General features: G+C 70.9%; 53 protein-coding genes (2 of these 53 running past the window's edge). 36 read left to right on the top strand and 17 right to left on the bottom strand.

Translation table 11 applies throughout. The annotated features are described in order from the left end of the window. Positions 1-1,931, bottom strand: the 5' portion of a protein-coding gene (gene icmF / locus ID574_RS20615; RefSeq protein WP_188190557.1) for a fused isobutyryl-CoA mutase/GTPase IcmF. 1,255 nt of this gene lie to the left of the window's left edge; only the first 1,931 of its 3,186 coding nucleotides appear in the window; the start codon lies at positions 1,929-1,931; its stop codon lies off the left edge, out of view. Positions 1,932-2,037: 106 nt separating this feature from the next. Between icmF and ID574_RS20610 the strand changes: the two genes are divergently transcribed. After that, a complete protein-coding gene (locus ID574_RS20610) occupies positions 2,038-3,087 on the top strand; it encodes a glucose 1-dehydrogenase (protein WP_188190556.1) in 1,050 nt (349 codons plus the stop codon). 185 nt (positions 3,088-3,272) lie between these two features. Here ID574_RS20610 and ID574_RS20605 read toward each other — a convergent pair whose 3' ends face one another. Further along, on the bottom strand, positions 3,273-4,355 hold the full coding sequence (locus tag ID574_RS20605) for a CHAP domain-containing protein (RefSeq protein ID WP_223166961.1): 1,083 nt from the start codon (positions 4,353-4,355) through the stop codon (positions 3,273-3,275). Between the two features lie 185 nt (positions 4,356-4,540). Beyond that, the gene (locus ID574_RS20600; protein ID WP_188190555.1) at positions 4,541-5,311 is read right to left on the bottom strand and encodes a PP2C family protein-serine/threonine phosphatase; all 771 of its coding nucleotides are present in this window, start codon (positions 5,309-5,311) and stop codon (positions 4,541-4,543) included. 76 nt (positions 5,312-5,387) lie between these two features. Here ID574_RS20600 and ID574_RS20595 point away from each other — a divergent pair, with 76 nt between their 5' ends. From ID574_RS20595 to ID574_RS20555, 9 genes are all read left to right on the top strand, one after another. Next, complete coding sequence (locus ID574_RS20595) at positions 5,388-7,196, top strand: HsdM family class I SAM-dependent methyltransferase (RefSeq protein WP_188190554.1); 1,809 nt, start codon at positions 5,388-5,390, stop codon at positions 7,194-7,196. A 134-nt stretch (positions 7,197-7,330) separates the two neighbouring features. Next, on the top strand, positions 7,331-8,221 hold the full coding sequence (locus ID574_RS20590; protein ID WP_188190553.1) for a serine/threonine-protein kinase: 891 nt from the start codon (positions 7,331-7,333) through the stop codon (positions 8,219-8,221). Between the two features lie 177 nt (positions 8,222-8,398). Continuing rightward, positions 8,399-9,682: an ABC transporter substrate-binding protein gene (locus ID574_RS20585; protein ID WP_188190552.1), complete on the top strand. Its 1,284-nt coding sequence runs from the start codon at positions 8,399-8,401 to the stop codon at positions 9,680-9,682. Beyond that, the gene (locus ID574_RS20580) at positions 9,679-10,635 is read left to right on the top strand and encodes a carbohydrate ABC transporter permease (RefSeq protein ID WP_188190551.1); all 957 of its coding nucleotides are present in this window, start codon (positions 9,679-9,681) and stop codon (positions 10,633-10,635) included. Before ID574_RS20585 ends, ID574_RS20580 begins: the two co-directional genes overlap by 4 nt. Then, positions 10,632-11,435, top strand: a complete 804-nt coding sequence (locus ID574_RS20575; RefSeq protein WP_188190550.1) for a carbohydrate ABC transporter permease — start codon at positions 10,632-10,634, stop codon at positions 11,433-11,435. Before ID574_RS20580 ends, ID574_RS20575 begins: the two co-directional genes overlap by 4 nt. Further along, positions 11,432-12,793 carry a GH1 family beta-glucosidase gene (locus ID574_RS20570; protein WP_188190549.1) on the top strand — a complete coding sequence of 454 codons (1,362 nt, stop codon included), beginning with the start codon at positions 11,432-11,434 and terminating at the stop codon, positions 12,791-12,793. The genes ID574_RS20575 and ID574_RS20570 overlap by 4 nt, the downstream gene beginning before the upstream one ends. A 32-nt stretch (positions 12,794-12,825) precedes the next feature. Beyond that, the gene (locus tag ID574_RS20565) at positions 12,826-13,821 is read left to right on the top strand and encodes a LacI family DNA-binding transcriptional regulator (protein WP_188190548.1); all 996 of its coding nucleotides are present in this window, start codon (positions 12,826-12,828) and stop codon (positions 13,819-13,821) included. A 37-nt stretch (positions 13,822-13,858) separates the two neighbouring features. Further along, entirely contained in the window at positions 13,859-14,074 is a 216-nt protein-coding gene (locus ID574_RS20560; RefSeq protein WP_188190547.1) for a hypothetical protein, read from the top strand. Positions 14,075-14,147: 73 nt separating this feature from the next. Then, entirely contained in the window at positions 14,148-15,596 is a 1,449-nt protein-coding gene (locus ID574_RS20555; protein ID WP_188190546.1) for a nitrilase-related carbon-nitrogen hydrolase, read from the top strand. Positions 15,597-15,845: 249 nt separating this feature from the next. Here ID574_RS20555 and ID574_RS20550 read toward each other — a convergent pair whose 3' ends face one another. Then, entirely contained in the window at positions 15,846-16,718 is an 873-nt protein-coding gene (locus ID574_RS20550) for a sugar kinase (RefSeq protein ID WP_188190545.1), read from the bottom strand. Between the two features lie 239 nt (positions 16,719-16,957). Here ID574_RS20550 and ID574_RS20545 point away from each other — a divergent pair, with 239 nt between their 5' ends. The 4 genes from ID574_RS20545 (at position 16,958) to ID574_RS20530 (ending at position 19,489) form a co-directional block, all read left to right on the top strand. Then, on the top strand, positions 16,958-17,650 hold the full coding sequence (locus tag ID574_RS20545; RefSeq protein WP_188190544.1) for a hypothetical protein: 693 nt from the start codon (positions 16,958-16,960) through the stop codon (positions 17,648-17,650). Between the two features lie 141 nt (positions 17,651-17,791). Beyond that, on the top strand, positions 17,792-18,496 hold the full coding sequence (locus ID574_RS20540; RefSeq protein ID WP_188190543.1) for a DUF4344 domain-containing metallopeptidase: 705 nt from the start codon (positions 17,792-17,794) through the stop codon (positions 18,494-18,496). A gap of 17 nt (positions 18,497-18,513) precedes the next feature. Beyond that, the gene (locus tag ID574_RS20535) at positions 18,514-19,218 is read left to right on the top strand and encodes a maleylpyruvate isomerase family mycothiol-dependent enzyme (RefSeq protein WP_188190542.1); all 705 of its coding nucleotides are present in this window, start codon (positions 18,514-18,516) and stop codon (positions 19,216-19,218) included. Positions 19,219-19,231: 13 nt separating this feature from the next. Further along, entirely contained in the window at positions 19,232-19,489 is a 258-nt protein-coding gene (locus ID574_RS20530) for a DUF6343 family protein (RefSeq protein WP_188190541.1), read from the top strand. Here the strand turns inward: ID574_RS20530 and ID574_RS20525 are convergent. The 4 genes from ID574_RS20525 to ID574_RS20510 form a co-directional block, all read right to left on the bottom strand. After that, positions 19,460-19,699, bottom strand: coding sequence for a DUF3040 domain-containing protein (locus ID574_RS20525; protein ID WP_188190540.1), 240 nt, complete (start codon positions 19,697-19,699; stop codon positions 19,460-19,462). The two genes, ID574_RS20530 and ID574_RS20525, sit on opposite strands and share 30 nt — an antisense overlap. Positions 19,700-19,877: 178 nt before the next feature. Beyond that, positions 19,878-20,825 carry a DUF1152 domain-containing protein gene (locus ID574_RS20520; RefSeq protein ID WP_223166905.1) on the bottom strand — a complete coding sequence of 316 codons (948 nt, stop codon included), beginning with the start codon at positions 20,823-20,825 and terminating at the stop codon, positions 19,878-19,880. Positions 20,826-20,855: 30 nt separating this feature from the next. After that, a complete protein-coding gene (locus ID574_RS20515; protein WP_188190539.1) occupies positions 20,856-21,122 on the bottom strand; it encodes a type B 50S ribosomal protein L31 in 267 nt (88 codons plus the stop codon). Positions 21,123-21,150: 28 nt separating this feature from the next. Then, positions 21,151-22,287 carry an MFS transporter gene (locus tag ID574_RS20510; protein ID WP_188190538.1) on the bottom strand — a complete coding sequence of 379 codons (1,137 nt, stop codon included), beginning with the start codon at positions 22,285-22,287 and terminating at the stop codon, positions 21,151-21,153. A 109-nt stretch (positions 22,288-22,396) separates the two neighbouring features. Between ID574_RS20510 and ID574_RS20505 the strand changes: the two genes are divergently transcribed. Further along, positions 22,397-23,155, top strand: a complete 759-nt coding sequence (locus ID574_RS20505) for an SDR family NAD(P)-dependent oxidoreductase (RefSeq protein ID WP_188190537.1) — start codon at positions 22,397-22,399, stop codon at positions 23,153-23,155. A 187-nt stretch (positions 23,156-23,342) separates the two neighbouring features. Further along, positions 23,343-25,169 carry a DNA helicase RecQ gene (gene recQ, locus ID574_RS20500; protein WP_188190536.1) on the top strand — a complete coding sequence of 609 codons (1,827 nt, stop codon included), beginning with the start codon at positions 23,343-23,345 and terminating at the stop codon, positions 25,167-25,169. 339 nt (positions 25,170-25,508) lie between these two features. On the opposite strand, the gene ID574_RS20495 is transcribed toward recQ, so the two are convergent. Beyond that, positions 25,509-26,123: a TIGR03086 family metal-binding protein gene (locus ID574_RS20495; protein WP_188190535.1), complete on the bottom strand. Its 615-nt coding sequence runs from the start codon at positions 26,121-26,123 to the stop codon at positions 25,509-25,511. Between the two features lie 385 nt (positions 26,124-26,508). On the opposite strand from ID574_RS20495, the gene ID574_RS20490 reads away from it, so the two are divergent. Continuing rightward, complete coding sequence (locus tag ID574_RS20490) at positions 26,509-27,126, top strand: hypothetical protein (protein WP_188190534.1); 618 nt, start codon at positions 26,509-26,511, stop codon at positions 27,124-27,126. Here the strand turns inward: ID574_RS20490 and ID574_RS20485 are convergent. Then, positions 27,097-27,924 (bottom strand): alpha/beta hydrolase, encoded by an 828-nt coding sequence (locus ID574_RS20485; protein ID WP_188190533.1) that lies wholly within the window; start codon positions 27,922-27,924, stop codon positions 27,097-27,099. The two genes, ID574_RS20490 and ID574_RS20485, sit on opposite strands and share 30 nt — an antisense overlap. Positions 27,925-28,087: 163 nt before the next feature. Here ID574_RS20485 and ID574_RS20480 point away from each other — a divergent pair, with 163 nt between their 5' ends. Beyond that, entirely contained in the window at positions 28,088-28,714 is a 627-nt protein-coding gene (locus ID574_RS20480) for an alpha-ketoglutarate-dependent dioxygenase AlkB family protein (protein WP_188190876.1), read from the top strand. On the opposite strand, the gene ID574_RS20475 is transcribed toward ID574_RS20480, so the two are convergent. Beyond that, positions 28,698-29,378 carry a helix-turn-helix domain-containing protein gene (locus ID574_RS20475; protein ID WP_223166960.1) on the bottom strand — a complete coding sequence of 227 codons (681 nt, stop codon included), beginning with the start codon at positions 29,376-29,378 and terminating at the stop codon, positions 28,698-28,700. The two genes, ID574_RS20480 and ID574_RS20475, sit on opposite strands and share 17 nt — an antisense overlap. Positions 29,379-29,567: 189 nt before the next feature. After that, complete coding sequence (locus ID574_RS20470) at positions 29,568-30,782, bottom strand: amidohydrolase family protein (RefSeq protein ID WP_188190532.1); 1,215 nt, start codon at positions 30,780-30,782, stop codon at positions 29,568-29,570. A gap of 99 nt (positions 30,783-30,881) precedes the next feature. Between ID574_RS20470 and ID574_RS20465 the strand changes: the two genes are divergently transcribed. Beyond that, positions 30,882-31,328, top strand: a complete 447-nt coding sequence (locus tag ID574_RS20465; RefSeq protein WP_188190531.1) for an SRPBCC family protein — start codon at positions 30,882-30,884, stop codon at positions 31,326-31,328. Here the strand turns inward: ID574_RS20465 and ID574_RS20460 are convergent. Continuing rightward, positions 31,297-34,476 (bottom strand): AfsR/SARP family transcriptional regulator, encoded by a 3,180-nt coding sequence (locus ID574_RS20460; protein WP_188190530.1) that lies wholly within the window; start codon positions 34,474-34,476, stop codon positions 31,297-31,299. The two genes, ID574_RS20465 and ID574_RS20460, sit on opposite strands and share 32 nt — an antisense overlap. Positions 34,477-34,607: 131 nt before the next feature. On the opposite strand from ID574_RS20460, the gene ID574_RS20455 reads away from it, so the two are divergent. Continuing rightward, the gene (locus ID574_RS20455) at positions 34,608-36,116 is read left to right on the top strand and encodes an MFS transporter (protein ID WP_188190529.1); all 1,509 of its coding nucleotides are present in this window, start codon (positions 34,608-34,610) and stop codon (positions 36,114-36,116) included. Here ID574_RS20455 and ID574_RS20450 read toward each other — a convergent pair. Then, positions 36,041-36,430 (bottom strand): nucleotide pyrophosphohydrolase, encoded by a 390-nt coding sequence (locus ID574_RS20450; protein ID WP_188190528.1) that lies wholly within the window; start codon positions 36,428-36,430, stop codon positions 36,041-36,043. The genes ID574_RS20455 and ID574_RS20450 overlap by 76 nt on opposite strands. Before the next feature lie 29 nt (positions 36,431-36,459). On the opposite strand from ID574_RS20450, the gene ID574_RS20445 reads away from it, so the two are divergent. From ID574_RS20445 to ID574_RS20435, 3 genes are all read left to right on the top strand, one after another. Continuing rightward, positions 36,460-36,921, top strand: a complete 462-nt coding sequence (locus ID574_RS20445) for a MarR family transcriptional regulator (RefSeq protein WP_223166904.1) — start codon at positions 36,460-36,462, stop codon at positions 36,919-36,921. A gap of 71 nt (positions 36,922-36,992) precedes the next feature. Beyond that, a complete protein-coding gene (locus ID574_RS20440; RefSeq protein WP_188190527.1) occupies positions 36,993-38,690 on the top strand; it encodes a serine/threonine-protein kinase in 1,698 nt (565 codons plus the stop codon). A gap of 81 nt (positions 38,691-38,771) precedes the next feature. Next, a complete protein-coding gene (locus ID574_RS20435) occupies positions 38,772-38,912 on the top strand; it encodes a hypothetical protein (RefSeq protein WP_188190526.1) in 141 nt (46 codons plus the stop codon). Between the two features lie 16 nt (positions 38,913-38,928). Here the strand turns inward: ID574_RS20435 and ID574_RS20430 are convergent, their stop codons facing one another. Both ID574_RS20430 and ID574_RS20425 read right to left on the bottom strand, forming a co-directional pair. Next, complete coding sequence (locus ID574_RS20430; RefSeq protein ID WP_188190525.1) at positions 38,929-40,137, bottom strand: FAD-dependent monooxygenase; 1,209 nt, start codon at positions 40,135-40,137, stop codon at positions 38,929-38,931. A gap of 126 nt (positions 40,138-40,263) precedes the next feature. Beyond that, the gene (locus ID574_RS20425; RefSeq protein ID WP_188190524.1) at positions 40,264-41,274 is read right to left on the bottom strand and encodes a LacI family DNA-binding transcriptional regulator; all 1,011 of its coding nucleotides are present in this window, start codon (positions 41,272-41,274) and stop codon (positions 40,264-40,266) included. A 145-nt stretch (positions 41,275-41,419) separates the two neighbouring features. Here ID574_RS20425 and ID574_RS20420 point away from each other — a divergent pair, with 145 nt between their 5' ends. The 13 genes from ID574_RS20420 (at position 41,420) to ID574_RS20360 (ending at position 55,376) form a co-directional block, all read left to right on the top strand. Next, positions 41,420-42,706: an extracellular solute-binding protein gene (locus ID574_RS20420; protein WP_188190523.1), complete on the top strand. Its 1,287-nt coding sequence runs from the start codon at positions 41,420-41,422 to the stop codon at positions 42,704-42,706. Continuing rightward, positions 42,703-43,662, top strand: coding sequence for a carbohydrate ABC transporter permease (locus ID574_RS20415; RefSeq protein WP_188190522.1), 960 nt, complete (start codon positions 42,703-42,705; stop codon positions 43,660-43,662). Before ID574_RS20420 ends, ID574_RS20415 begins: the two co-directional genes overlap by 4 nt. After that, entirely contained in the window at positions 43,659-44,501 is an 843-nt protein-coding gene (locus ID574_RS20410; protein WP_188190521.1) for a carbohydrate ABC transporter permease, read from the top strand. The genes ID574_RS20415 and ID574_RS20410 overlap by 4 nt, the downstream gene beginning before the upstream one ends. Positions 44,502-44,509: 8 nt before the next feature. After that, positions 44,510-45,877 (top strand): glycoside hydrolase family 5 protein, encoded by a 1,368-nt coding sequence (locus tag ID574_RS20405; RefSeq protein WP_188190520.1) that lies wholly within the window; start codon positions 44,510-44,512, stop codon positions 45,875-45,877. Positions 45,878-45,972: 95 nt separating this feature from the next. Then, the gene (gene efeU, locus ID574_RS20400) at positions 45,973-46,812 is read left to right on the top strand and encodes an iron uptake transporter permease EfeU (protein WP_223166903.1); all 840 of its coding nucleotides are present in this window, start codon (positions 45,973-45,975) and stop codon (positions 46,810-46,812) included. Between the two features lie 11 nt (positions 46,813-46,823). Next, positions 46,824-47,960 carry an iron uptake system protein EfeO gene (efeO, locus tag ID574_RS20395; protein WP_188190518.1) on the top strand — a complete coding sequence of 379 codons (1,137 nt, stop codon included), beginning with the start codon at positions 46,824-46,826 and terminating at the stop codon, positions 47,958-47,960. Positions 47,961-47,976: 16 nt separating this feature from the next. Next, a complete protein-coding gene (gene efeB / locus ID574_RS20390) occupies positions 47,977-49,389 on the top strand; it encodes an iron uptake transporter deferrochelatase/peroxidase subunit (protein WP_223166902.1) in 1,413 nt (470 codons plus the stop codon). A 63-nt stretch (positions 49,390-49,452) separates the two neighbouring features. Beyond that, positions 49,453-50,424, top strand: coding sequence for an STM4015 family protein (locus ID574_RS20385; protein ID WP_188190517.1), 972 nt, complete (start codon positions 49,453-49,455; stop codon positions 50,422-50,424). Then, positions 50,424-51,419 carry an STM4015 family protein gene (locus ID574_RS20380; protein WP_223166901.1) on the top strand — a complete coding sequence of 332 codons (996 nt, stop codon included), beginning with the start codon at positions 50,424-50,426 and terminating at the stop codon, positions 51,417-51,419. Before ID574_RS20385 ends, ID574_RS20380 begins: the two co-directional genes overlap by 1 nt. A gap of 1 nt (position 51,420) precedes the next feature. Next, entirely contained in the window at positions 51,421-52,509 is a 1,089-nt protein-coding gene (locus ID574_RS20375) for an STM4014 family protein (protein WP_223166900.1), read from the top strand. A gap of 2 nt (positions 52,510-52,511) precedes the next feature. Then, positions 52,512-53,297, top strand: a complete 786-nt coding sequence (locus ID574_RS20370) for an STM4013/SEN3800 family hydrolase (RefSeq protein WP_188190871.1) — start codon at positions 52,512-52,514, stop codon at positions 53,295-53,297. Then, positions 53,284-54,549: an STM4012 family radical SAM protein gene (locus ID574_RS20365; RefSeq protein ID WP_188190516.1), complete on the top strand. Its 1,266-nt coding sequence runs from the start codon at positions 53,284-53,286 to the stop codon at positions 54,547-54,549. The genes ID574_RS20370 and ID574_RS20365 overlap by 14 nt, the downstream gene beginning before the upstream one ends. Beyond that, complete coding sequence (locus ID574_RS20360; protein ID WP_188190515.1) at positions 54,543-55,376, top strand: STM4011 family radical SAM protein; 834 nt, start codon at positions 54,543-54,545, stop codon at positions 55,374-55,376. The genes ID574_RS20365 and ID574_RS20360 overlap by 7 nt, the downstream gene beginning before the upstream one ends. Positions 55,377-55,775: 399 nt before the next feature. On the opposite strand, the gene ID574_RS20355 is transcribed toward ID574_RS20360, so the two are convergent. Beyond that, on the bottom strand, positions 55,776-56,812 hold the 3' portion of the coding sequence (locus ID574_RS20355) for a DUF6745 domain-containing protein (RefSeq protein ID WP_188190514.1). It continues 118 nt past the right edge of the window; the window shows 1,037 of its 1,155 coding nt (coding positions 119-1,155); the start codon falls outside the window, past its right edge — the gene reads right to left on this strand; its stop codon occupies positions 55,776-55,778.

Raw genomic sequence — 56,812 nt, 5'->3', positions numbered from 1 at the left:
GAGACCGACGTGTTGGGCGCCGTCAGGTCGAAGCCGTCGTACAGCACCTTCATGTCGTCGAGGGTCGCGATCGAGACGCCCGAGGTGCCGACTTTTCCGTAGATGTCGGGACGCGGGTCGGGGTCGTGGCCGTACAGCGTCACGGAGTCGAACGCCGTGGACAGCCGGGTCGCGGGCTGGCCCTCCGACAGCAGCTTGAAGCGCCGGTTGGTGCGGAACGGGTCGCCCTCGCCCGCGAACATCCTCGTCGGGTCCTCGTCGTCGCGCTTGAACGGGAACACGCCGGCGGTGAACGGGAACGTTCCCGGGAGGTTCTCGCTGCGGAGGAAGCGCAGGAGGTCGCCGTGGTCAGTGCAGCGGGGCAGGGCCACGCGCGGCACGCGGCTGCCGGAGAGCGTCTCCCGCCAGAGCGGAGTGTGGATCTCCCGGTCGCGTACCTTCACCACCAGTTCGTCGGCGGTGTACCGCTCCTTGACGGCGGGCCAGGTGTCGATCAGGGTGCGGCTCTCGTCGGTGAGCTCGCGGTCGGCGGCGGCGTGCAGCTCCTTCAGCCGGTCGTCGTCCATGAGCTCCTGGACGGCGGCGAGCTGCTGGCGGCGGCGGGCCACCTCGGCCTGGGCGAGGGTCTCGGCGTGGTACGCGCGGACGGTCTCGGCGATCTCGGCCAGGTAGCGGGACCTGGCGGGCGGCACGATGGCGGCCGACGCCTGCGAGGTGCGCTCGGTGACCTCCGGCAGCAGCCCCGGCCCGGCGTTCTCCAGCAGAAGGCCCTTGAGGTGGTGGTAGAGGGCCGTGACGCCGGCGTCGTTGTAGCGGGCGGCGATGGTGCCGAAGACCGGCATGTCCTCCGGCCGGGCGCCGAACGCCTCGCGGTTGCGTACGAGCTGGCGGCGGACGTCGCGCAGGGCGTCCTCCGCGCCGCGCCGCTCGTACTTGTTGATCACCACGGCCTCGGCGAAGTCGAGCATGTCGATCTTCTCGAGCTGGGAGGCCGCGCCGAACTCGGGCGTCATCACGTAGATGGGCACGTCCACGTGGGGGACGATCCCGGCGTCGCCCTGGCCGATGCCCGGCGTCTCCACGATCACCAGGTCGTGGCCGGCGGCCCGGCAGACCCTGATCACGTCGTCGAGGCAGCCGGGCACCTCGTTGGGGGCGCCCCTGGTGGCCAGGGAGCGGAAGTAGATCTGGGGGCCCAGGCTGTTCATCCTGATGCGGTCGCCCAGCAGGGCGCCGCCGCCGCGCCTGCGGGTGGGGTCGATGGCGAGGACGGCGATGCGCAGTTTGTCGTCGTTGTCGACGCGGAACCTGCGTACCAGCTCGTCGGTGAGCGAGGACTTGCCCGAGCCGCCCGTGCCCGTGATGCCCAGCACCGGGACGTGCCTGTCCGTCTTCAGCCCGTCCAGCAGCGCGGCCGGGGCACGCCCGCCCTCGATGAGCGTGATCGCGCGGGCCAGCGCGGCCTGGTCGCCGGACACCACTGCCTCCGCCGTGGGCGGGTCGCCCAGCTCGACGTCGCAGTCCTCGATCAGCTTGTTGATCATGCCGGGCAGGCCGTAGCGCTGGCCGTCCTCCGGCGAGAAGATGCGCGTGACGCCACGCGAGTGCAGCAGCTCGATCTCCTCCGGGACGATCACGCCCCCGCCGCCGCCGTACACCTTGACGTGCCCGGCTCCGCGCTCGCGCAGCAACTCCACGAGGTAGGTGAAGAACTCGACGTGCCCGCCCTGGTACGAGCTGATCGCCACGCCCTGGACGTCCTCCTGGATGGCGGCCGTGACGATCTCGTCCACGGAGCGGTTGTGTCCCAGATGGATCACCTCGGCCCCCTGGGACTGGAGGATCCGCCGCATGATGTTGATCGCCGCGTCGTGGCCGTCGAACAGGGCCGCTGCGGTCACGAAACGGACTGGGTGTACCGGGACATGCACGCCTGATCACTCCTTCGTGAGGGCTCTCCCTTCCGAAGATACTAGGACGTCCTACTATTTCCCAAGGACCTCCGGGGTAGGGAACCCGCCGAGGAGGTGACGCCGGATGCGTGCGCTGACGTTTGAGCCGGGCCACAAGGGGACGCTCGACGTGCGGGAAGTCCCCGATCCCGAGCGCGCCAAGGGCGAGCTGCTCGTCCAGGGGCTCGCGCTGGGCATCTGCGGGACGGACAGGGAGCTGGCGGCGGCCGACTACGGCTGGGCGCCGCCGGGCAGGGATCGAATGATCATCGGTCACGAGTCGCTCGGCCGGGTGCTGGAGACGCCGGAGGGCTCCGCGTTCTCCCCCGGTGACCTGGTGGTGGGCGTGGTACGGCGGCCCGACCCGGTGCCCTGCGGGGCGTGCGGGCGCGGCGAGTTCGACATGTGCCGCAACGGCCGCTACACCGAGCGCGGCATCAAGGAGATCGACGGGTACGCCGCCGAACGCTGGACCGTCGAAGCCGCGTACGCCGTGCGCCTGGACCGGTCACTGGAGAGCGTCGGCATGCTGGTCGAACCGGCTTCGGTGGTGGCCAAGGCGTGGGAGCAGATCGACCGGATCGGCGCGCGGGCCTGGTTCGAGCCGCGCACCCTGCTGGTGACCGGGGCCGGCCCGATCGGGCTGCTGGCCGCGCTGCTCGGACGGCAGCGAGGGTTGGAGGTGCACGTGCTCGACCGGGCCCCGGAAGGGCTCAAGTCGCGTTTGGTGCAGGACCTGGGCGGGACCTACCACTCGGCGTCGTCGCTGTCCGAGCTGGGCGGGATCGAGCCCGACATCATCATCGAGTGCACCGGCGCGGGCCAGCTCGTCATCGACGCCATGACCGCCACGGCGGCGGTGGGCATGGTGTGCTTGTGCGGTCTCGCGCCCGGCGGGCGGGAACACCGGGTGGACGCCGGGGTGATCAACCGCGACATCGTGCTGGAGAACGACGTCATCTTCGGCACCGTCAACGCGAACCTGCGCCACTACCGGGACGCGGCCGCCGCGCTGGCCAAGGCGGATCCGGGGTGGCTGGAGCGGTTGATCACCCGGCGGCTGCCGTTGGAGCGGGCGTTGGAGGCCTTCGAACCCGCCGACGACGTCAAGGTCGTCATCGACCTCACGACTTAGGCTCCCGGGTGGCGTGCCGCAGCGTTCGCAGACCGCTGGCCGTGTGGTCGTCCCTCACCTTGTCGGCGACCGCCTGTTACGCCTGCCGCTCCAGCTCACCTGACCTGCCCGCTCCCAAGTCGGGCGTCTCCGCCGCGGGTGAGCAGTGCTTCCTGAGACCCCCGGGCCGGTGACGGGAATGTCGGTCAGCTGGGGTCGTAGGGCTTGCGGCGGGTCGGGATGGAATGCCGGGTGGCGGCGTGGCCCGAGCCGGCCGGGACGCGGGTCCTGACGGCGCGGCCGGGTTGCGCGGAGCGGTCGGGCTGCGCGGAGCGGTCGGGTTGCGCGGCGGCGCTTCCCTTGGCGGCGCCCGTCTTCTTGGCGGCGCCCGTCTTCTTGGCGGCGCCCGTCTTCTTGGCGGCGCCCGTCTTCTTGGCGGCGCCCGTCTTCGACGCTCCTCGCTTCGACGCGCCCGTCTGGGCAGAGCCCGTCTTCGTCGCGCCGGCCCGGACCTTTTCCCTGGGCTCGGGCGCGGGCTCGTCCGAGGACACTCCACGACCACTGGACGGGGCTCCCAGCTTCTCGCGCATCGACGACGGCAGACCGGGACGGGGTGACGGGCGCTGCGTGCCGGGGCCGGTTGGCGCGTTCCAGGGCCACGGCAGGCGGCGGTGGGTGCCGCGGCGGCGGCCGGTGACGCGTAAGGACAGCACGATGGTCATGAGGACCATGGCGGCCAGGAGGGCCGGTGGGGTGCCTAACACGTCCAGCGGCGAGCCCGACGGCGATTCGGCACGCGGCGCCGGCACGAAGGGGCGTTCCGTGGAGCGGATCTCGTCGAGCTTCCCGGCATTGGCCTTGACCAGGCGCGGCAGGCCGTACCCGACGACCTTGTCGGTTTCACGGACCTTGCGCTTGAGCCAGACGCGGTCGACGTTCGCCTCGATGGTGTGGATCTTCTTGCCCTCGACGCGCTCCACGATCCCGACGTGGTCGATGCCCTTGTAGCTCTTGCCGCCCTTCCAGTCGTAGAAGACCAGGGCTCCCGGCTCGGGTTTCTGTGTCCAGGCGCCCTGTTTGATGAACCAGGCGGCGTGCGAGGGCGTCCAGGCGAATTCCCCGACGAATTGGGTGAGACCCGCCTTGTCGGCAGCCCAGGCCAGGAACATGTCGCACCACGGCGCGTTGCGGTACTGGGTGTCTTGGACGCGATCGGCGTACCACTGGCCGAACTTGGTGAACTGGCCGCTCTTCTCCTTATAGCCGAGTTCCTGCCGTACCGTCTCCAGCAGCTCGTCAGCAATCGGGTCCAGGGTGACTCCTCCCAGAAAACCGACAAATCACGATGGACTGTAATAGCGCCATCGCGAAATTGCGCGCGCGACCGGGAAAGTGTCTTGCTATGAGCTGAAATTTCGGTTATGTGACTGGTGAGGCACATGACCACAGATGAGACGAGCTACGACGACGAATGTCACGCACCGGCACCGACGCGATAGACCGCCACGTCGCCCGCGCCCGGCGCGACCACGTCGGCCACGATCACGGTCACGTTGTCGGGCGAGCCGCCCTCGTTGGCCAGATCGATGAGCCGCTGGACGGCCACGGCCGGGTCTGCCACCGTGGTCAGCACCTCATGCAGGATCTCGGGCCCGAGGACGGTCGTCAGGCCGTCGGAGCAGAGGAGGTAGCGATCATCAGGCTCGGCCTCGCGCAGCGCCATGTCGGGCTCTGCCCTGCCCTCGCTGCCCAGCACCCGCAGCACCATCGAACGCCGGGGGTGCACGGCGGCCTGATCCTCCGTTATCCGCCCTTCGTCCACCATCGACTGCACAAGTGTGTGATCCTTGGTCATCTGGTAGAGCGCACCATCGCGAAGCAGGTATCCGCGGGAGTCACCGAGATGAGCCAGGGCGAAACGGTAGCCGTCGAAGAGCATGGCGGTCACCGTGGTCCCCATCCCCCGGCGCGCCGGATCGATGTCGGCCATCTCGACCAGCCTCCGCCCCGCCTCCTGCACGGCGCCCTCCAGCGCCGCCTCCAGGTCGGCGCCCGTCTCGGGAAGCGTGGCATCCAGCTCGCGCATGACGGCGATGGCGGCCGAGCTCGCCAGCTCACCGGCCGCGTGTCCACCCATACCGTCGGCCACCACGAGCAACCGGCCACTCGCATAGCCGGAATCCTCATTCTGCTCCCTGCGGCGGCCCACGTCTGATCCGGCGGCATAGCGGATGTTGTGCTTCATACCCAGCAGTAAATCATTGGTTGAAAGACTTCACAAGCAGATGCGCTGAAGACTCTTGTGAACTACTGTTGGCTCCATGAGCCACGACCCCACCGTCAATGCCGGGGACATCGCCCGGCTCGCCGGTGTCGGGCGTGCCGCGGTGAGCAACTGGCGCCGCCGCCACGACGACTTCCCCCAGCCTGTCGGAGGCACGGCCAACCAGCCGCTCTTCTCGCTGCGCCAGGTCGAGTCCTGGCTGCGCCGCTATGGGAAGTCCTACCAGGTCTCGCTGGGAGATCGGGTGTGGCAACGCCTGAAAGCCGCCGGCGATTTGCGGCTGGGCGAGTTGGTGTCCCAGGCGGGGGCGCTGCTGACCGGCCGCCAGAACGCCCTCGGCGACGGTTCCGCCGGGGTTGGGAGCGCGGCGCTCGATCCGGAGCTGGCCGGGCTCGTGACGGAGCTGGCCGAGCAGCACGACCCGCTGACCGCGTACGAGTTCCTGTGCGAGCGCTACCTCGAGGCCCACTCCCGGCAGTTGTCCATCACCCGGGAGGACGTGGCCGAGCTGATGGTGCGCCTCGCGCACGCGGACGCCGGCACGATCCTCGATCCGGCCTGCGGCGTCGGCACGCTCCTCCTGACCCCGCTCACGACGCGGGACGTACGGGTGCTGGGCCAGGAGCTCAGCGAGACCTCGGCCGCCATCACGGCCTCCAGGCTGCGGCTGCGCGGCATCGACGCCGAGATCGTGGCCGGCGACTCCATGCGCCACGACGGCTTCGCCGGACAGCGCGCCGACGCGGTGGTGTGCGACCCGCCGTTCAACGAGCGGGCCTGGGGCTACGAGGAGCTGACCGGCGACCCGCGCTGGGAGTACGGCCTGCCGCCGCGCGGCGAGCCGGAGCTGGCCTGGGTGCAGCACTGCCTCACGCACGTCAAGCCACGCGGCCTGGTCGCCATCCTCATGCCCCCGGCCGCCGCGAGCCGCAAGGCGGGCCGCCGCATCCGCGCCAACCTGCTGCGCGCGGGGGCCCTGCGGGCCGTGATCGCGCTGCCGGGCTCCGACCTGTGGCTGCTGCGCCGCCCGGCCGCGGGCGAGCGGCCACCGTCCGACGTGCTGATCCTCGACGCCACCGCCGACCTGGCGAGCGTGGAGCCGGCCTGGCAGGCGTACTTGGAGGACCGTTCCGACCAGACCGTGCGCATCATCGACCTGCTGGCCGACGAGGTCGACATGACCCCGGCCCGCCACCAGCGCCGCGACGACGTCGGCAGGGCCTTCGCCGAGGTACGCGACCGCTTCCTCGCGGCCGCCGCCGTGCCGCCCGACCTGAAGGTCCTGGAGCAGCCGCTCGACCAGCCCGCCACCACCCTGGGCGACCTGATCAAGGAGGGCCTGGTGACCACGTCGCAAGCCCCGCCCAAGATGACCGCCGACGGCGGCGACGTGCCGGTGCTGACCTCCGACGACGTGCTCAACGGCACGCCGCCCTCCGGCGCCACGACCATGCAGCAGGGCCTGGTCGCGATCCGCCCGGGCGACGTGGTGGCCTCCTACTCCAGCGTGCGCGTGATGGCCGACGGCGGCGCGGTGCTGGGCCCGCACCTGACGCTCTACCGGGTGGACGCGCGCCGGCTCGACCCGGACTTCCTGGCCGGCTACCTGCGGGCCGCCGGTGGCCGGGCGTCGACCGGCTCCAGCAGGTTCGACGTGCGCCGCACCCGCCTGCCGCGCCTGTCGCTCAAGGAGCAGAAGGCGTACGGCGAGGCCTTCCGCCAGCTCGCCGTGCTCGAGGACGCCATTCGCGAGACCTCGACGCTGGGGCAGACGCTGATCAGGCTGGGCCTCGACGGCCTCGCCGACGGCCACCTGCACCCGCCTGCTCATGGCCTCACTCCGTGAGGCGGGCTCGGTCGCCATATGCCGCCGCCTTCCCCTGTCGCTCCTCCTCCATGCGACGGCACTCCCTCGCCGTCCTAACGCTGTAGTTTTTTCCGGATGTAGTAATTTCCTTGAAAGACTGCGGGGAGGGGCGAATGGTCATCGGCGACCGCTATGAGCTCGACGACCTCCCTCTCGGTCAGGGCGGCATGGGAGCGGTCTACGCCGGTCACGACCGCCACCTGGACCGCCGGGTCGCGGTGAAGCTGCTCAGGCTGCCCAGCGGCCCCGACCACGAGCTGGAGCGCCGCTTCATCCGCGAGGCCCGCATCCTGGCCCGGCTGGAGCATCCCGGCGCGCCGGTCCTCTACGACTTCGGCACCCACGAGCAGCGGCTTTACCAGGTGATGCAGTTCATCGAGGGCGTGACGGTCGCCGACGTGGTGAGCGAGCACGGCCCGCTGCCCGTGCCCTGGGCGGCCGCCATCGCCGCCCAGGCGTGCGCGGTGCTGTCGGCGGCGCACGCGTTGTCGATCTGCCACCGCGACCTCAAGCCGACGAACCTCATGCTCTGCCCGGACGGCAGCGTGAAGGTGCTCGACTTCGGCCTGGCCATGCTGCGTGACGCGGACGTCACCACGTTCACGAGGATCGGGCAGATCCTGGGGACGCCCGCGTACATGGCTCCCGAGCAGATCCAGCACGGCGTCGCCGAGCCGCGCAGCGATCTCTACTCCCTCGGCTGCGTCCTGCACGAGATGCTGACCGGAAAGCAGCTCTTCACCGGGCCGACCGACTACATGGTCTTCGAGAAGCAGGTCAAGGAGCGCCCGCCGGCCGTTCCCGGCATCCCGGCGGGGCTGAGCGCGCTGCTGTCGCAGCTGCTGGAGAAGAAGCCGGACGACCGGCCCGCCGACGCCAACGAGCTCTACGAGCGGCTCGACCCGTTCGCCGTCGAGCTGCCCATGCTCCCCGGCTTCCTCGCCAAGGCCCCGAGCCCGGGCCGCATGTACGCCCGCATGGCGGGCCGCGCGCTCAGCGGCTGAGCTCTCCGGAAAAGCGTTCCGACGGCTGCGCCACGCCCGCACCCAGCCGTGAACGCGCTCTCTCAATAACGGCGATCGTTATTTAACCTCCCTTGACAGAGCCGCATAAGCCCCGCGAATCTCTTGAGAGAGCGCTCTCTCATCCAATCCCCCGAAGTGAAAACACAGGAGGGCTCCATGACCCCTCGGATCCGGCTCGCCGTGCCCCTGCTCGCCGCCGCCCTGCTCACGGCCGCGTGCGGAGGCGGAGGGAACACGGCCGCCCCGGCGAGCACCAAGCCGGGAGAGAAGATCAAGCTGACCATCGGCCTCTTCGGCGACTTCGGCTTCAAGCCGCTCTACGAGGAGTACAAGAAGACCCACCCGAACATCGAGATCGTCGAGAACGTCACGCAGTTCAACGACCACCACAGCAACCTGGTCAAGCGGCTGGCCACGAACGCGGGCGCGGGGGACGTCGAGGCGGTCGAGGTCGGCTACATCAGCACGTTCACGGCGCAGCCCGGCAAGTTCGTCGACCTCAAGCAGTACGGGCTCGACAAGCGTCAGGCCGACTACCTCGACTGGAAGTGGCAGCAGGGCCTCAGCAAGGACGGGGCCCAGGTGCTCGGCCTCGGCACCGACGTCGGCGGGCTGGCCATGTGCTACCGCAAGGACCTGTTCGAGAAGGCCGGGCTGCCGACCGACCGGGACGAGGTGGCGGCGCTCTGGCCGACGTGGGAGCAGTACATCGAGACCGGCAAGAAGTTCGCGGCGGCGAACGTGGCCGGCGCCAAGTTCGTGGACTCCCCGGGCGAGATCTTCCGCGCCATGGTCAACCAGGCGCCCGTCGGCCTGTACGACGCCCAGGACAACATCATCGTCGGCTCCAACCCCGCCGTGAAGAAGGCCTGGGACCTGTCCAACCAGCTCACCCAGGAGGGCCTGACCGCCAAGCTGGCGGCCTTCTCGCCGCCGTGGAACACCGGCTTCGCCAAGGGCTCGTTCGCCACGATCATCTGCCCGGCCTGGATGACCGGCTTCATCCAGGAGCAGGCCAAGGACGCCTCCGGCAAGTGGGACATCGCGAAGGTCCCCGGCGGCTCCGGCAACAGCGGCGGCTCGCACCTGATGGTGCCGAAGCAGAGCAAGCACCCGAAGGAGGCGGCCGAGCTGATCGACTTCCTGACCTCGAAGGAGAACCAGGCCAAGGTGTTCAAGGAGGAGGGCACCTTCCCGTCGATCCCGGCGCTGTACGACGACCCGTCGATCCAGAACTTCACCAAGCCGTTCTTCGGTGACGCCCCCATCGGCAAGATCTACTCCGAGGCCGCCAAGGCGCTCAAGCCGCAGCACCTCGGCCCCAAGGAGGGCGACGTCCGCGTGGCCATCGGAAACGGCCTCGGCCGCGTCGAGCAGGGCAAGCAGACGCCGGACGAGGCGTGGGCGCAGGTGCTCGAGGACGTCAAGAAGATCAAATGAGCGCTCTTCCCCTCGCGATCTCGCGGCGGCGCAGGCGCAGCGTGCGGCACACCCTCGACCTGAGGGTGTCGCCGTACGCCTACGTGGCGCCGTTCTTCCTGCTCTTCTGCGCCTTCGGGCTGTTCCCGCTGATCTACACGGCCTGGGTGAGCCTGCACGAGTGGACGCTGCTGTCGGACACGCACGAGTTCATCGGGCTGGACAACTTCTCGACGCTGCTGGCCGACGGATACTTCTGGAACGCCACCTTCAACACACTGTCCATCGGCGTGCTCTCGACCGCGCCGCAGTTGGTGCTGGCGATCTGGCTGGCGCATCTGCTCAACGGGCGGCTGCGGTTCCAGACTCTGTTCCGCGTGGCGCTGCTGGTGCCGAACGTCACGAGCGTCGTGGCGGTCGTGGTGATCTTCAGTCAGCTCTTCGGCCGGGACTTCGGCCTGATCAACTGGGTCCTGTCGTGGTTCGGCGCCGGGCAGATCGACTGGGCGGCGGGCACCGCCACCTCGCACATCGCCTTGTCCGTCATGATCATGTGGCGGTGGACCGGCTACAACGCGCTGATCTTCCTGGCCGCCATGCAGGCCGTCCCGCGCGATCTCTACGAGGCCGCCACGCTCGACGGCGCGAGCACCTTCAAGCAGCTGCGCAGCATCACGATCCCGATGATCCGGCCGACGATCGTCTTCGTGGTCATCGTCTCCACGATCGGCGCCATGCAGATCATCGCCGAGCCGCTGCTGTTCGGGGCGAGCATGAGCGGCGGCGCCGCGGGCTCCACCGGCGGCCCCGACCGGCAGTACCAGACCCTGGCGCTGTTCGTCTACGAGCAGGGCTTCGGCAAGTTCGACTTCGGCTACGCCTCGGCGGCGTCCTGGCTGATGTTCCTGGCCGTGGTGCTCGTCGCCGGGATCAACTTCCTGATCACCCGCAGGATGAAGGGCGGGCTGGTGTGAGGCTGCGTTATCTGACCCTCATCGCGGTGGCGTTCTTCTCGGCGTTCCCGCTCTACTACAGCGTCGTCGTGGCCTCCCGGCACAACTCGGCGCTGGCCCAGGTGCCGCCACCGCTGATCCCCGGCGGGAACTTCTTCGCCAACGTCGCCCGCGTCTTCGACACGGTCCCGTTCGGACTGGCGCTGGCCAACTCGGTCCTCGTGGCGGGGTCGATCTCGATCGCGGTGATGTTCTTCTCGACGCTGGCCGGCTTCGCCTTCGCCAAGCTGAGGTTCCGGGGCAAGAACATCATGCTCGTGATCACGGTGGCGACCATGATGGTGCCCGCGCAGCTCGGCATCATCCCGCTCTACATGCTCATGGTGAAGCTGGAGTGGACCGGCACCACGTACGCGCTCATCGTGCCCGCGCTGGTCAACGCGTTCGGCGTGTTCTTCATGACGCAGTACCTGTCGCGCGCCCTGCCCACCGAGCTGCTGGAGGCGGGGCGGGTGGACGGCTGCACGACGTGGGGGCTGTTCTGGCGCGTCGTGCTGCCCGTCGCCCGACCGGCGGCGGCCGTGCTCGGCATGCTGACGTTCATGTCGGCATGGAACGACTACTTCTGGCCGCTGGTCGTGCTCAACCCGGACAACCCGACCGTCCAGGTGGCCCTCTCGACGCTGGCCAGCGGGTACGTCAACGACTACGTGCTGGGCCTGGCCGGCACCGCGATCGGCACCCTGCCGCTGGTGGCCGTCTTCGCGTTGTTCGGCAAGCAGATCATTGGTGGAATCATGCAAGGAGCTGTTAAGGGATGATTTTTCCCGAGGACTTCGTCTGGGGCGCCGCCACGGCCTCCTACCAGATCGAGGGGGCGGTCAAGGAGGACGGGCGGGGCCAGTCGATCTGGGACACCTTCTCCCACACCCCCGGGAACGTGGCGAACGGCGACACCGGAGACGTGGCCTGCGACCACTACCACCGCTACCAGGACGACATCCGGCTGATGCGCGAGCTGCGGCTGGCCGCCTACCGGTTCTCGATCGCATGGCCGCGCATCCAGCCCGACGGCGCGGGGGCGGTCAACCCGCGCGGGGTCGCGTTCTACGACCGGCTGGTGGACGAGCTGCTGTCCGCCGGCATCACGCCTTACGCCACCCTCTATCACTGGGATCTCCCCCAGGCTCTCGAAGACCGCGGCGGCTGGACGAACCGGGACACGGCCTACCGGTTCGCCGAATACGCGCAGGCCGTGCACGACCGGCTCGGCGACCGCGTCCGCAACTGGGCCACGCTGAACGAGCCGTGGGTGGCGGCGTTCCTCGGCTACGGCAACGGCGTGCACGCGCCGGGCCGCCGCGACCCGGCCGACGCCCTGCGCGCGGCCCACCACCTGCTGCTCGGCCATGGGCTGGCGGCGCGGCGGCTGCGCCCGGGCACCGTCATGCTCGTGGTCAACTCCTCGCCGGTGCTCACGCCCGCCCAGGTCAACGACCCCTCGGCGGTGGCCGGCGCGGCCGACGCGGCCGCCGCGCACCGCATTCATACGCTGCTGACCAGGCAGTTCCTGGATCCGGCCGTGTACGGCACGTACCCGCCGGAGGTCCTGGCGGCGGCCGAGCGCAACGGCGGGACGGACCACATCCGGGACGGCGACCTGGCGTTGATCAACGCCCCGATCGACCTGATCGGCGTCAACTACTACAACCCGTGCGTGGTCGAGTCCGGCCCCGGCCTGCCCGCCGACGCCGCCTGGCCGGGCTCGGAGGACGTGCGGTTCGCCACGGCGGACGCGCCCACGACCGCGATGGGCTGGCCGATCGTGCCGGACGGCCTGTCCCGCCTGCTGGTGCGGCTCTCGCGCGACTATCCGCAGGTCGGGCTCATGGTGACGGAGAACGGCGCGGCCTTCGACGACGTCGTCGAGAACGGCCGGGTGCACGACGCCGACCGCGTGTCGTACCTGGACGGGCACCTGCGCGAGGTGTGGCGGGCCATCGAGGCGGGCGCGAACCTGCGCGGATACCTGGTCTGGTCGCTGCTGGACAACTTCGAGTGGGCTGAGGGCTACCGGCGGCGGTTCGGCATCGTCCACGTCGACTACGCGACGCAGACCCGGGTCCTCAAGGACAGCGCGCTCTGGTACCGCGACGTCATCGCCAGGAACGGCCTGTAGATTTCTTACGTGCGCTCCCACTTGGTGCCCTCATGAGACGCCCCACCCTGGAGGCGGTCGCCGCCCGGGCGGGGGTCTCGCGCGCCACCGCCTCGCGCGTCGTCAACGGGCAGACCACGGTGGCGCCCCACATCCGCGACGCCGTGCTGCGCGCCATCGACGAGCTGGGCTACGTCCCCAACTCGGCCGCACGCAGCCTGGTCACCCAGCGCACCGACTCGATCGCGCTGGTGATCAGCGAGCCCGGCACGCGGGTCTTCTCCGACGACCCGTGGTTCGCCATGGCGATCAGGTCGGCGTCTATGGAGCTCGAGGAGGCCAACAAGCAGGTCGTGCTGATGATGGCGTCCAACGCCAAGAGCCACGCCCGGGTGGAGCGCTACATCGCGGGCGGGCACGTGGACGGGGTCATGCTGATCTCCATGCACGGCGCCGACCCGCTGCCGGCCGCGCTGTCCCGCCTGCGCGTCCCCGTGGTCTCGTACGGGCGGCCGGCCGTTCCGGTGGACATCCCGTACGTCGACAACGACAACGTGGGCGGCGCCGAAGCCGGGGTCAAGCACCTGGTGGAGTCGGGGCGGCGCCGGATCGCCACGATCGCCGGCCCTCAGGACATGATCGCCGGCCAGGACCGCCTGACCGGCTACCGCAACGTGCTGCGCGACTCCGACCTGCGCTCGATCGTCGCGGTCGGTGACTTCACCCGCGAGTCTGGCGCGGTCGCGATGCGTCAGTTGCTCGGGGACGACCCGTCGCTGGACGCCGTCTTCGTCGCCAACGACCTGATGGCCATCGGCGCCCTGCAGTCCCTGCGGCAAGCCGGCCGTCGCGTGCCCGACGACGTGGCCGTGGTGGGCTTCGATGACATCGAGGCCGCCAAATACACCGAGCCGCCGCTCACGACGCTCCGGCACCCGGTGATCGAGCAGGCCGCCGCCATGGTCCGGCTGCTGCTGGGATTGTTCGAGGGCGAGCCGGCCGACCCGATGATCCTGCCGACGGAGCTGGTGATCCGCGAGTCCGCCTGACTCTGCGGGCCAGGGCCTGGTCTCCACCGGCGCGGCCGTGGCCGCCGTCGTCTCCGTCGCCGAGGAGCACGGCGTGCGGGTGCGGGAGCCCGTGGTGCTCAAGGACTCGTTCAACCTGCGGATCCACCTGCGACCGGCGCCCGTCGTGGCGCGGGTGCCGCCGGTGACAGCGCTCGGGCGGCCGCGGCCCGAGAAGGTGCTGCGGCGGGAGCCGGACGCGTGGCTGCGCGACCCGAGCGGCGCCACCCGGTGATCACATGGAGGGACTCCTTTGTTGACACCGTATACCTCACTGTTTACGGTGTATACCCAAAGGGGGGCTCTTCATGCCGTTACGGATTCTGGCGCTCGTCACCTCGGGGGTCCTGTTCTACTTCGGCACGGGATTGGCGCCGAATCCGGCGTTGACCTGGATCGCGCCGCTGCCGGTGCTGCTCCTGGCGCCGCGGGCGGGCGCGGGGACCACGTTCGCCGTCGCGTTCCTCGCCTATCTGCTGGGACTGACCAATCAGCTGAACTTCTTCCTGCACACGCCGTCGGTGCCGCTGCCGATCGGGATCGCCATCCTGGCCGGGTCGTCCGTGGTGTTCGGCCAGATGGTCCTGCTGTTCCGGGCGCTGGGCCGGCGTGGGTCGCTCCTGCTCGCGACGTTCGTGCCGCCCGCGGTGTGGGTGGCGGCCGGCTATCTGACCGTGCTGACCAATCCGACGGGCATCATCTGGCCGTTCGCGACGTCCGTGGCGGACGTGCCGGTCGTCACCCAGATCGCGTCGGTGACGGGCGCCTGGGGTGTGGAGTACCTGGTGCTGCTGGTGCCGACCGCCCTGAGCGCTGTGCTGTGGCCGGGGCCGGGGACGCGGGCGCGGCTGCATACCGGGGCGGCGGCCTTGGCCGCGTGTGCCTTGACGCTGGGGTTCGGGGTGTGGCGACTGGGGACGGCGGGCGGGGCGGCCGAACAGCGGGTGGCGGTGATGTCGGCCGGCCGCTACCAGTGGGCGCCGGACGCGGCGAGCCCGGGCGGGCAGGCGCTGGTCCGCGACTACGCGCGGCAGATCTTCACGCTACCGGCAGCGACCAGAACGGTGGTGCTGCCCGAGGGCGCCTTCGGCACCGACGAGGCCAGTCTGCCCGGCGTGATCGCGCCGCTGCGCGAGGCCGCGCGTGAGCGGGGCGTGGACGTGGTGATCGGCGTCGTCCACACCACCCCGAAGATCAAGTACAACTACTCGGTCAACATCCCGGCCGACGGGTCCGAGCCCGACCTCTACGCGAAATGGCACTTCGCGCCCGGGGCGCCGTTCCATCGCGGCGACCGGCTGGTCTTCGCGACGCCGCAGATCGGCCTGGCCAACTGCATGGATCTCAACTTCCCGTCCCCGGCCCGCGACTACGCGCGGGCTGGGGCGAGCCTGCTGGCGGTGCCGGCGGCCGACGAGTTCGGCAACGGCTGGCAGCACAGCCGGATGGGGCTGCTGCGCGGCGTGGAGAGCGGCGTGTCGGTGGCCTGGGCGGCTCAGTGGGGGACGCCGATGATCTCCGATCCGTGGGGGCGGGTGCTGGCGGAGACCGACACGGAGACGGCCCGGGAGCCGTTCGTGGTGGCCGCCGCCGGCGTCCCCGCAGGGCCGGGCGCGACCGTGTACGCCCGGTTCGGCGACTGGTTCGCGTGGCTTTGCCTGGCCCTGGTGGCCGGTGGCCTGATCGCGGTGCGGCCCGTCCGGCGGGTCACGGCCCGGCCGGACGTCGAGCCGGCGGTCAGCGCCCTTCTCCTCTGAACCCGATCAAGGACACGGTCTTCACGAACGTGTCGATCAGCGGGGCGCGGAAGAGCGGTGACGCCTTCGACGCCAGGTCCGGCTTCGGCATCCGGGTCAACGAGATGCCCGAGCCCGGCCGGGGCCCGGCAGTCGGGTCGGCCACATTCAACGATCTCCGGTTCAGCGGCTCCCCCTCCAGAAGGAACCCCCGCCGAAGTGGGGGGCGGGGAAAACGGGTAAGTCGTGGGCGACGTGCGGAAAACGAGGCTAGAGCTCGGCCCGGGTGGGCAGGCCCTGCCAGTCGCTGACGCTGGTCACCGCCGCGGCGCTCAGCAGCGCCCCGCGGTGCAGTCGTTCCTGCGGGGTGAGGCCGTCGAGGGCGGCGCTGATGTAGCCGGCCGCGAACGCCTCCCCCGCGCCCGCCGTGTCCACGATCGGCACCTGCCAGCCCTGCACGTCGTAGCGCATGCGGTCGGCGCGCACGCTCGCGCCCTTCGCGCCGCGGTCGACCACGACCTCGCGTTCCGGCGTGAGGGCGGGCTTGACCAGGTCGAGCTCGTCCTGGCGGAGGAAGAGCAGGTGCGATTCGGAGGCCAGCTCGCCGAGCACCTCCTCGGCCTCGCGTACCGACGGCCAGAGCTCGGGAACGTACTCGACCGCGAAGGAGATCATCACCTCGGCGTTCTTGGCGGCGCTGACGGCGGCGCGCACGGCGTCGAGCGCGTCCCTGCCGAGCCCGGCCGTGACGCCGGTGACGTGCAGCATCTTCGCCGCGCCGATCCGGTCGATCGGCACGTTCCCCGGTGACAGCCGCGAGCCGGCCGATCCGGCGCGGTAGTGGGTGACCTTGAGGTCGCGGGCCACACGGGACTCCCTGAGCAGCAGCCCCGTGTTCATCCCCTCGGACACCCGCATGTCCGCCACGTCCACGCCCTCGCCCTTGAGCACGGTCAGCGCCCTGGCGCCCAGTTCGTCGTCGCCCACCTTGCCGAGGTACGCGCACCGGTGACCGAGCCTGGCCAGCGCCACGGCCAGTGTGAACTCGGGGCCGCAGACGTCCAGCCTGGCGTCGCTCTCGTGGCGTACCCGGCCACTTGAGACGACGCCGAGCGGCTCCCCGAGCGTGTAGACGTCCGTCATGAGGCCGACTGTAGTCGGTCAAGTCCTACCGAAACGGGATTTTTCTGCATTAGCCCAGGTTAAGGCCGTGATCAAATATTTTCTGTAACTTTAGCCAACCTTTTCCCCATTCCGTGCCTCAAAGTAGTAGAGGGAGTCCGGCCACCCCGGGCCGGCTCCAACGCGATACGGGGAGAGGAATCAGCACCCTCATGAGAAAGATCGCACTAGGTATAGTCTCCGCCCTCGTGGGTGGGGCCATGCTGGTGACTGGGGCGGGGGCCGCCTCCGCCACCAAGGCAGACACGCAGCTCAGGATCCGCAGCATCACGCCCGATCCGGTCGTGGTGAAGGCCGGTGCGGAGACCACTGCGTTCTTCGACATCGTCGCCAGCTCCGACGTCCAGAAGGTCGAGCTCAGCGTCGCGCCCGAGGACAACGGCTTCCGCACCATGCGTTCCAAGGAAGTCAGGGACCTCGAGTCCTGGCGCAAGGCGATCTCGTTCAACGAGAACGACCCGGCCGGCAAGTGGAAGGCCACGGCCGTGGCCTTCGACGGCAAGGGCAAGGAACTCGCCAAGGACGAGGCGATGTTCACCGTCGAGATCGAGAAGGGCAAGGCGGAGACGCGCATCTCGCGCTTCAGCGCCGACCCCTACAAGGTCCGCAAGGGCAAGAACATCTACTTCTCCGGCCGTCTCCTCGCCGATGATGGCGACGGCTGGGCGTCCGTTCGCGGCGAGAAGGTGAACATCTACGTCCGCACCAGCGGCTCCAGCGGCTGGAAGTGGGTCGCCTCCGACTGGACCGACCGACACGGCAAGTTCTACGCCAAGACCAAGGCGTACAAGAGCGGCTTCTTCCGCGCCGTGTACGCCGGCGACGACGAGCTCGAGGGGAGCACGAGCCGCTCGGACTACGTCCGGGTGTACGGCTCCTGGTGGCGTCGCTGATCAACACCCCTGAGGCCCGGTCCCTTCGCGGGGCCGGGCCTCCGGCTTTTCCGGACCTTCTGTCTGCTTCCAGGTTTATCGATCACCCGAACGGCGCATGGTCAGCCCCATTGTCGTGATCGACCTGGAAGGAGCCCCCGCATGCCGCATCCCCTCATCGCCCTCGTCCTGAGCATGACGAGCACGCTGGGGGCGGCCCCTTCACCGGACCTCACCGTGCGGTACGAGCCCGCCGGCTCGCCCCGCGCCGAGCAGGCCAGGAAGCTGCTGGCGGACAGCGGCGCGCTGAAGACGAAGATCAAACTGCCCAAGCCGGTCGAGGTCGTCGCCCGCGACTGCGACGAGCCGCGGGCCACGTGGGACGGCGAGGAGCGCCGGATCGCGATCTGCTACTCCCTGGTGGACAAAGTGCGCCGCACGCTGACCGGGATCGCCCAGACCGAGGAGGCCGACGCCCGCACCGCGGCCCACCGCGTCGACGCCGCGCTCACCGTGCTCTTCCACCACCAGCTCGGCCACGCCCTGGGCGCCATGAACGGCCTTCCCGACGACGAAGGGCAGGCCGACCGGTTCGCCGCGCTGACGCTCGTGGCCGACGCGCCCAAGCGGGTGATCCGCGCCGCCGAGGCCCGCCATCTGCTCGCCGGGCACGCCGGCGTCGACCACCTCTCCGGGCCCGAGGAGTCGGCCACGTTCGCCTGCCTGCTCTACGGCGCCGACCCGGCCAAGCACGCCCCCATCGCCAAGGGCGGCTGGGTTCCCGCCGAACGGGCCCCGACCTGCGCCGACGAGTACAACCGGGCCAAATCAGCCATCGGTGGCATGACCGTGAAAGCCGGGGCGTAGGGGGTAGCAGCGGAAGTATGGCTGAGGACCTGCTCCGAGACTTCGATCCGTTCGACATTTTCGACGCCGAGGCGGCCAGGCTCGACCGCTTCTTCAGCGGCCTCGACGAGAGCGCCTGGCAGCGGCCCTCCCGCTGTGCCGGCTGGTCGGTCCGCGACGTGCTGGCGCACCTGGCGGGCGAGGAGATGTACAACCACGCCTGCCTGAACGGGACCGTGCAGGAGCTGATGACCCGGCTGACCGTCGAGGGCGTGGCCGGGTTCAACGAGTTCAACGAGTGGTGCGTACGGCAGCGCCGGGGCCTGCCCGTCGAGGAGGTCCTGGAGGAGTGGCGGGCCGAGAACGGCGAGACGCGCCGGCGCATGCGCGACCTCGGCCCCGACGCCCTGCTCGACACGATGGCCGGGCCGTACCCCAACGGGCGGCAGGCCTTCCACTACGACTCCGAGTACGCCACCCACGCCGACGACGTGGGCGTCCCCGTGACCGACGAGGAGGCCGACGACAGGACGCTGTGGCGGGTCGCGGTGGGCCGGTTCGTGCTGGCGGAGCAGGAGGCCAAGGTGCAGGTCGAGCAGACGGCCGAGTACATCTGGGTGGCGGTGAACGGCACCACCGCGTCGATGTCGTACGCGGACTTCGTGGAGGCCACGGTGGGGCGGCTGCCCGCCTCCCACGGGCTCGACCCGCGTGTCGCCTCGGCCTTGAGGTGTCTGGCGTGAGAGGAGATCGAGGATGTGGCTGCGTAACCGCGCGGGCACGGAGCCACTGACCGCGCGCAGCCCGTTGCGTGCCCGGCGGATCCTGTCCATCGTGGCGCTGGTGGTCGGCGTCGTCGCGGCGGTGTTCTTCGTGACGCGCGCCATGAGCACGGGTGAGGAGGTCTGGCGCTGGGAGGCCGCGATCGCGGCCGCGGTGGCCATCATCGCGGCCGTCGACCTGGTGGTGCTGCGGCACCGCCGCTCAGGTGGTCAGCACGGCGAGCAGCAGTAGCAGGATCACCACGGCGCCGACCGCGAAGATCACCCATACGTGGGTCAGCGCCCACACGCGGAGGCGGTCGCCGTACGCCTGCGGGAAGAAGTCTCCCCCTGCCTCGATTCTGTTGATCGCCGCCACACGCTTGGCCAGCTCGGGATCCTCTCGCTCGAGGGCCTGCTCGATCTGAGCAAGGATGCGGCGTTCCCTTCCAGAGAGACTCATCACACCACCACTGCTGCTGCTCTCACGCCGGTGGAAGCCATTTACCCAGGGGTGGCGGCAGCATGCCGACGGCAAGGCGCTGTTCCCGTGCCTGTTCGACGTGCTCAGGATGGCGGTTGAGCCAGCCGGTGCGGGCCGGCGGCGACCCCGCCACCGCGCTCCCCGGCACCATGGGCCTCTAGTGCGGGAACGCCTTGGGCGGGCGGGGTGTGACCTCGTCGCGGAACGCCTCGACGACGGCGGCGATCTGCCGCGCCAGGACGGTGTCCTCGATGCGGTCGAGATAGAGGGAGCGCCGGGCCAGCCCGTCGAGGTCGACGGCGAAATAGATGGCCATGAGCGGATTGATGAACAGCTCGCTGCCGCGCGTGCGCTCGGTGAAGCGCACGTCGCCGAACTCGCCGCGGATTGCGGCGGCGATCGAGCCGTTCACGATGCTGAGGTGGCCGGGCATCTCGGCCTGGGCGTGGGCGACCGCGTCCAAGTAGAGGGCGCCCGGCTTCGTGGCCCTGGACAACGAGAACGCGCCCAGGTAAGCGCCCTCACGCTCCAGCGCCGCGAGGTTTTCGAGGACCTGCGCGTGGTTGACGCCGTGATAGGCGTCCACGCCGAAGCCGAGGCAGGCGACGATCTTCTGCGGCAGGTCGAGGCCGTGGACGGCGGCGAGGCTGGCCATGTCCTCGACCGGCGTGCCCAGGCCCGACTCGTCGCCGCGCATGAGGATGTCGGTGCCGCCGTCCACCAGGACGATCGCGTCGAGGCCGAGGTGCTCGGCCAGCCTGGCGTACGCGGCGCGGAGGGGCTGGACGCCGGCCTTGGGGAACGCGTACACGGTCGCGGGCATGCCCTGCCCGTGGAGCCAGCGGGCGAGGGCGCGCTCGGGGAGATACCAGTCGCGGGAGCAGGTGTCCGGGCCGACGGCGGCGACGTCTTCTGCCAGCCAGACGTCCAGGTCGAGGGCGTCGAGGCGGCTGAACGACAGGTTCGCCAGATGGACCTCCTTGCCCTGCTCGCGCAGCGCGAGGGCCAGCGGTAATCCGGCGTAGACGTCGAAGCCCCCGCCCGCGCCGGCCACGAGGATCCGGTGGGACGCCTCCAGGCGGGCGGACAGGGGCGAGTCGAGCACGCGTCACATCTTTCCGTAGATGCGGGCCCGCTATCCACGGTGAGCCGCTGAACGCGGCTCGCCGTATCTCTGCTTGAAGCGCTCGACGCGTCCGGCGGTGTCGAGGATGCGGCCGCGGCCGGTGTAGAAGGGGTGGCTGGCGGACGACACGTCCACGTCGACGACCGGGTACGTCTTGCCGTCCTCCCACTCGATCGTCTTGTCGCTGGTCAGCGTCGAGCGGGTGAGGAAGGCGAAGCCGACGCTCGGGTCGCGGAAGACCACCGGGCCGTACGCGGGGTGCAGGTTCTTCTTCATGCCCCGCTCAACATGGCGACAACGGTTTTCATTCCCTGTCGTAGGCGACCAAGGAGAGGGCTCCCAGCGCACAGGCCGCCGCCACCAGCCCCATGACCGCCGGATACCCGGCGACCTGCGCGATCCCGGCCGCCACCAGCGGCGCGACCGCCTTGGCCACGGTGATCGGCAGCGACAGGGCCCCGCTGAGCGACGCGTACGCGGCGGTGCCGTACCGGTCGGCGATCAACGCGGGCCGGGCGATCGTCGCCACCCCGAACCCCAGCCCGAACAGCACCACCGCCGCCACGGCCCCGCCCGCGCTCCGCCCGACCAGCGGCAGCAGCACCGCCGCCAGCCCCTGGAGCGCGAACATCACGGCCGTGATCAGCGCCACCCGCCAGCGCGTCTGCAGCCCCGTCGCGACCAGCCGCCCCGTCACCGAGAGCACCCCGAGCAGCCCGGCCACGGTCGCGGCGAACACGGGCGGGTGCCCGAGCGTGATCAGGTACGTCACCAGGAGCACCCCCATGACCGCCACCGCGCCGGTATGGGTCAGGAACCCGGCCGCCAGCAGCCAGAAGGGCCGCTCGCGCAGTGCCGCCCCGACGATCTCGCCCCGGTCCACGTGGGCGGGCGCCCTCCTGCTCCGCACGGCCAGCCCGTGGAGGGGCACGGCGGTGAGCGCGTACCCGGCGGCCAGGACGACCAGCGCCTGCCGCCAGCCGTACCGGTCGACGAGGAAACCGGTCAGCGGCAGGAAGATGCTGGAGGCGAACCCGGCGACGACGGTCACCGCCAGCAGCGCCCGCGCCCGCCGGGCCGCGTCGAACCAGGCCACGATCACCGCGAAGGCCGCCTCGTACAGCACCATCGCCGACGCCACGCCCAGCACCACGCACACGAGGTAGAGCTGCGCCACGGTCTGCACCTGCGACCACGCCAGCACGGCGCCCGCGCCCAGCGCGGAGCCCACCGTCATCAGCCCGCGCGCGCCGTGCCGGTCCAGCCAGCGCCCGACGACCGGCGCCACGACCCCCGACAGGAGGACGGCCAGGGTGATCGCCCCGGTGAGCTGCGCGACCCCGGCGTTCAGGTCACGGGACATCGGCGGAATGAACACCGAGAACGCGTAATAAAGCACGCCATATCCGGCGGTCTGGGTGATCGCGAGTGCGCCGATCATGCACGCGGGCGCCTTAGGGCCGGATGCGGCGATCACGTCACCCATCGTTCCCGTTCATCAACCGGAAATACGGTGATAAGCGTCACGTCGCCGCCAGTAGCGTCGAGACATGAGTCTTTCGTACGTGGTAACCGGCGGCGGGCGCGGCATTGGAAAGGCCGTCGTCGAGCGGCTCCTCGGCGAGAAGAACACCGTGGTCGCCATCGAACGCGACGCCGACGCCCTCGCCTGGGCCGGCGGCCGGGTGGTGCCCGTGATCGGCGACGCGGCCGACGAGGAGGTCGCCGCCTGGGCCGCGGACCTGGCCCAGGAGTCGGGCGCCTTGAAAGGGTGGGTCAACAACGCCGCCGTCTTCCGTGACGCCTCCGTGCACTCCTCCCCGATCGGCGAGGTCAGAGGGCTGATCGCGGCCAACCTGGACCTGGCGGTCGTCGGCTGCGCCACGGCCGTGCGCTGCTTCCTCGCCGCCGGCACCCCCGGCGCCATCGTGAACGTCACCTCCCACCAGGCCACCCGGGCGGTGCCGGGCAGCCTGCCGTACGCGACGGCGAAAGCCGGCACCGAGGGGCTGACCAGGGCGCTGGCCGTCGAGTACGGCAGGCGCGGCATCCGGGTCAACGCCGTCGCCCCGGGCACGGTGGCCACCGAGCGCTACGAGTCATTCCTGGCTTCCCGCACCCCGGAGGAGGCGGCGGCCGTCGAGGAGCAGTTGGCCGCGCTCCACCCCCTGGGGCGCGTGGCCACACCCGCCGAGGTGGCCGCCGTCGTGGCCTACCTGCTGTCGGACGACGCCGCGTTCGTCAACGGCGCCACGGTGCCCGTGGACGGCGGCCGCACGGTGCTCGGACTCGACCCCGAGGCCAAGTGATCAGCCGAGTCGCAGTCCTCCTGTCACGATGATCGCCGGGCCGCGTGCCGCGTGCGCCTCGGGCGGACAGGTCGCGTCCGGCGGTCTGCCGAAGGTAGGTTGAGGAGTCCGTCGGGACGCCCGCCGGGCCTCGATCGCCCTCCGCGAACTTACAATCCGCTCGCTCGCGAACACGTAAGGTAGCCGCATGGATACCACCCCCACCGAGGTTCTGCACCGCGTGTTCGGCTACGACTCGTTCCGGGCGGGTCAGCAGGAGATCATCGATCATGTCGTGGCCGGCGGCGACGCGCTCGTCCTCATGCCCACCGGCGGCGGCAAATCGCTCTGCTACCAGATCCCCGCCCTGGTGCGCCCAGGCGTGGGGGTGGTCGTCTCGCCCCTCATCGCGTTGATGCAGGACCAGGTCGACGCGCTGCGGGCGCTCGGCGTGCGGGCGGGGTTCCTCAACTCGACGCAGGGCTTCGACGAGCGCCAGCTGGTGGAGGCGGAGTTCCTGGCCGGCGAGCTCGACCTGCTCTACCTCGCGCCCGAGCGGCTGCGCGTGGAGGCCACGATGCGGCTGCTGGCCAAGGGTGACATCTCGGTGTTCGCCATCGACGAGGCGCACTGCGTGGCGCAGTGGGGCCACGACTTCCGGCCCGACTACCTCGCGCTCTCCGAGCTGCGCGAGCGCTGGCCGGAGGTGCCGCGCATCGCGCTGACCGCGACCGCCACCCCGGCCACCCACGAGGAGATCTCCTCCAGGCTCGGCCTCGATCAGGCCCGCCACTTCGTCGCCGGCTTCGACCGGCCCAACATCCACTACCGCATCACGCCCAAGAGCGAGCCGAAGAAGCAGCTGCTGGAGTTCCTGCGCACCGAGCATCCGGACGAGTCCGGCATCGTCTACTGCCTGTCGCGCTCCTCGGTCGAGAAGATCGCCGAGTTCCTGGTGGACAACGGCATCGCGGCGGTGCCGTACCACGCGGGGCTCGACGCCCGCACCCGCGCCGCCCACCAGGCCCGCTTCCTGCGGGAGGACGGGCTGATCGTGGTGGCCACGATCGCGTTCGGCATGGGCATCGACAAGCCCGACGTGCGCTTCGTCGCCCATCTCGACCTGCCGAAGTCGGTGGAGGGCTACTACCAGGAGACCGGGCGGGCCGGGCGCGACGGGCTGCCGGCGACCGCCTGGATGGCCTACGGGCTGCAAGACGTGGTGCAGCACCGGCGCATGGCCATGGAGGGCGACGACGCGCACCGCCGCCGCCAGGTCCTCCACCTCGACGCCATGCTGGCGCTGTGCGAGACCGTGGGCTGCCGCCGGGTGATGCTGCTCGACTACTTCGGGCAGAAGGGGTCCGAGCCCTGCGGCAACTGCGACACCTGCCAGACGCCGCCCGAGTCGTGGGACGGCACGGTCGCGGCCCAGAAGGTGCTCTCCACCGTGCTGCGGCTGGCCCGGGAGCGGCGGCAGAAGTTCGGGGTCGGGCAGGTGGTCGACATCCTGCTCGGCAAGAAGACCGCCAAGGTGCTGCAGCACGGGCACGACTCGCTGACCGTGTTCGGGGTGGGGGCCGATCTGGGCAACGCGGAGTGGCACGGGGTGGTGCGGCAGCTGCTGGCGCAGGGGTTGCTGGCGGTGGAGTCCGACTACGGGGCGCTGGTGCTCACGGACGCGAGCGCGGCGGTGCTGCGCGGCCAGCGCGAGGTGCCGCTGCGCCGCGACACCCTGCGGCCGGCCCGCGCCAAGGTCGCGGCCCAGGCGAAGTCGCGGCCCGAGGCCGCCGCGCTGCCCGCGGAGGCCGCCCCCGTCTTCGAGCGCCTGCGGGCGTGGCGGGCCTCCGTCGCCAAGGAGCAGGGCGTTCCGGCGTACGTCATCTTCCACGACGCCACGCTGCGCGAGATCGCCACCCGCTCCCCGTCGACGCTCGCGGAGCTGAGCACGGTGAACGGCGTCGGGGAGAACAAACTGGCGAAATACGGCGAGCAGGTCCTCCAGACGCTGGCCGGCGGCGGCGACGAAGGCTGACCGTGACGGACAACGAAATCTGGGATCCCTTCGGGACGCTGCGCCGGGCGCTGTGGATCGGCGAGGGGAGCATGGTGGTGGCGACGGCCGCACGAAGAACGGTCGTCGCCACCACGTCGGTCGGCCTGGTCTCGGCGGTTCGCCCACGCCGCGCCGCCGATCGACCGGGCGTACGTGTTGAGTCTGCCCCTTGGCACGATGGGAACCCATCCGTTCACGATCTTCTCACCGTAGCGGCCAGTGATGGCGGGATTTCCGGGGCTGTCTTGACGTACAGGGTGATCGTACGGTGTCGGTGCGCCGCGTGCGGGGGCGGGTAAGACGTACTGACCGGTTAGGTTAGGTGCGGCAGGACGACCAGTTCGGGTCGCGGCCCAAGTAGGCGAGCAGGTGGTCCTGGGCGGGCGCGTCGGCGGGGACGGTCAGCCGCGCGGCGAACCGGGCCGGGCGGTCGGCCTGCGTGATGAACAGCCGGGCCAGGTCGAGCAGTTCCTCGGCCATGAGGGATGGGATCGGGCGGTGCTCGCCGCAGGTTCTGGCCACGTCCCAGCCGTGGACGGCGATCTCGATCGCGCCGACCGCGGCCACCATCGGGCTCGTCAGGTGGCGGTCGTGAACGGAGATCACGTCGTGGGCGAGCGTGCCCACCCAGACGCCCAGGACCTCGGTGGCGTCGTCCCGCAGGACGAGAGCCGGATTGCCGGCCCGGGCCCTGCGCAGTCGGCCGATCTTCCTGGTGCGGGGGCTGATGTGGCCGGTTGCGGCCTCGTTCAGGGTTCTGAGGGAGTCGTTCACGTGGTCGAGGAGCTTGTCCAGGCTCCAGCCGGCGCAGGGGGTGGGGCGGCAGAGGGTGGCCGGGGTGACGACGCGCAGGCTGCCCAGCGTGTAGTCGATCGCCCGTTCCAGCAACGCCACGCCCGCTGTCAGCGCCAGTCCCCGCCGCTCGCCGTCCATATCGCCTCCTTGTAGATGGAGACCACGGGGCGGGGGGAAAATCATCGGCCCGACGGTGAATTCCTCCCACGAGCCCGTGCTTCCGTCCCTTTCGCCGGCCCCCGGCTCCCGGCCCTCCCTCTGGCCGACGGTCCAGCCGGACGCGCCCACGGCAGGAAAGCAGCCCCCGAGAGACCAAGAGGGCGGGGAGGCCCGTGCGAGGGCCAGACGCCACGGGTGGTTCGCACGCGGGCACCGGCTGCGGGAGCAGGTCGCGGGGTGGGGCGTTTTCGTGGTTCGCGCGCAACCACGGGATCGATGGGCCGGTGGCGCGGGCCGTGCGGACGCGGCCGACGCGGGAACCTTCTGCCGCCATCCGGAGTAGAGAGAGCGAGGAGGTCCGATCATGCGGATGGTGGCGAGGCCGCGCCTGGCTGCGGGGGCCGCGGCTGTGGCAGTGGGGGTGGCGGCGGCCGTTTCAGGATGCACCGGGGCCGGCGAGCGGCCGCCGACGGGGGCCGCGAGCGCGAACCCGTCCACAAGCCCGGCCGCGAGCTCCGGCGCCGCGAGCGCGAGCCCGTCCGCAAGCCCGGCCGTGAGTTCCGGCGCCGCTTCGGCCCCGCCCCAGACCTCCGCCTCCAGCCCCAGCGCCGTTGTCACCGGAGAAGGGTGCAACGGGACGCAGGTGCTCCTCGGCAACGGGTTCCCCGAGGTCCGGGGGACGGCCGAGGGTGCCGAGCTGTGGGGGCTGCTCTTCACCAAGGGGCCGCCGCCGCTTCCCCGCGGCGAGGAGGTCAAGATCGTGTGGCGGATGACCGGTGAAGGGCCGTTGCAGATCAGGGCCACGCTCCCGGACGGCACGCGGGCGAAGCTCGCCTGGGGACCCGAGGAGCATGGCGGGTCGAGCTGGCGGCGCCCCGGTCAGGAGTGGGGCACCGGGTTCGTCTTCCCCGAGCGCGGCTGCTGGAAGGTCGAGCTGACCCGTACGCGGAGCTCAGGGCACGTGTGGCTCCCGGTCCGCTAGGGCGCGGTCGACGAAGGACGTCACGTCGTCCAGGACCTCGTCCTTGTTGGTCTCGTTGAAGACCTCGTGCCTGGCCCCGGGGTAGATCCGCTCGGTCAGGTCCGTGCCCCGCACGGCGTCGATGCCGGTCCGGCTCGGCCCCAAGGGCACGAGCTGGTCGTCGTCGCCGTGCACCCAGAGCGTGGGCAGCGCCCCGAAGGTCCCGCCCTTGGCGATCGTGGCCAGTGACGTGGCGAACGCCTCCAGCGTGGCCCGCTTGAAGGGGCCGTGCCAGACCAGCGGGTCGGCGGCGTACGCGGCCCTCACGGCCGGGTCGCGGGAGAGCGTGGCAGGGTCGATGGGGATGTCGGGGATCTCGTCGAGCGCCAGCAGCGCGGGGACGACCTCCCACTCGCCGATCACCGGGCCGGACAGCACGAGCGCGGCCAGTCCGGCGCCGTAACGCTGGGCGTAGCGGGCGGCGATCATGCCGCCCATCGAGTGGCCGATCACCACGACCGGCACGCCGGGGTGGTCGGCCCTGGCGCGTTCCTCGACGGAATGCACGTCGGTGACCACGTCCTCGAAGTCCTCGATCAGCACCCGGTCGCCTTCCGACCTGCCGTGCCCGATGTGGTCGAGGCCGTAGACGGCGGCGCCGTGCCTGACGAGCCGGTCGGCCACGTACTCGTAGCGGCCGATGTGCTCGCCGTACCCGTGGATGAGGACGACCACGTAGCGGGGCCGGTCGTTGGGCCACTCGCGGACCGTGTTGAGCCCTCGGACGCCGGCAAATGTGTGCTCTCGCGACTCGGCCATGCCGGTGAGCGTACGTCGAGGGCCCGTCGCCCCACAACCGCGTCCGGTGGACCGGGCGAGGACTGCGCAGCGCGGTGTGGACGGCGTGCGGCCCGGTCATCGGCATACGCTGGTGCTGGTCTTTCACGACATACGGTGAGGGAGGATCGTGATCCCGCTGCCGATGAGGGAGATCGCGCCCGGGGCGGTGCACGTGCCCGGCTGGCTCACGCCGGACGAGCAGCGGCGCCTCGTCCTGGCCTGCCGCGAGTGGGCCCGGGGCCCGGTGCCGATGCGGCACACGGTGTTGCCCGGCGGCGGCGTCATGTCGGTGCAGACGGTGTGCGTGGGCTGGCACTGGCAGCCGTACCGGTACACGCGGCTGGCCCACGACGTGAACGGCCGCAAGGTGGCCGGCTTCCCCGACTGGCTCGGCGATCTGGGCCGCCGGGCCGTGGCCGAGGCGTACGGCCGCCCCGCCGACGACTACGCGCCCGACACCGCGCTGATCAACTTCTACGACGGCCAGGCGAAGATGGGCATGCACCAGGACAAGGACGAGAAGTCCGACGCCCCGGTGGTGTCGCTGAGCATCGGGGACAGCTGCCTGTTCCGTTTCGGCAACACCGAGACGCGCGGCAAGCCGTACACGGACGTCGAGCTCGCCTCGGGCGACCTGTTCGTGTTCGGCGGCCCGTCGCGCCTGGCCTACCACGGCGTGCCGAAGGTCTACCCGGGGACGGGCGATCCCGGCACCGGGCTGGCCTCGGGCCGGCTCAACATCACCATGCGGGTCACCGGCCTCCGATGACGTAGTCGAAGTCGTCGTCGGAGAGCGTGCGCCGCAGGATCCGCAGCACCTTGGCGGCGTCGTCCTGTGGTCCTTCCATGTAGAAGGGCTTGCCGTTGCGCCCGAAGGTGATCGCCGAGCCGCCCTCCCACTTGCCCAGCGCCTCGGCCGCGGGCCCGAAGTGCTCGTTCGGCTCGAAGCCGAGCGTGCGGGCGTGGTCGACCGACCCCAGCACCAGGTGCCTGGCCAGCTCGAACGGCGCCTCCTGCCAGCCGGAGTACTCGCCGAAGAAGAATTCGCGGAAGCGCCGCAGCTCGCGTTCGTCCATCACCTCGGGGCCCATGACGTTCTTCACGCCGAGGCAGTAGACGTCGGCCAGATAGCCGGTGACCGACAGCTTGTCGAAGCCGTGCCGCCGGGCGACGAGCACGCACACCATCCCGTCGACGCCTGCCTCGGGCGCCTCGTCGGTCCATCCGAGCGCCGGGTCCACGCCGAGCCCGGCGCTCCAGCCGACGTTGATCCAGGATCCGACCACCTCGGGCTCGGCGGTGTCGGCGGTCTCCGCGGCGATCTCCCGCACCAGAGGCGCCACGGCAGACGGCGGCACCTTGAGTGCGCGGGCGATCTCCTTGGGGGACTTGCCCTGGGCGCGTAGCTCGCGTACCTGCTTCTTCAATTCCATGTCCACCGGGGCAGCCTAAGAGCTATCCCTTAAATCGGGATAGTCCGGGTCCCCTACCCGGCCCCTCTACCTGCGCGGGCGAACATGCCTGTGGCTGGACTCCTGCTTCGCCGACTCGGCCGACGGTTCCCCATCGGTGTTCTCGCGGCCGAGGGGATTGCCACGCAGCATGCCGGCTTCTTCCAGAGCTCAACCGACGGACGTGGTCACCGTGTCCACCCCGGTCTGGGTGACGGCGCGTCCTGAAACCAGGACAAGGGCGAGGTTGCGCAGGTCGGCGATGCGGTCGAGCGGGTCGCCGCGGACCGCGAGGAGGTCGGCCCGCTTGCCGGCCTCCAGGCTGCCGGTCACCGCCCCCACCCCGCAGGCGTCGGCGGCGCGCACGGTGGCCATCTCGAGGATCTCCGCGTTGCCGAATCCGGCGTGCGCGAACACCTCCAGACCGGCGACGTACCCGTCGGTGTTGTTGTCCACTCCCGCCGAGCCGAACCCGGCGTCAGTGCCCGCGATGAGGCGCACTCCCGCCTCCCGCATGGCCACGACCCCGTCGAGCCAGGCGTCGATCATCTCGGCCCCGAGCGTGTCGCGCAGCCTCCAGAACACGCCGTGCACGGTGGGGCAGACGTACGTGCCACTGGCCGCGACCAGGTCGGCGAGCTCGGCGTCGTAGCGGTGGCCGGAGGAGGTGAAGAACGAGCAGTGCTCGATGGTGGCCACGCCCGCCTCCACGGCGCTGCGGATCGCGGCGTGCGCGTGGGCGTGGGCCGCCACACTCTTGCCGCGGGTGGCCGCCTCCTCCACGACGGCGCGGATCTGGCTCGTGGTGTACTGCGGGACCCAACTGGGCGGCGCGCCGGGCGTCATCTGGCCGCCGGAGGCCATCACCTTGAGGCAGTCGGCGCCGGCACGCAAGTTCTCCCTGGCCACGCGGCGGATGCCGGCCTCGTCGTCGGCCTCGCCGCCCATGTACCAGCAGTGGCCGCCGGTGATCGTGATGGGCCGGGTCGCGGCCAGGAGGTGCGGGCCGACGGCCAGGCCCTCCTCGATCGCGTCGCGTAACGCGAGGTCGAGGAAGCCGCGCCCGCCGAGGTCGCGGGCCGTGGTGACGCCGGCGGACACCAGCTTGCGCGCGTTCTCCGCCATGCGCAGCAGCAGGTGGCGGTCGCTCTCGGCGCTCCGCCGCGTCACCGGGTCCACCGTGGCGTCGAACCCGAGGTGCACGTGCGCGTCGATCAGCCCCGGCAGCAGCGTGTGGCCGGGCAGGTCGACGATCTCCTCGGCCTCGCCGGCGCTGCCGCGCGGCCCCACGGAGACGATCGTGGCGCCGTCCACCGCGACCTCGCCGTCCTGGATCACCCCACCGGGACGCCCGGTCAGCACCCTGGCGGCGCGAAAGATCCGCATGCCCCCAGACTGCCACCGCCATAAGCCCGCGGGAAGACGATCGTAAGAGCGGCCCGGCACCGTGGGGGCACCGGAATACGAGCACGAAGGACGGCAGCGATGCCCCAGACCGTCGAGTTCGACCTGACCCATGTCTTCGACGCCCCCCGCGAGCTGGTGTGGGCGGCCTGGACCGAGCCCGAGCGCTTCTCCCGGTGGTTCGGCCCGCGGACGACGGCCACGCCGGTCGGCCGGATCACCTTGGACGCCCGGCCCGGCGGGGTCTGGCGGGCCGCACTGGTGGGCGAGGAGGGGTTCGAGGTGCTGCTCGACGGCACGTATCGCGAGGTACGCGCGCACGAGCGGCTGGTGTTCACGACCGGCGACCCCGACGAACCGGGCGACGGGCCCGCCTCGGTGGTGACGGTCGACTTCACGGACGCGGACGGCAAGACGAAGATGCGCTTCCGCCAGCGCGGCGTCAACATCGAGCAGACGGGCTGGATGGAGTTCTTCGACCGCCTGGCCGAGCACCTCACAGCAGATTCAGAGCGTCGTCCAGCTTGAGCGTGGTCCCCTGTTCGTACGCGGCCGCGAACGCCTCCTCCCCGAGCGCGTCGCGCACCCGGGCCGACACCCGCTCGATCTCTGCCCGCTCCCATGGCCCCGCGGGCGTCCGGTGGTGCTCCCTGCCCGCGGCCGCCAACCCCAGCAGCCTGGCCGCCTTCTCGGTCGCCCCCGAGGCCGAGGCCGCGGCCTCCACAATGCCCGCCTGCCCCCGGGGGTCCCCGATCTTCTGCGCGGCGGCCAGCGCCTCCGCGTGCAGCGCCAGGGCTTCGGCGGGGTCGCCGCGTAGCTCCGCCAGGCAACCCAGCTCGGTGAGCACGTCGGACAGGTACAGGACCGGCTCGACGTCCGGGCCGCGAGGCACCCCTTCCAGCAGGCGGAGGAGGTGTTTCTCGGCCAGCTCCACCCGGCCGGCCCGGCGCGCGGCGAAGGCCAGGCCCATCTCCGCCTGGATCTCACCGTCGCGGAAGCCCTGGTCGGCGGCCAGCTTCATGGCCCGCTCGGAGATCTCGATCGCGCGGTCGTAGTCGCCGCTGTGCATCGCGATCCAGCCCAGCCAGGCGGTGTGCGTGGCCACCGTGGGCCACAGGCCGAGGTCCTCCGCCATCCGCAGCCCCTCGCCGAACAGCCGGTTGGCCCGCTCGACGTCGTAGGTCATCTCGGCCACCGACGCCAGCCACTCCGTGGCCCGCAGCCGCCCCCAGCGGTCGCCGAGCTCGGTGAACAGCCGGACGCTCTCCCCCGCCAGGCGCTCCAGCGCCTCGACGTCCCGCTGCGTGAAGGCGTCCATGGCCTGCCTGATGAGCGCGGCGGCCACGCCCCACCGGTCGCCGACGGCCCGGAACGTGGTCAGCGCCCGGCGCGTCAACTCCTGCCCCGTCGGCATGTCCCCGACGTGCATGCTGAGGAACAGCTCGGCCCTGGCCCGGTCGCCGGGATGGGCGACGGCCGCCAGCAGGGGCTCGAACTCGACCCTCTCGCCGAGCGTGACCGCGAACCCGGCGTGCCATGCCGCCGCCCTGGCTCTGGCCGGGGAGGGCTCGCCCGGAACGGCCAGGGCCGCCGCCAGCGACCGGCGGCCCTCGGCCAGCCTGCCGCGCAGGTACCAGTACCAGGTGAGGGCGTTGACCAGCCGCGCGGCGGCGTCGGCGTCCGCGTGGGCGATCGCGGTGTCGAGCGCCGTACGCATGTTGGCGGCCTCGGCGTCCAGGCGCAGCAGCCAGTCGCGTTGCTCGTGGCCGTAGAGCTTCGGCTCGGCCTGCTCGGCGAGGGACAGGTAGTGGCGCAGGTGCGCGAGGCGTACCCGGTCGAGCTCGCCCGCGTCGGCCAGCCGGGCGACGCCGTACGCGGACACCGACTCCAGCAGCCGGTAACGGACTCCGCCCGGGGCGTCGGCCACGACCACGAGGGAGCGGTCGACCAACCTGGACAGCAGGTCGAGCACGTCGAGGCCGGGCTCGGAGTCCCCGCACACCGCTTCCGCGGCCTCCATCGTGCAGCCCTCGGCGTGCACGGCCAGGCGGCGCAGGACGCGGCGCTCCTCCTCGGAGAGCAGGTCCCAGCTCCAGTCGATCACCGCGGTCAGCGTCTGCTGGCGGGCCGGCGCGCCGCGCTGCCCGGCGGCCAGCAGCCGGAACCTGTCGTCCAGCCTGGCCACCACGCCCTGCACGCCCAGCGCCCGCACCCGGGTCGCGGCCAGCTCCAGCGCCAGTGGGATGCCGTCCAGCCGCCGGCACAACTGGGCCACGGCCTGCGCGTTGCCCGCGTCGAGCGCGAAGCCGCGGGCGGAGGCCGCGGCGCGGGTCACGAACAGCCTGACCGCGTCGGAGCCCGCCATGGCCGTCAGGTCGGCGCTCCCCGGCACGTCGAGCGGCGGCACGCTCCACAACACCTCGCCGTCCACGGCCAGCGGCTCCCTGCTGGTGGCCAGGATCCGCAGGTCCGAGCAGGCCCGCAGGAGCAGCTCGGCCAGCTCGGCGACCTGCTCGACCACGTGCTCGCAGTTGTCGAGGACGAGCAGCATCCGGCGCTGCCGGAGCGCGCCCGCCAGCTGCCCCGCCACGTCGGCGGAGTCGGCTCCTTCCCTGATGTCCAGCGCGGCCATGACGGCCTCCGCCGGCGTGCGCGACGCCTCGTGCGGTCCGCCGCGGGCGGACTGGTGCAGCCCGACCTGGACCGCCGGGTCGAGCTCCACCAGCCAGGCGCCGTCCGGGAAGCCGTCCAGGAGCCGGTTCGCCGCCTCCAGCGCGAGCCGGGTCTTGCCGACCCCGCCGCTGCCGGTGAGCGTCACCAGCCGCTCCTCCTCGACCAGCGCGCACACCTCGGCCAGTGCCTCGTCCCTGCCTATCAGCTTGCTGACGGCGGCGGGCAGGTTGGTGCGCGGCCGGTCGGCGGACACGCTGAGCGACGGGTCCTGTCCGAGTATCGCCTGGTGGAGGGCGACGATCTCGGGCCCTGGGTCCAGGCCGAGCTCGTCGGCCAGCCGCTCGCGCAGCTCGCCGTAGCTGGCCAGCGCCTCGCTCTGGCGTCCGGCCCGGTAGAGAGCCCGCATGTGCACGGCACGCAGCCGCTCCCTGAGCGGGTGGCGGGCCACCAGGTCGCCCAGCTCCCCCACGAGCAGCCCGTGCTCGCCCAGCTCCAGGCGGGCCTCGGCGTGCTGCTCCAGCGCCGACAGCCGCTGCTCCTCCAGCCGGAGGATGGCCGGGCGGGTGTACTCCTCGTCGGCGAAGTCCGCGTACGCGGGACCCCGCCACAGCGCCAGCGCCTCGCCCAGCAGCCTGGCCTTGGTGCGTGGGCTGCCGGCGGCCTCGGCCTGGGTCAGCAGCCCGGCGAAACGCTCGGCGTCCACTGCGCCGGGGTCGGGGCGCAGCAGGTAGCCGGGGGCGCGGGAGACCACGAGGTTCTTGCCCCCGGCTTCGGCGTCCTCCAGCGCCTTGCGCAGCTGCGAGACGCGCACCTGCAGCGCGCCCGCCGGATTGCCGGGCGGCTCCTCGCCCCACAGGTCGTCGACCAGCCGGTCGGCGGACACCGGGTGCCCCTCGTGGACCAGCAGGTCCACCAACAACGCCCGGACCTTGAGACCGGGGATCGTGACGGCCTCACCGGCGTCGGTCCACACGGCCAGCGGGCCCAGCACCCCGAAACGCATGCTCGTCACCCTATGCGCGGCCGTAAGTCCGCGAAAAGAACATCGGAAGCCTCTTCCCGCACCGTGGAGGCAACGGAAAAGGGGAGTGAGATGAACACCGAGATCACCGATGTCCGCGCCGGGCGCCGCGAATGGACGGGGCTGGCCGTTGGACGGGGCTGGCCGTCCTGGCCTCCGTGGCCCTCCTGCTCTCCATTGACGTCAGCGTCCTCTATCTGGCGCTGCCGCGCCTGAGCGCCGACCTCGGCGCCACCGCCTCGCAGCAGCTGTGGATCGTGGACGTCTACTCGTTCATGCTGGCCGGTTTCCTGATCACCATGGGCACGCTGGGCGACCGGATCGGCCGCCGCAGGCTGCTGATGATCGGCGCGGCGGCGTTCGGCGCGGCGTCCGTGCTGGCCGCGTGCTCGGTGAACGCCGAGACGCTCATCGCCACCCGCGCGCTGCTCGGCGTCTCCGGGGCGACGCTGCTCCCGTCGTCGCTGGCGCTGATCAGGAACATGTTCCACGACGTCAAGCAGATGGGCACCGCGATCGGGCTCTGGTACGGCTGCTTCATGCTCGGCATGGCCGTCGGCCCGCTGGTGGGCGGGGTGCTGCTGGAGCACTTCCGGTGGGGGTCGGTGTTCCTGATGGGGGTGCCGTTCATGGCGCTGGTGCTGGTGGCCGGGCGCACGCTGCTGCCGGAGTACCGCGACCCCGCCGCCGGCCGTCTCGACCTGGCCGGCGTCGCGCTGTCGCTGGCGATGATCCTGCCGGTCGTGTACGGGCTCAAGGAGATCGCCAGGAGCGGCTGGGACCCGGTGGCCGTCGCCGCGATGGCGGCCGGGGCGGCGTTCGGAGTCGCGTTCGTCCGGCGCCAGCGCCGGCTCGCCGACCCGCTGCTCGACCTGCGCCTTTTCGCCAACCGCGCCTTCGCCGCCACGCTCGGGATCATGCTGCTGAGCGGCATCGTCATGGCGGGCACGACGCTGATGACCACCCAGTACCTGCAGACCGTCCAGGCGTTGTCGCCGCCGGAGGCGGGGCTGTGGCTGGTGCCGCAGAACATCGCCATGATCCTGGCCCTGACGGCGGCGCCGGCGATCGCGCGCCGCGTCGGCGCCGCGCACGTGATGGCGGCCGGGCTGGCGCTGGGCGCGGCGGGCCTGTTCCTGCACACGCAGGTGCCGAGCGCCGGCGGCACCGGGCTGGTCGTGACCGGCCTCGTCCTCGCCTCGGCAGGCATCGCGCTGCCGATGGGCGTGGGCAGCGGCGTGATGATGACGGCCGCGCCCCCGGAGAAGGCCGGGTACGGTCAGCACCGTCGTCTTCATCGGCCTGGCCGTCGCCACGATCGCGATCCTGCGCCGCCACGACGCCACCACGTGACCACCCGTACGGCGCCGCGGCCTGACCCGCCGGCTTACGGCGGTGCGCGCAGCGGCGACGTGGCGACCTCCGGCGAGGCCACGACCGATCCCTGGCCCGGCACCGAACGGGCCGTGATCTCCACACCCCGTCGTGCAGGACATGCAGGACATGAACGTGGGATGGGCGGCGCGACGCCCCGTGGACGGCGGGCTCATGGGGCGCCCGGAGAGGGCGGCCTCAGCCGGTGCCCGGGGAGGGGCGGTGCCTTCCTGGCCGAGCCGCGATAGACGGCCGCGTCGTAGCGGCGCTCGTTGTCGTCGAGCTTGTCCCGCGCCGCCGCCACGAGATCCACCCCGAGCACGTCGGCCAACCGCACCAGGTAGAGCGTGACGTCACCCAGCTCCGTACGCACCCTGGCCAGCGTGTCGGGATCCGGGCTCCCGGACTCGTCGGCGGTGAGCCACTGGAATTCGGCCACCAGCTCCCCCACCTCGCCCGCCAGCGCCATCACCAGGTTCTTCGGCGTGTGGAACTGCTCCCAATCCCTTGCCCGGGCAAAGTCCCGCAGGCGTACGGCAAGGTGCTCCAACTCCGTCGTCACGTCCCACGACCCTACCCACCCCCGCCGGTATGTTGCTGAAGGTGAACGGGGTCGAGCTGTTCCTGTTGGGCCGGACGTTGATGAGGATCGGCGAGGACGCGATGCCGAGCGAGGGCATCGGCGAGCAGTCGGCGAGCCTGCGCACGGTCCTGATCGTGCTGAGCGACCTGCGCGGCCACCCCGGCACCACCGTGGGCGAGATCGCCACCCGCTCCGGCCTGCCGCAGAGCGCCGTGTCGGCCACCGTCGCCCGCCTGCGGTCGGCGGGCGCGGTGCTCGCCGAGACTGACCCGGGAGACGGGCGGCGGACAGTACTCCGCGAGGCCCCGGAGGTGCCGGAGGTGCCGGAGCAGGTGACGCGGGTGCGTGACACGCCGATCGACGACGTGCTGGCCACCGCGTTGGGCACGGACGACCGCGACCGCGTACGCGAGACCGTCGAGGCTCTGGAAGAGCTGGCCGACCGCCTGGTCCCCGGCCTGAGACGCTGACCTGAGGGTCCGCGGCCCCGAGGGGTTCAAACACAAGATCGATTGAATCTTCACCGTGTACGCTTCGGCGCGTGTCCGAATTATCCGTGCCCGGCTACGAGATCAAGGGCGTGATCGGGCAGGGCGGCTTCGGTGTCGTGTACCTCGCCCTGCAGTCGGCCGTGGGCCGTGAGGTCGCGCTCAAGGTCGACAACCGGGTCCTGCTGTCCGACCGCGACCGGCGCCGCTTCATCCGCGAGGTCACCGCGGCCGGTGCCCTGTCCGGGCATCCCCATGTGGTGCCGGTCTACGACGCGGGCCTGCTGCCCGACGGGCGGCCTTACATGGTGCTCGAGCTCTGTCCGGGCGGCTCCCTGTCCGGTCGCAGGCTCGGCCCCGCCGAGGCGCGGGACGTGGGCGTGCGCATCGCGGACGCGCTGGCCGCCGCGCACGAGCAGGGCGTTCTGCACCGCGACGTGAAGCCGGGCAACCTTCTCATCAACCGCTACGGCCAGGTGGCTTTGTCGGACTTCGGCCTGGCCACGATGCCCGCCTCCGGGCCGGAGGCCTCGGTGACGAGGGAGTCGTTGACGCCTTCGTACGCGCCGCCCGAGGCCTTCGACCTGGCCGAGCCGAGTCCGGCCGGCGACGTGTACGCCCTGGCGGCCACCGTCTACGCCCTGCTGTCCGGCCGCCCGCCCCGCTTCCCGGAGAACGGCGTCCCGAACCTGGCCATGATCCTGGCCCTGCACCGCCTCCCGGTTCCGGAGATCCCGGGGGTGCCGCCCGCGCTGACCGCCGTGCTGCGGCAGGCGCTGGCCAGCGATCCGCGGGAACGGCCTCCGAGCGCCGCCGCCTTCCGCGACGCCCTCGCCGCCGTCCCCCTGAGCCCGTCGCCTTCAGGCCGCCACTCGGCGCCACCCGTCCCTCCGCCGGGCCACCACACGGCGCCGTCCGCCCCGTCGCCCGGCCATCCTGCCGCACCGTCCGGCCCACCTTCCGGCCACCCTGCCGCACCGTCCGGGCACCACGCCGCGCCGTTCGCCCGTTCCGTGCCCGCGCCCGTCAACCCGGCGGTGCCCCCGCAGGCCGGAGCCCCGTTTCCGGCGCACTTCCCAGGGACCGGGCAGCACCACACCGAGCCGCCCCCGGGCAGCCGGCACGACACCCGGCCGCCCACACCTCACGGTGTCAACAAGGCCCTGGTCGCGATCATCGCCGCCCTCTCCCTGGTGATCGTTGCAGGCGGCGGCGCGATCATCTACAACCAGGTCATCCAGCAGCCGGAGACCCGGCAGGCCCAGCCCGACGCCACGGAGCCGACCGAGGAGAGCACGAAGGAGGCCACGCGGAAGCCCGCCGGCGTGTTCACGGGGCTGGACACCTACACGGAGAACTGCCCGGCCGCCAAGGTGCGCGACGCCGGAGCAGCCTGCGTGCGGGAGTCGGAGTGCTGGGGCGGCATGGTGATCATCGTGGGCGACACCAAGGCCCGGCGGCTCGGCTGCGAGGAGAGGCACTCGTGGGAGACGTTCGCGGTGGCCCCGATCCCCAAGGACGCCGAGACGTACGTGCAGCAGGACCTCGCCAGGCACCCGACGGTCAAACGGGTCTGCAACCGCACGGTGCTCCTGGCCAGCAGGGTCGGCGCGGCCAGGACGATCGCGGCCGCCAGATGGCAGGCCGACGTCATGCCGCCGTCCCAGGCGCAGTTCGAGGACGGGGTGCGCTTCTACCGCTGCGTCGGCAGCGTGAACGGCCAGGAGCCGCGTGGATCCTCCTTCCACTGAAGGACGCGGTAAAGGCCGCAGCGGTGGCGGTACGCTGGCGTACGCTGTGAACTGCGCAAACGCCTGGCAAGGAAGACCCCCATGAGCGAGCACGTCCACGTCCGCGTCCGCCAAGGCATGGCCGTCACCGAGGACGGTGACCTGGTCGAGGACTACCGCTGCGGCTGCGGCGCCACCTGGAGCCGCGTCCACCGGGCCGACGAGGGCCACCCGGAGCGCTGAGCGCGCCCGCCCGGCCTCATTCGGCCGGCCCTGTCTCGTTCCCGGCGGGCTTCGGCCCCCGCCACTTCCTGAGGACGGGCAGCGAGCTGAACCGTTCGGCCGCCTGGTCGACCCGGTAGTACAGCGAGGGCGGGACGTGCGGGAGCACCACGGAGTGTCGCCGGCCGAGCAGCGCGAACGTCTGCTCCGGTGGTAGGTCGATGTAGCGCGGGAGGTCCTCGAACCACCGGGCGCTCTGCCGGGCCGCCCGCTGGGCGGTGCGGATCGCGGATTTGCGTTCCCGTTCGTAACGGGCGAGCGCGCGCTGCAGGTCCGGCGTCGTGTGGAGCGCGGCGACCAGGGCGGCTGCGTCCCCCAGCGCCAGCACGGTGCCGGCGCCGATGGAATAGTGCGTGGTGTGCGCGGCGTCCCCGGCCAGGACGAGCTTGCCGCGGTGCCACGTCCGGTTGGTCAGGGTGCGGAAGTTCAGCCAGTGCGCGCTGCCGTCGCCCTGCGTCCGCCCGATCAGCGGGTGCCCGTCCAGCATGTCGGCGAACAGCTTTTCCAGCAGGGCCAGGCTGTCGGCCTCGTTCGCCTCGTGGAACCCGAGCCCTCTCCAGGACTCTGGGGGGCACTCGACGACGCAGGTGCTGTGGTCCTTGCCGAATCCGTAGCCGTAACACCAGATCCAGCCGTGCGGGGTCGGCACGAAGGCGAAGGTGAACGCGTCGAAGATCTTCGTGGTGCCGAGCCAGATGTACTTGTGGCGCCCGACCACGACCTGGGTGCCGAAATGGCCGGAGTGGCGCTCCCGCAACCCGCTGTTGACACCGTCACCGGCGACGACGAGGTCGGCGTCGGCCACTTCGCGCTCGTCGGCGATCTCGTGCTCGAACTCGATGCGCACGCCGAGGGCGCGGGCCCGTTTCTCGAAGATGCCGAGCAGCTCCCGCCGGCCGATGCCGAAGCCCTCGTCCCCGTGCTCCGCCGTCACCGTCACGCGGTCGCGGATGGTCATGACCCAGGTGTCCCAGCGGACCGAGCCCTCCGCGATGGCCTGGGCCGACTCGGCGTCAGCGTCATGGAGGTTGGGTAGCAGTTCGTCCCAATAGGTCACACCCCAGCCATACGTGGACCCTGCCGGGTTCCGCTCATAGACGGTGATCTCATGGGACGGGTCCACCCGTTTCATCAGGATCGAGAAGTACAGGCTGGCGGGTCCGCCGCCGACGCAGGCGACCTTCACAGGAACTCCTGTTGTGACGCAATGTAATCACGACATTGCCGACAGTAACAGAAGGCATGTGGCATGGAGTCAGAAGACGCGCCAGGGGACTAAAGATCCCTCCCGGTACGGACCCGCCCTAAGCGGTCACTCGTACCGGGCCGTGCTCTCGCGGACGATCAGCTCCGTGGCCAGTTCCACGCGCTTGGTCTCCGGCACCTCGCCCCGCCCCATGGCCAGCACCGTACGGGTGGCGAGCGCCGCCATCTCCTGCAGCGGCTGGCGGACCGTGGTCAGCGGGGGCCAGGCCGACTTGGCCAGAGGCAGGTCGTCGAAGCCGACCACGCTCAGGTCCTCGGGCACACGCAGCCCGCGCTGCCGGGCCGCCTCGAACACGCCGAACGCCATCAGGTCGCTGCCGGCGAAGATGGCCGTCGGCGGATCCTCCAGGGACAGCAGGGCGTGGCCCTCGTCGTGGCCGGATTCGACCAGGAACGTTCCCCGCCTCACCAGCTCGGGCGCGAGCGGCACCCCCGCCGTCTCCAGCGCGGCGCGGTAGCCGTCTATGCGGGCCTGGCTGCACAGCATGTCCGCCGGGCCGCTGATCATGCCGATGCGGCGATGCCCCAGCTCCAGCAGGTGCCGGGTGGCGGCCAGGCCGCCGTTCCAGTTGGTGGCGCCGACCGAGACCACACCCGGAGCCGGCTCGCCCTCCGGGTCCACCACCGCGAACGGCAGCGAGCGCGCGCTCAGCTGCGCCTGGATGCCGGTGGACAGGCGGGACGCGACGATGACCACGCCGTCCGTGCGGCGGGCGGCCAAGCGTTCGAGCCAGTCGCGCCCGGGCCCGGCGTGCGTGTGGAGGACCGAGATGACGACGCTGGCCCCGGCCTCGTGGGCGGCGCTCTCGGCCCCGCGCACGATCTCCATGGCCCACGGCGACTCGATCTCGGCGAAGACCAGGTCGACCAGGCCGGCCGGGGTGTCGTCCTGGCTGACGCGGCGTTGGTAGCCGTGTTCCTGGAGCAAACGTTCGACCCGATGGCGGGTCGCCGGAGCGACCTCCGGGCGCCCGTTGATGACCTTCGAGACCGTGGGGATGGACACCCCGGCCTCTTCCGCGATCAGTGCGATCGTGACCCGCCTCTTCGCTGACACGATCGGGAGTGTATCCGAAAGTTTCGGTTTGGCGTCGCTCTCCCTGGGGGTGTTGACGCTTTACATGCCATTTACCTAAGCTCCGCCGTAAGAAACTATCGGGGGGTTCACGAAACTTTCGCCACGCTGAGGAAGGGACCCCTGAATGAAACGTAGTTTGGTGTTGATCGCGGCCGCCGTGCTCGTGGCCGGTTGTGGCGGTGGTGGCGGTGGCTCCGCGACCACGCAGCCCGGCCAGGGCGGCGCGCCCGGGAAGGTCACGCTCGAGTGGTGGCACCTGTCGACCACCGAGCCGCTCAAGTCCCTCTGGGAGCAGCGCGCCAAGGAGTTCATGGCCAAGAACCCCAACGTCACGATCAAGCAGACGGTCCTGGAAAATGACGCCTACAAGGCGAAGCTCACCACGATCACGCAGTCCGGCAAGGCGCCCGACCTGTTCGCCACCTGGGGCGGCGGGGTGCTGAAGCAGCAGATCGACGCGGGGCTGGTCAAGGACATCTCCGGCGACGTCGCCGACGTCCTGCCGACCTTCACGCCGGCGGCGCTGAGCGCGTACCAGTTCGACGGCAAGACGTATGGGCTGCCCACCGACATCGGGGCGGTGGGTTTCTGGTACAACAAGAAACTTTTCGAGAAGGCGGGCATCACGCAGCCACCGGCGACGTGGTCCGCGTTCCTCGAGGACGTCAAGAAGCTCAAGGCGGCCGGCATCACCCCGATCGCCCTGGCCGGCAAGGAGAAATGGCCCGGCCACTACTACTGGGCCTACCTCGCCATGCGCATCGCCGGCCTCGACGCGCTCAAGCAGGCGGCAGTGGACAAGGACTTCAACAAGCCCGACTTCGTCGCCGCGGGACAGCAGGTCAAGGCGCTGGCCGACCTGCAGCCGTTCCAGAAGGGCTTCCTCGGGGCGGCCTACTCCACGCCTGACGGGCAGGCGGCGACGATGGGCAACGGCAAGGCCGCCATGGAGCTCATGGGCCAGTGGGCACCTGTCGTGCAGGCCGACGCGGGCAAGGGCCTGGGCGACGACCTCGGCTTCTTCCCCTTCCCCTCCGTCGAGGGCGGCAAGGGCTCGGCCACGGACGCGTTCGGCGGGGGCGGCGGCCTGGCCGTGGGCGCGGACGCGCCGAAGGAAGCCGTCGCGTTCGTGAAGTTCATGACGGAGATGGGCAACCACTCCAAGGCCGTGGAGTCCGGCGGCGTGCTGCCGGTGCTCAAGGGCGAGGAGAGTGCCGTCAAGGACGCGAACCTCAAGCAGGTGGCGACCATGCTGGCCAACGCCGGCGGCTACCAGCTCTACCTCGACCAGGCGTACCCGCCGGCCGTCGGCCAGCAGGTCAACGACAGCGTGGCCGAGTTGATCGCCGGCACGAAGACGCCGGAGGAAGTCACCCAGGACATCACCGAAGTGGCCAAGAGCGAAGAATGACGATACTCACCCGAGGGCCGGAGGCGGTCATGCTTCCGGCCCCCGCCCCTGCCGCCAAGCGCCGCGGTCGTTGGCTGACGATCACTCTCTTCCTGCTGCCCGCCCTCGTGCTGTTCCTCCTGCTGGTCGTGGCACCGATCCTGGTGGCCGTCTACGCCAGCGCCTTCCGGTGGAACGGGTTCGGGGGCCTGCCCACCAACTTCATCGGATTCGACAACTTCACCCGGCTGTTCGGCACCGAGATCTTCGTTCAGGACATGTGGCACCTGCTGGTGCTGGTCCTGCTGTCGGTGTGCATCCAGCTGCCGTTCTCGCTGGCCATCGCGATGCTGCTCAACCAGCGCATCCGCGGGCGGACGCTCTACCGGCTGGTGTTCTTCGCGCCGTACGTGCTGTCCGAAGTGATCACCGGCGTGCTGTTCTCGCTGATCCTCTCGCCCGGCTCCGGCATGGCGAACGAGCTGCTGTCGGTGTTCGGGATCGAGTCGGAGTTCCTGGCCGACCCCGACACCGTGATGCCGTCGCTGTTCCTGGTCATGACGTGGAAGTACTTCGGCTTCCACATGATGATCTACCTGGCCGGCCGGCAGAACATCCCCAACGAGCTCATCGAGGCCGCCCAGATCGACGGCGCGACCACCTGGAAGACGTTCAGGCACATCACGCTGCCGCTGCTCGGGCCGACGATCCGGATCAGCGTCTTCCTGTCCGTCATCTACACCATCCAGCTGTTCGACCTGGTGTGGATCCTCACCGGGGGCGGGCCGTCGCACTCGTCCGAGACGATGGCCGTGACCATGATGGAGTACGGGTTCAAGCGCTCCCAGGTCGGTTACGCCAGCGCGATCAGCGTCGTGATGTTCGTGCTCAGCCTCGTCTTCGCCCTCGTCTACCAGCGTTTCGTGATGCGCCGCGACCTCGCCGGGGCAACCACCACCATGGGGGGCCGCCGATGATCCATCGCAAGAAGTCCCAGCCCCGGGCCACCACGCTGCCTCTGCACGCGATCGCGTGGATCGTCGGCGCCTTCATCCTCGTCCCCGTCGTCTACGCGTTGCTCGGCGGGTTCAAGGAGAACAGCGAGCTGTCGACCAACCCCTTCGGGCTGCCGGAGACGTGGGTGACCGCCAACTACACCGACGTGCTCGGCTCGGGGTCGTTCTGGCTGCAGATGTGGAACAGCACGTTCATCGCCGTCGTCACGACCGTGCTGACGGTCGGGTTCGCGGCGCTGGCGGGGTTCATCTTCGCCCGGTACGCCTTCCGCGGCAGGGAGGCGCTGTTCACGCTGTTCACGGCGGGCCTGATGTTCCCGTTCGCGGTGGCCATCCTGCCGATCTTCGTGCTGCTGCGCACGTTCGGCCTGCTGGACAACCCCCTCGGCGTCATCCTGACGCAGGCGGCCTTCGGCCTGCCGCTGACGATCATCATCCTGCGCGGCTTCTTCAGGAGCATCCCGGGCGAGATCGAGGAGGCGGCCATCATCGACGGCTGCACCCCGTTCGGGTTCTTCTGGCGGATCCTGCTGCCGATGGCCCGGCCCGCCATCGCCACTGTCTCGGTCCTGGCCATCGTGGGCAGCTGGAACAACTTCATGCTGCCGCTCGTGGTCTTCAGCGAGGAGGCCAGCTGGACGCTGCCGCTCGGCATCCAGCAGTTCCAGGGCCAGTACGCCTCCGACACCGCCCGCATCCTCGCCTACCTGGTCCTGGCCATGGTGCCGGCGCTCGGGTTCTACGCCATCGCGGAACGTCACCTGGTCGGTGGGCTCACCGCGGGTGCAACGAAGGGATGACCGCTTTCATGCTGCATGTGTCCGGAACCCATCTCGTCACGGACGACGACCAGCCGGTACGGCTCCGCGGGGTGGGCCTCGGGGGCTGGATGAACATGGAGAACTTCATCACCGGCTACCCGGCCAACGAGACCTCGATGCGGAACGCCGTGCGCGGCGTCCTGGGCGAGGAGCGGGCGGAGCTGTTCTTCGACCGGCTCCTGACCTCGTTCTTCACCGAGCGGGACGCCGATCTGCTGGCCGGGCTGGGCATGAACTGCGTGCGCATCCCGGTCAACTACCACCACTGGGAGGCCGACGACCGCCCCTTCGAGATCGACCAGCGCGGCTTCCGCCACCTGGACCGGGTGATCGGGCTGCTCGGCGAGCGCGGCGTCTACAGCGTGATCGACCTGCACGCCCTGCCGGGGTCGCAGAACCAGCACTGGCACTCCGACAACCCCACGCACGTGGCGGCGTTCTGGCAGCACCGCCACTTCCAGGACCGGGCGGTGCACCTGTGGGAGGCCATCGCCGACCACTACCGCGACAACCCCTGGGTGGCGGGCTACAACCCGGTCAACGAGCCGGGCGACGTGACGGGCAAGGTCATCGGTCCCTTCTACGACCGCCTGGTGAAGGCCGTGCGCGCCGCCGACCCGCATCACATCCTGTTCCTGGATGGGAACACGTACGCCACCGATTTCTCGATATTTCGGGAGATGTACGAGAACACGGTATTTGTCATGCACGACTACGCGCTGGCTGGTTTCGCGCACGGCGGGCCCTACCCCGGCTACACGCGCGGCGAGTGGTGCGACCGCGCCGAGCTGGAGCGCACGTTCGCCAAGCGCTCCAAATTCCAGCGCGAGACCGGCACGCCGCTGTGGGTGGGCGAGTTCGGGCCCGTGTACACCGGGGATCCGGCGGTGGACGAGCAGCGCTACCAGGTCCTGCGGGACCAGCTGGAGATCTACGACGGCCAGGACGTGGGCTGGTCGCTGTGGACGTACAAGGATGTGGGGCTGCAGGGGCTGGTGCACGCCGCGGGGCCGTACCTCGACAGGTTCGGCGGCTTCATCGCCAAGAAGCGGCGGCTCGGCGCGGACCGCTGGGGCTCCACCATGGAGGAGGCGGCGGACGTGCTCGCGCCCCTGCACCGGCTGATCGAGACCGAGTTCCCCACGTGGGATCCGTACCCGTGGGGCGCCCGCTACCAGAGCGACGACCTGATCAGGCACATCCTGATCGCGCAGGCGCTGCTGCCGGAGTACGCCGAGCTGTTCCGCGGGCTGGGCGACGACGAGCTGATCGCCCTGGCGGACTCGTTCCTGCTGGAGCAGTGCGTACGCCGTGAACCCCTCCTCGAGTTGCTGGCGGACAACCTGGCACAGTGACCATCCACACACCGTCGGGGCTATCGCTTTGAGGCCCGCGGGTGAGTATGCTTCGGCCAGCCTTACTTAGGTAAGGCTTTCCTCACCTTGCGGGAGTGACGGTGTTCGCCAGTTATCTGATCGGCCTACGCGAGGGCCTGGAGGCGTCGCTCGTCGTCTCTGTCCTCATCGCCTTCCTGGTCAAGAGCGACAGGAAAGACAGACTCCCCCAAGTTTGGGGCGGCGTCGCCGTCGCCGTCGTGCTGTCCGTCGGGTTCGGGGCGCTGCTGACCTTCACGGCGGCGCGTCTGGAGTACACGAGTCAGGAGCTGTTCGAGGCGATCACATCGCTGCTGGCCGTGGTGTTCGTCACCTGGATGATCTTCTGGATGCGGCGGGCGGCCCGCGCGCTCTCCGGGGAGCTGCGGGGCAAGCTCTCCGAGGCGCTCGAAGTGGGCTCGCTCGCCGTGGTCGTCATGGCGTTCCTGGCCGTCGCGCGGGAGGGCCTGGAGACGGCGCTGCTGTTCTTCGCCTTCGCCCAGGGCGCCACCACGACGGCCGATCCGTTGATCGGCGTCACGCTGGGAGTGCTCACCGCCGTGCTGATCGGCTGGGGGATCTACGCCAGTGCCATCAGGATCAACCTCACCCGGTTCTTCACGTGGACCGGGCTGCTGCTCATCGTGGTGGCCGCGGGGATCCTCAAGTACGGCGTGCACGACCTGCAGGAGGCCGGGGTGCTGCCGGGCCTGAGCACCTACGCCTTCGACATCAGCGCCGCGCTGCCCGCCGACTCCTGGTACGGCAACGTGCTGTCGGGCATGTTCAACATCACTCCGCAGCCGAGCGTCGTCGAGGTCATGGCCTGGGCCGCGTACCTCGTCCCCACCCTCGTCCTCTTCCTGCGCCCGCAGCGGGCCAAGACCACCCCGAAGCCCGCGTCGTCCGCGGCGTGAACAGGAGCATCATGCGTACCGCCATCCGCCTGTCCTTCGGCGCGCTCGCCCTCGCGGGCCTGACCGCGTGCGGCTCCGGGGGCTCCGCCCCCACCTCTGCTTCGGCCCCCGCCAAGCCCGGGAAGATCGCCGTGGCCGCGACCGACACCGAGTGCAAGGTCGCCGCGTCGGAGGTCGCGGCCGGCACCACGACGTTCGCCATCACCAACGGCGGCAGCAAGGTGACCGAGTTCTACGTGTACGCCCCGGGTGACCGCGTCATGGCCGAGGTCGAGAACATCGTGCCGGGGCTGACCCGCGAGCTCATCGCCGAGCTGCCCGCGGGCGCGTACGAGACAGCGTGCAAGCCGGGCATGGTCGGAAAGGGCATCCGCAACCCGCTCAAGGTCACCGGCGAGCACAAGAAGCTCACCGCGGACGCCAAGCTCGCCGAAGCCGTGGCCAGCTACAAGCGCTACGTCAAGTCGCAGACCGACACGCTGCTGGTCAAGACGCAGGAGTTCGTGGACGCGGTCAAGGCCGGCAAGATCGAGGAGGCCAAGACGCTCTACCCGATTTCGCGGACGTACTGGGAGCGCATCGAGCCGGTGGCGGAGATCTTCGGCGACCTCGACCCGGCCATCGACGGCCGCGAGGCCGACCTGGCCGAGGGCGAGGAGTGGACCGGCTTCCACAAGATCGAGAAGGATCTGTGGATCCACAAGGACGTCAGCGAGTCGGGCCCGATGGCCGACAAGCTGATCGCCGACGTGAAGACCATCGTCGAGAAGGCGAACGCCGCCGAACTCACCCCGCTCAACCTGGCCAACGGTGCCAAGGAGCTGCTGGACGAGGTGGCCACCGGGAAGATCACCGGTGAGGAGGACATCTGGTCGCACACCGACCTGTGGGACTTCGCGGCCAATCTCCAGGGCTCCAAGGCGGCCGTGCAGTCGCTCCGGCCGGTGCTGGAAGAGCGGGCTCCCGACCTGGTCAAGACGCTGGACGAGAAGTTCGCGGCGGCCGAGGCGGCGCTGGAGGTGCACCGGAAGGGCGACGGCTGGCAGCTGCACAACGAGCTGTCCAAGGCCGAGCTGAAGACGCTGTCGGACGCGATCAACGCGCTGGGCGAGCCGATCAGCAAGATCGCCCCGGTGGTCGCGAAGTAGCGGGAGGTATGGCGCGATGTCTTCAACCACGAACCCCCGCGATCCGGGCCACCCCGGCCACCCCTCGGACGAGGCCAGGGCCGCCCAGGGTCTCGAACGACCCTCGGCCGAGGCGACCACCGCAGGGTCCGACCGGCGCTCGGACCGTACGGAGCCCGGGCGGCCGGGTGAGGGCGCCGGGCGGCGGATGAGCCGCAGGAGCCTGTTCGGACTGGGCGCGGCCGGCGCGGCGGTCGTGGGCGCCGGGGCGGTGGCGGCGAGCTCACTGCTCGACGAGCCGCCGGTCGCGCACGCCTCCTCGACCTCCGACCCTTACCCGTTCTACGGCGAGCATCAGGCGGGCATCGTCACCCCCGCCCAGGACCGCCTGCATTTCGTGGCGTTCGACGTCACCACGGACAAGCGGGCCGAGCTGGTCGAGCTGCTGCAGGAGTGGACGGCCGCGGCCGCCCGGCTGACGCAGGGCAAGGAGGCGGGCTCGTACGGCGCGGTGGGCGGCGCCCCCGAGGCCGCGCCCGACGACACGGGGGAGGCGCTCGGCCTGCCGGCCTCCGGCCTGACGCTGACCATCGGCTTCGGTCCCTCGCTCTTCGACGAGCGGTTCGGGCTGGCGGGCAAGCGCCCGGCGGCCCTCGCCGACCTGCCGAAATTTCCGGGAGAACAGCTCATTCCAGAAATCTCCGGCGGCGACATCTGCGTGCAGGCGTGCGCCCACGACCCGCAGGTCGCCGTGCACGCCATCCGCAACCTGGCCAGGGTCGGCTTCGGCCGGGTCTCCGTCCGCTGGTCGCAGCTCGGCTTCGGCCGCACGTCGTCCACGTCGCGGGCCCAGACCACGCCCCGCAACCTGATGGGATTCAAGGACGGCACCAACAACCTGAAGCTGGAGGACGCAGACCTCCTGCGCGACCAGCTGTGGGCGGCGGCCGGGGACGGCGCGGCCTGGATGGCGGCCGGCACCTACCTGGTCACCAGGAAGATCCGCATGATGATCGAGACCTGGGACCGCACGTCGCTCCTGGAGCAGGAGCAGATCATCGGCAGGGACAAAGGCGAGGGCGCGCCGCTGGGCGGCAAGCGCGAGTTCGACACGCTCGACTTCGCGGCCAAGGGCCCGGACGGCCAGCCGCGCATCCCCATGGACGCCCACGTCCGCCTGGCCCACCCGAGCTCCCACGGCAACGCGCACCTGCTGCGCCGCGGCTACAACTTCGTGGACGGCTCGGACGGGCTGGGGCGGCTGGACGCCGGGCTATTTTTCATCGCGTATCAGCGGGATCCACGCAAGCAGTTCGTGCCCGTGCAGATGAGCCTGGCCAAGACCGATCCGCTCAACGAGTACATCAAACACGTCAGCAGCGGGCTGTTCGCCTGCCCGCCCGGCGTCCGGGATGCGGGAGACTATTGGGGGAGAACGCTCTTCGCGTGATCGAAGTGTCGGCCGGGTCTGGTAGGACAGGACGCGTCAACCCCCCGACCGAGGACTCCCCCGATGATCGAGTACGACCAGTACTTCGGCTATAAGCACCGTTACGCCGAACGCTACGCCGGCCTGCCGGTGGTGCAGATCACCTCACCCCCTGGCGAGCCACCACCCGACAGTGGCGAGGTCGCGTGGCGGCTCAGCGCGAGTTCGTGGCCCGACGGCACCTACGACCAGTTCGGCGACGCCTTCGACGCGTTCTTCGAGCAGGTTGACGCCTCCCGCGTCACCGCGATCGTCATCGGGGAGTGGCCGGACTGCTATACGGAGCCCTCCGCCCCCATCGTCGACCGACTGGTCCAGGAGGCTCCCCGGCTGCCCGCGCTGCGCTCGCTCTTCTTCGGCGCGATCAGCTCCGATTACTCCGAGATCTCGTGGATCCAGCAGTCGGACATCACGCCGCTGCTGGAGGCGTTCCCGAAGCTCGAACGCCTGGAGGTGCGCGGCGGTTCGGGGCTGCGGCTGCGCCCCATCCGGCATGACGCGCTGCGCATGCTGCGGATCGAGACCGGCGGGCTCGACGGCTCGGTGACGCGGGCGGTGGCCGGCAGCGACCTGCCCGCGCTCGAACACCTGGAGCTGTGGCTCGGCGTGGACGAATACGGCGGCACCACGACGGTCGCCGACCTCGACCCGATTCTCCGGGGCGAGCGGCTGCCCGCGCTGCGCTACCTGGGGCTGCAGGACAGCGAGATACAGGACGACATCGCCGCCGCCGTGGCGTCGGCGCCGGTCGTGGCCAGGCTGGAGACGCTCGCCCTGTCCATGGGCGTGCTCACCGACCAGGGGGCCGAGGCGCTGCTCACCGGCCAGCCCCTGACCCACCTGCGCCGGCTCGACCTGCACCACCACTACCTCACCGACGGGATGATGCGTCGGGTGACCGAGGCTCTGCCCGGCGTGGAGGTGGACCTGTCCGATCAGGAAGAGCCCGACGAGGACGACGGCGAGGAATGGCACTACGTGGCGGTGGACGAATAATGCGCAACGAACCGGAAACCATGATCCACTACACCGAGCTGCCCAGCCATTATGAGCGCTACGACGAGAAATACGCCGGGTTACGCATCGCCGACGCGGCCTTGGATGAGGACGAGCAGGAGGGCGGCGGGCCGCTGCCGGAGGCCGGGGCCGTGGCGTGGCGGCTCACCGCGAGCGAAGAGTCCGAGGATTTCCCCGAGAAGATCGAGGAGACTCTCGACTGGTTCTTCGACCACGTGGACACCTCGCAGGTCACGGCCCTCGTCTTCGGCGAGTGGGAGGAGTGCTACGAGGAGTCTGCCGACCCCATCGTGGCCCGGCTGGCCGCGGAGGCCGAACGCCTGCCCGCGCTGCGCGCGATCTTCCTCGGCGCGATCTCGCCGGAGGAGTCCGAGATCTCGTGGATCCAGCAGGCGGACATCACGCCACTGCTGGAGGCGTTCCCGAAGCTCGAACGTCTTGAGGTGCGCGGCGGCTCCGAGCTGCGCATGGGCCCGGTCCGGCATGACGCGCTGCGGATGCTGCGGATGGAGACCGGAGGGCTTCCCGGTGACGTCGTCCGCGCGGTCGCCGGCAGCGACCTGCCCGCCCTGGAGCTCCTGGAGCTGTGGTTCGGCATCGACCAGTACGGCGGTGACGCCACGATCAACGATGTCGCCCCCATCATGAGCGGCGAGCGGCTGCCCGCGCTGCGCCACCTGCGGCTGCAGAACTCCGAGTTTCAGGACGAGATCGCCGCCGCCGTGGCCGCCGCGCCCATCGTGGGCAGGCTGGAGTCGCTCAGCCTGTCGATGGGCTCGCTCGGCGACGCCGGGGCGGAGGCGTTGCTCAGCGGCCAGCCGCTCACTCACCTGCGGTGGCTCAACCTCGATCATCACTTCATGTCCGCCTCGATGATGGAGCGCGTGGCCAAGGCCCTGCCCGGGGTCGAAGTCGTGCTCTCCGGCCGCGAGAGCCGGGAGAACTCCTGGCGGTTCGTCGCGGTGAGCGAGTGACGTGCCGGGCGGCTCGGTCCTGAACGGTTCCGCCGGCCGCTTCGCCGTGGTGGGAATACCGGGGCATCGGCGGGTGACGATGTTCCGCCACGCCGTGGTGGCCGCCGGGCTGGCGGAGCCGTACGTGATCTCCTGGCGCGACGTGCTGGCCGGGCGGGAGCTGCGCGTCCCGGAGGGCTCGCTGCTGCGGGTGGACTCGCCGGGCGAGGACGCCGAGACCGACGCGTTGCTGCGCGGGCCCGGGGATCCGGCGCGGGTCGGCGGGGGCGCGGCCTGGTACACCGCGTTCACGGCGGGGCTGGAACGGGTCGCCGCCATCCCGGGCGTGCGACTGCTCGGGGACGTCCGGGAGATCGCGGTGATGTTCGACAAGAGGCGCTGCCACGCCGTGCTGTCGGCCGCGGGGGTGCCGGTGCCGCCGGCCTTCGAGATCTGCTCGTACGCGGAGCTGCGTGCGGAGATGGCGCGCAGGAAGTGGGCCCGCGTGTTCGTCAAGCCCGTGCACGGATCGTCGGCGTCGGGAGTGATCGCGCTCCACGCGCGCGGCGACCGGGTCCAGGCCGTCACGTCGGCGGCTTGGGGGTCCGGGGGCACGCTGTTCAACTCGCTGCGCGTACGCACCTACACCTCCCACGAGGAGGTGGAGCGGGTCGTGGACCTCCTGGCCGGTGACGGGCTGCACGTCGAGAGGTGGTTCCCGAAGGCGTCGGCCGGCGGGAGGGTGTTCGACCTGCGGGTGGTGACCGTCGCCGGCAGGCCGACGCACGCGGTGGTGCGCACGAGCCGCACGCCGATGACGAACCTGCACCTCGGCGGGCGCCGCGGCGATCTGGAGCTGGTGCGGTCACGGGCGGAGCTGTGGGAGCGGATGATGGACGTGTGCGCGCGGGCGGCGGCGTGCTTTCCCGGCAGCCTTGCCACGGGTGTGGATGTCATGGTGGGCGCGGATTGGCGCTCGGTGGCGGTGGCCGAGGTGAACGCGTTCGGGGACCTGCTGCCCGGCTTAGGGGATATTTCGGGACATGGCCGGGATACCTACGCGGAGCAGGTCCGGGCTGTGCTGGCGGGCATGACGGCGAGCGCCCGATGAACATGAACGACATCGTGGGCAGTCACGACATCCTCCTCGTCACGCTGGACACCCTGCGCTACGACGTGGCCGCAGGGTTGGCCGAAGCCGGCCGGCTCGCCAATCTGCTGCCGCCCGGCGTGACCTGGGAGCGGCGGCACAGCCCGGGGAGCTTCACGTACGCCTCCCACGCGGCCATGTTCGCCGGGTTCCTGCCCACCCCGGTGACGCCGGGGCCGCATCCGCGGCTGTTCGCGGCCACGTTCCCCGGGAGCGAGACCACGGCCGGCGGCACGTGGGTGTTCGACGCGCCCGACCTGCCCACCGGCCTGGCACAGGCGGGCTACCACACGGTGTGCGTGGGCGGCGTCGGGTTCTTCAACAAGCTGACGCCGCTCGGCTCCGCACTGCCGGGCCTGTTCGCGGAGAGCCACTGGGAGCCGGAGTTCGGCGTGACGAACCCGGCGTCCCTGGAGCATCAGATCGACCGGGCCGCCGAGGTGCTGCGCCGGGTGCGCGGGCGGGTCTTCCTGTTCGTCAACGTGTCGGCGCTGCACCAGCCCAACCACTTCTACCTGCCCGGCGCCACCGGCGACTCGCTGGAGAGCCACGCCGCGGCCCTGCGGTACGTCGACCGGCACATCGGACGGCTCTACGGTCTCATGCGCCGCCCGTGCCTGGTGATCATCTGCTCGGACCACGGCACGGCGTACGGGGAGGACGGGCACGTCGGGCACCGGATCGGCCACGAGGTGGTCTGGACGGTCCCGTACGCCGAATTCGTACTGGAGGATCATGCGGCCGTATGAGGGCTACGTCTACGCCTACCCGCACAAGACCGCGTACCGGCCGCTCGGCCCGCGGCCGCCGCTGAAGGAGGTCTGGGCCGGGGAACGGCCGGGCGCGCTGTACGTGCACATCCCCTTCTGCGAGATGCGCTGCGGCTTCTGCAACCTGTTCACCCGAACCGGCGCCCCGGAGGACCTGGTCGCCGCCTACCTCGACGCGCTGGAGCGCCAGGCGGGGCAGGTGCGGGAGGCGCTGGAGGAGACCGGTTTCACCACGGCGGCATTCGGCGGCGGGACGCCGACGTACCTGAGCGCCGGCGAGCTGACGCGTCTGTTCGACCTGAGCGAGCGGACGATGGGAGTCGATTTCGCCCACATCCCGTTGTCGGTGGAGACCTCGCCCGCCACCGCCACGCCCGACCGGCTGGCCGTCCTGGTCGAGCGCGGGACCACGCGGATCTCCATCGGCGTGCAGAGCTTCGTCGACGCCGAGGCCCGCGCCGCCGTGCGCCCACAGCGACGCGCCGAGGTGGAGGCTGCGCTCGACGCGATCCGGACGGCCGGCGTGCCGGTGCTCAACATCGATCTGATCTACGGCATCGACGGGCAGACGGTCGACTCGTGGCTGTACTCCATCGAGACGGCACTCGCTTGGCGGCCCGAGGAGCTGTATCTCTACCCGCTTTACGTCCGCCCGCTCACCGGCCTCGGCAAGCAGGGGCGGGCGTGGGACGACCAGCGCATGGAGCTCTACCGGGCCGGGCGCGACCGGCTGGCGGCGGCCGGCTACGAGCAGGTGTCGATGCGGATGTTCCGACTGCCCGGCACCGGCACGTCCACCGAGTACTGCTGCCAGACCGACGGCATGGTGGGGCTCGGGTGTGGCGCGCGGTCGTACACGAGCAGGCTGCACTACTCGTTCGAGTACGCGGTGGAGACGCGGCGGGTGCGCTCGATCATCGACGACTACGTGGCCGAGGAGGAGTTCGGCGTGGCGAACGTGGGGTTCGAGCTCTCGCTCGAAGAGCGCAAGCGACGCCACCTCATCCAGTCGCTGCTGCAGGCGCAGGGGCTGTCGCGGCGGCTCTACCTGGAGCGGTTCGGCACCGACGTGCTGGAGGACTTCCCGCTGGAACGCTTCGCCGGCTGGCTCCGGGTGGACGGCATGACCGTCGGGCTGACGGCGGAGGGGCTGGCCCACTCGGACGCGATCGGGCCGGCGCTCTTCTCGCCTGAGGTCAGGCGGCTCATGGACGAGTACGCGCCGTGCTGACCATCCTCTATCGCGGTCCCCTGGCCAGCTGCGACTACGACTGCGCCTACTGCCCGTTCGCCAAGCGGCGCGACACGCCCGAGCAACTGCGGGCCGACCGGGCGGCGCTGGAGCGGTTCGCGACGTGGGTGGCGTCGCGGGAATTCGAGGTGTCGGTCCTGTTCACTCCGTGGGGCGAGGGGCTGACCAGGTCGTGGTACCGGCGGGCGCTCGTGGAGCTGTCCTGGCTGCCGAACGTCGCCAGGGTCGCCATCCAGACGAACCTGAGCTGCCGTACCGAGTGGCTGGCCGAGGCGTCGGACCGGGCCGCGTTGTGGGTGACGTACCACCCGACGCAGGTCCCCTATGACCGGTTCCTCGGCAAGGTCCGCTCACTGCCGGTCCGCCACAGCGTCGGCATCGTCGGCGACCCCGCCCACCTCCCGGACGCCCGGCGGCTCCGGGCGGATCTGCCTGCGGAAACATACCTGTGGGTGAACGCCGAGGAAGGCCGCCTCTACACCGACGCCGAGGCGGCCGAATGGTCGGAGATCGATCCGCTCTTCCACTACAGCCGCTTCGCGCATCCGAGCGCGGGACTGCCGTGCCGCACGGGGGACAGCGTGATCTCGGTGAGCGGCGACGGCACGGTACGGCGCTGCCACTTCATCCCGGAGGTGCTGGGCAACCTGTACGACGGCTCGTACCAGGCGGCGCTGCGACCCCGGCCCTGCCCAGCCGCGGCCTGCGACTGCCATATCGGATATGTCCACCTAGAACCGCTGGGCCTCTACGACGTCTTCGCCGGCGGCATCCTGGAGCGCATCCCCGCGATCTGGCCCGGCTGACCCAGCCTTTCGCCCTTTCGACGGCGTCGGTAACGGGCGAGAGGAGTCGTCCTGGATCGCCATGGCAGCTTCCGTGAGTTCGTCGCTGGGCAGCAGCAGTCGCTGATGCGCACCGCGTGCCTGCTCGCGGGAGCCGCCCATCTCACCGAGGACCTGCCGCAGAGCGTACTGCTCAAGGTGCTCGGGCGCTGGCCGCGTCTGGAACGGCCGAAGGCGTACGCGCACAAGTCGCTGGTGAACCAGTACATCTCGTGGCGGCGCCGGCCGCCGGCCAGGACGGAGCCGCCGAGCGCGGCGCCGCCGGAGGGCTCGTATTCGAGCGAGGACTCCACGGCCGTCGGGGGCGCCAGCGGCAGGCGCTCGCACAGCTTCCGGCCCTCCCGGGCACCATCTGAGCCCTCAGGTCTCGCGTTCGGGCCGGTAGTCCTCCTCGGCGACGCCGAACGTCCACGCGACGCCCTCCCGAGCCCGCTGAACCCACGGCGGCACCCGCAGGAAGTAGGTGCGACGGGTGCCGTCGGGCTCGGGCGTGGAGTTGACGACCTCGACCATGGTGATCGGCTCGTCGTCGGGCAGCTCGATGCGCCACAGGGTGCCGGTCTCGTCGCGGTGCAAGGGCTGCGCGCCGGACTCGGCCAGGTAGCGGTCGTAGCCGAAGTGCTCCAGCATCACCCGGCGCAGCTCGGCGTTGTCCTCGGCGCGGATGCGCTCGGGCGTGAGGTCCCTCATCGCGGCCCCGAACTCGGCGGGAACCGGCATGCCGTGCCAGGCGTGCAGGGCGAACCCGTCGGCGTAGGCCATGGCGGGCCCGTCGGCGCGGTGGAGCCGGCCCAGGTCGTCGAGGTGCAGCTCGACGGGTCGCTCCGTGACGATCGCGACCCGCTCGTACGGCCACCACCAGCCCGCGCTCTCCGCGACCCGCCTGAGCCCACCGAGCCCGTCGGAGGCACCGAGCCCACCGGGCCCGTCGGAGGCGCCGAGCCCGCCATGCCCCTCGGGCGTGCCGAGACCGGCCTGTCCATTGAGAGGGCCCAACGTGCCAAGCCGGTCGAATGCCGACAGCCACGGCGCGTCGTGCTGCCCCAGCACCGCATCCAACGTCACCTGGCGCAGCGCCTCGTCACCGAGCTCGCCGATCCCCCGGCGGAGGGCGGTGACGAGCTGGTCGACCTGCGGCCACAGCCGCCCGCCGGTCTGATCCCACAGCGCCGCCCACCCGACCGGCCCGAGCTCGGCATACGCCGCCGCCCTGGCCCGCTCCCACGGCACCGTACGCACCGCGTCCCGCACCGACCGCCCGGGCTCCCCGAGCTCCCGCAACGTCGCGAACAGCGCCTCGGGCACCCCGCTCCCGGCCTCCTCCAGCGCCTTGCGCCGCGAGGCGTCGCCGGTCAGCCAGAACGCCGCGACGGCCCCGGCCGCGGGCGAGGCCAGCA

Source organism: Nonomuraea sp. SYSU D8015, assembly GCF_008065375.1.
Classification (GTDB): domain Bacteria; phylum Actinomycetota; class Actinomycetes; order Streptosporangiales; family Streptosporangiaceae; genus Nonomuraea.
Note: the sequence above shows the minus strand (reverse complement) of the source record. Positions and strands in the feature narration are given on the sequence as shown.

Coding starts and splice junctions, on each gene's coding strand:
- ID574_RS20535 (WP_188190542.1), top strand. CDS start 18,514: ATGGCTGAGGACCTGCTCCGAGACTTCGATCCGTTCGACATTTTCGAC.
- ID574_RS20515 (WP_188190539.1), bottom strand. CDS start 21,122: ATGAAGAAGAACCTGCACCCCGCGTACGGCCCGGTGGTCTTCCGCGAC.
- ID574_RS20445 (WP_223166904.1), top strand. CDS start 36,460: ATGTTGCTGAAGGTGAACGGGGTCGAGCTGTTCCTGTTGGGCCGGACG.
- efeO (WP_188190518.1), top strand. CDS start 46,824: ATGCGTACCGCCATCCGCCTGTCCTTCGGCGCGCTCGCCCTCGCGGGC.
- ID574_RS20530 (WP_188190541.1), top strand. CDS start 19,232: ATGTGGCTGCGTAACCGCGCGGGCACGGAGCCACTGACCGCGCGCAGC.
- ID574_RS20555 (WP_188190546.1), top strand. CDS start 14,148: ATGCCGTTACGGATTCTGGCGCTCGTCACCTCGGGGGTCCTGTTCTAC.
- ID574_RS20495 (WP_188190535.1), bottom strand. CDS start 26,123: ATGGACGGCGAGCGGCGGGGACTGGCGCTGACAGCGGGCGTGGCGTTG.
- ID574_RS20370 (WP_188190871.1), top strand. CDS start 52,512: ATGAACGACATCGTGGGCAGTCACGACATCCTCCTCGTCACGCTGGAC.
- ID574_RS20480 (WP_188190876.1), top strand. CDS start 28,088: ATGAGGGAGATCGCGCCCGGGGCGGTGCACGTGCCCGGCTGGCTCACG.
- ID574_RS20475 (WP_223166960.1), bottom strand. CDS start 29,378: ATGGAATTGAAGAAGCAGGTACGCGAGCTACGCGCCCAGGGCAAGTCC.
- ID574_RS20435 (WP_188190526.1), top strand. CDS start 38,772: ATGAGCGAGCACGTCCACGTCCGCGTCCGCCAAGGCATGGCCGTCACC.
- ID574_RS20585 (WP_188190552.1), top strand. CDS start 8,399: ATGACCCCTCGGATCCGGCTCGCCGTGCCCCTGCTCGCCGCCGCCCTG.
- ID574_RS20600 (WP_188190555.1), bottom strand. CDS start 5,311: ATGAAGCACAACATCCGCTATGCCGCCGGATCAGACGTGGGCCGCCGC.
- ID574_RS20460 (WP_188190530.1), bottom strand. CDS start 34,476: ATGCGTTTCGGGGTGCTGGGCCCGCTGGCCGTGTGGACCGACGCCGGT.
- ID574_RS20405 (WP_188190520.1), top strand. CDS start 44,510: ATGCTGCATGTGTCCGGAACCCATCTCGTCACGGACGACGACCAGCCG.
- ID574_RS20485 (WP_188190533.1), bottom strand. CDS start 27,924: ATGGCCGAGTCGCGAGAGCACACATTTGCCGGCGTCCGAGGGCTCAAC.
- ID574_RS20385 (WP_188190517.1), top strand. CDS start 49,453: ATGATCGAGTACGACCAGTACTTCGGCTATAAGCACCGTTACGCCGAA.
- ID574_RS20545 (WP_188190544.1), top strand. CDS start 16,958: ATGCTGGTGACTGGGGCGGGGGCCGCCTCCGCCACCAAGGCAGACACG.
- ID574_RS20470 (WP_188190532.1), bottom strand. CDS start 30,782: ATGCGGATCTTTCGCGCCGCCAGGGTGCTGACCGGGCGTCCCGGTGGG.
- ID574_RS20380 (WP_223166901.1), top strand. CDS start 50,424: ATGCGCAACGAACCGGAAACCATGATCCACTACACCGAGCTGCCCAGC.
- ID574_RS20410 (WP_188190521.1), top strand. CDS start 43,659: ATGATCCATCGCAAGAAGTCCCAGCCCCGGGCCACCACGCTGCCTCTG.
- ID574_RS20550 (WP_188190545.1), bottom strand. CDS start 16,718: ATGACGGACGTCTACACGCTCGGGGAGCCGCTCGGCGTCGTCTCAAGT.
- ID574_RS20540 (WP_188190543.1), top strand. CDS start 17,792: ATGCCGCATCCCCTCATCGCCCTCGTCCTGAGCATGACGAGCACGCTG.
- ID574_RS20465 (WP_188190531.1), top strand. CDS start 30,882: ATGCCCCAGACCGTCGAGTTCGACCTGACCCATGTCTTCGACGCCCCC.
- ID574_RS20590 (WP_188190553.1), top strand. CDS start 7,331: ATGGTCATCGGCGACCGCTATGAGCTCGACGACCTCCCTCTCGGTCAG.
- ID574_RS20505 (WP_188190537.1), top strand. CDS start 22,397: ATGAGTCTTTCGTACGTGGTAACCGGCGGCGGGCGCGGCATTGGAAAG.
- ID574_RS20415 (WP_188190522.1), top strand. CDS start 42,703: ATGACGATACTCACCCGAGGGCCGGAGGCGGTCATGCTTCCGGCCCCC.
- ID574_RS20525 (WP_188190540.1), bottom strand. CDS start 19,699: ATGAGTCTCTCTGGAAGGGAACGCCGCATCCTTGCTCAGATCGAGCAG.
- ID574_RS20595 (WP_188190554.1), top strand. CDS start 5,388: ATGAGCCACGACCCCACCGTCAATGCCGGGGACATCGCCCGGCTCGCC.
- ID574_RS20365 (WP_188190516.1), top strand. CDS start 53,284: ATGCGGCCGTATGAGGGCTACGTCTACGCCTACCCGCACAAGACCGCG.
- ID574_RS20420 (WP_188190523.1), top strand. CDS start 41,420: ATGAAACGTAGTTTGGTGTTGATCGCGGCCGCCGTGCTCGTGGCCGGT.
- ID574_RS20455 (WP_188190529.1), top strand. CDS start 34,608: ATGGACGGGGCTGGCCGTTGGACGGGGCTGGCCGTCCTGGCCTCCGTG.
- efeB (WP_223166902.1), top strand. CDS start 47,977: ATGTCTTCAACCACGAACCCCCGCGATCCGGGCCACCCCGGCCACCCC.
- ID574_RS20580 (WP_188190551.1), top strand. CDS start 9,679: ATGAGCGCTCTTCCCCTCGCGATCTCGCGGCGGCGCAGGCGCAGCGTG.
- ID574_RS20570 (WP_188190549.1), top strand. CDS start 11,432: ATGATTTTTCCCGAGGACTTCGTCTGGGGCGCCGCCACGGCCTCCTAC.
- ID574_RS20610 (WP_188190556.1), top strand. CDS start 2,038: ATGCGTGCGCTGACGTTTGAGCCGGGCCACAAGGGGACGCTCGACGTG.
- ID574_RS20510 (WP_188190538.1), bottom strand. CDS start 22,287: ATGATCGGCGCACTCGCGATCACCCAGACCGCCGGATATGGCGTGCTT.
- ID574_RS20490 (WP_188190534.1), top strand. CDS start 26,509: ATGCGGATGGTGGCGAGGCCGCGCCTGGCTGCGGGGGCCGCGGCTGTG.
- recQ (WP_188190536.1), top strand. CDS start 23,343: ATGGATACCACCCCCACCGAGGTTCTGCACCGCGTGTTCGGCTACGAC.
- ID574_RS20565 (WP_188190548.1), top strand. CDS start 12,826: ATGAGACGCCCCACCCTGGAGGCGGTCGCCGCCCGGGCGGGGGTCTCG.